68 protein-coding genes and 1 tRNA gene (1 of these 69 running past the window's edge) are annotated in these 53,231 nt (G+C 63.2%); 14 read left to right on the top strand and 55 right to left on the bottom strand.

The window, feature by feature from the left end; translation table 11 throughout:
- The 10 genes from ribA to nrdR all read right to left on the bottom strand — a co-directional run.
- Positions 1 to 306 carry the start of a GTP cyclohydrolase II gene (gene ribA / locus AC25M7_RS17875; RefSeq protein WP_028690281.1) on the bottom strand. The gene continues 312 nt to the left of window position 1, outside the view, so the window shows 306 of its 618 coding nt (coding positions 1–306); its start codon is at positions 304 to 306; its stop codon lies beyond the left edge, outside the window.
- Between the two features lie 144 nt (positions 307 to 450).
- Positions 451 to 1,188 (bottom strand): substrate-binding periplasmic protein, encoded by a 738-nt coding sequence (locus AC25M7_RS17870; protein ID WP_028690280.1) that lies wholly within the window; start codon positions 1,186 to 1,188, stop codon positions 451 to 453.
- A 16-nt stretch (positions 1,189 to 1,204) separates the two neighbouring features.
- Positions 1,205 to 1,708 (bottom strand): phosphatidylglycerophosphatase A family protein, encoded by a 504-nt coding sequence (locus tag AC25M7_RS17865; protein WP_023632630.1) that lies wholly within the window; start codon positions 1,706 to 1,708, stop codon positions 1,205 to 1,207.
- A complete protein-coding gene (gene thiL, locus AC25M7_RS17860; RefSeq protein WP_182323846.1) occupies positions 1,705 to 2,661 on the bottom strand; it encodes a thiamine-phosphate kinase in 957 nt (318 codons plus the stop codon). The genes AC25M7_RS17865 and thiL overlap by 4 nt, the downstream gene beginning before the upstream one ends.
- An 18-nt stretch (positions 2,662 to 2,679) precedes the next feature.
- Positions 2,680 to 3,180, bottom strand: a complete 501-nt coding sequence (nusB, locus tag AC25M7_RS17855; RefSeq protein WP_028690278.1) for a transcription antitermination factor NusB — start codon at positions 3,178 to 3,180, stop codon at positions 2,680 to 2,682.
- Complete coding sequence (ribH, locus tag AC25M7_RS17850) at positions 3,177 to 3,653, bottom strand: 6,7-dimethyl-8-ribityllumazine synthase (protein WP_003255395.1); 477 nt, start codon at positions 3,651 to 3,653, stop codon at positions 3,177 to 3,179. Before ribH ends, nusB begins: the two co-directional genes overlap by 4 nt.
- Positions 3,654 to 3,744: 91 nt before the next feature.
- The gene (gene ribBA / locus AC25M7_RS17845; protein ID WP_028690277.1) at positions 3,745 to 4,836 is read right to left on the bottom strand and encodes a bifunctional 3,4-dihydroxy-2-butanone-4-phosphate synthase/GTP cyclohydrolase II; all 1,092 of its coding nucleotides are present in this window, start codon (positions 4,834 to 4,836) and stop codon (positions 3,745 to 3,747) included.
- Positions 4,837 to 4,854: 18 nt separating this feature from the next.
- Positions 4,855 to 5,520, bottom strand: coding sequence for a riboflavin synthase (locus tag AC25M7_RS17840; RefSeq protein ID WP_028690276.1), 666 nt, complete (start codon positions 5,518 to 5,520; stop codon positions 4,855 to 4,857).
- Between the two features lie 41 nt (positions 5,521 to 5,561).
- Positions 5,562 to 6,689, bottom strand: coding sequence for a bifunctional diaminohydroxyphosphoribosylaminopyrimidine deaminase/5-amino-6-(5-phosphoribosylamino)uracil reductase RibD (gene ribD / locus AC25M7_RS17835; protein ID WP_028690275.1), 1,128 nt, complete (start codon positions 6,687 to 6,689; stop codon positions 5,562 to 5,564).
- 2 nt (positions 6,690 to 6,691) lie between these two features.
- The gene (gene nrdR, locus AC25M7_RS17830; protein ID WP_009685710.1) at positions 6,692 to 7,156 is read right to left on the bottom strand and encodes a transcriptional regulator NrdR; all 465 of its coding nucleotides are present in this window, start codon (positions 7,154 to 7,156) and stop codon (positions 6,692 to 6,694) included.
- Positions 7,157 to 7,261: 105 nt separating this feature from the next.
- Between nrdR and AC25M7_RS17825 the strand changes: the two genes are divergently transcribed.
- Genes AC25M7_RS17825 through trxA form a run of 3 tightly spaced genes read left to right on the top strand, consistent with a single transcriptional unit; the run spans position 7,262 to position 9,278 of the window.
- Positions 7,262 to 7,714, top strand: a complete 453-nt coding sequence (locus AC25M7_RS17825; RefSeq protein ID WP_028690274.1) for a YbaY family lipoprotein — start codon at positions 7,262 to 7,264, stop codon at positions 7,712 to 7,714.
- The gene (locus AC25M7_RS17820; protein WP_486971322.1) at positions 7,715 to 8,374 is read left to right on the top strand and encodes a class I SAM-dependent methyltransferase; all 660 of its coding nucleotides are present in this window, start codon (positions 7,715 to 7,717) and stop codon (positions 8,372 to 8,374) included.
- A gap of 31 nt (positions 8,375 to 8,405) precedes the next feature.
- Positions 8,406 to 9,278, top strand: a complete 873-nt coding sequence (gene trxA / locus AC25M7_RS17815; RefSeq protein ID WP_028690272.1) for a thioredoxin — start codon at positions 8,406 to 8,408, stop codon at positions 9,276 to 9,278.
- Positions 9,279 to 9,304: 26 nt separating this feature from the next.
- Here trxA and AC25M7_RS17810 read toward each other — a convergent pair whose 3' ends face one another.
- Complete coding sequence (locus AC25M7_RS17810) at positions 9,305 to 9,649, bottom strand: hypothetical protein (protein ID WP_028690271.1); 345 nt, start codon at positions 9,647 to 9,649, stop codon at positions 9,305 to 9,307.
- Positions 9,650 to 9,784: 135 nt separating this feature from the next.
- On the opposite strand from AC25M7_RS17810, the gene AC25M7_RS17805 reads away from it, so the two are divergent.
- The 5 genes from AC25M7_RS17805 to AC25M7_RS17785 all read left to right on the top strand — a co-directional run bounded on the left by AC25M7_RS17805 (position 9,785) and on the right by AC25M7_RS17785 (position 13,720).
- Positions 9,785 to 10,366, top strand: a complete 582-nt coding sequence (locus AC25M7_RS17805) for a DUF2796 domain-containing protein (RefSeq protein WP_028690270.1) — start codon at positions 9,785 to 9,787, stop codon at positions 10,364 to 10,366.
- On the top strand, positions 10,367 to 11,077 hold the full coding sequence (locus AC25M7_RS17800) for an ABC transporter ATP-binding protein (RefSeq protein WP_028690269.1): 711 nt from the start codon (positions 10,367 to 10,369) through the stop codon (positions 11,075 to 11,077).
- Entirely contained in the window at positions 11,077 to 12,342 is a 1,266-nt protein-coding gene (locus AC25M7_RS17795; protein WP_062361877.1) for an ABC transporter permease, read from the top strand. Before AC25M7_RS17800 ends, AC25M7_RS17795 begins: the two co-directional genes overlap by 1 nt.
- 99 nt (positions 12,343 to 12,441) lie before the next feature.
- The gene (locus AC25M7_RS17790; RefSeq protein ID WP_036985990.1) at positions 12,442 to 12,927 is read left to right on the top strand and encodes a DUF3299 domain-containing protein; all 486 of its coding nucleotides are present in this window, start codon (positions 12,442 to 12,444) and stop codon (positions 12,925 to 12,927) included.
- Positions 12,928 to 13,036: 109 nt separating this feature from the next.
- Positions 13,037 to 13,720, top strand: coding sequence for an OmpW/AlkL family protein (locus tag AC25M7_RS17785; RefSeq protein WP_028690266.1), 684 nt, complete (start codon positions 13,037 to 13,039; stop codon positions 13,718 to 13,720).
- On the opposite strand, the gene AC25M7_RS17780 is transcribed toward AC25M7_RS17785, so the two are convergent.
- Positions 13,708 to 14,928: an MFS transporter gene (locus tag AC25M7_RS17780; protein WP_028690265.1), complete on the bottom strand. Its 1,221-nt coding sequence runs from the start codon at positions 14,926 to 14,928 to the stop codon at positions 13,708 to 13,710. The two genes, AC25M7_RS17785 and AC25M7_RS17780, sit on opposite strands and share 13 nt — an antisense overlap.
- A gap of 104 nt (positions 14,929 to 15,032) precedes the next feature.
- On the opposite strand from AC25M7_RS17780, the gene AC25M7_RS17775 reads away from it, so the two are divergent.
- Complete coding sequence (locus tag AC25M7_RS17775) at positions 15,033 to 15,473, top strand: winged helix-turn-helix transcriptional regulator (protein WP_486971321.1); 441 nt, start codon at positions 15,033 to 15,035, stop codon at positions 15,471 to 15,473.
- Positions 15,474 to 15,547: 74 nt separating this feature from the next.
- Here the strand turns inward: AC25M7_RS17775 and AC25M7_RS17770 are convergent, their stop codons facing one another.
- Together AC25M7_RS17770 and AC25M7_RS17765 are read right to left on the bottom strand one after the other, a co-directional pair.
- On the bottom strand, positions 15,548 to 16,480 hold the full coding sequence (locus tag AC25M7_RS17770; RefSeq protein ID WP_028690263.1) for an NAD-dependent epimerase/dehydratase family protein: 933 nt from the start codon (positions 16,478 to 16,480) through the stop codon (positions 15,548 to 15,550).
- Positions 16,473 to 17,357: a sugar nucleotide-binding protein gene (locus AC25M7_RS17765; protein ID WP_028690262.1), complete on the bottom strand. Its 885-nt coding sequence runs from the start codon at positions 17,355 to 17,357 to the stop codon at positions 16,473 to 16,475. Before AC25M7_RS17765 ends, AC25M7_RS17770 begins: the two co-directional genes overlap by 8 nt.
- Before the next feature lie 182 nt (positions 17,358 to 17,539).
- On the opposite strand from AC25M7_RS17765, the gene AC25M7_RS17760 reads away from it, so the two are divergent.
- Positions 17,540 to 18,379 carry an alpha/beta hydrolase gene (locus tag AC25M7_RS17760; RefSeq protein WP_028690261.1) on the top strand — a complete coding sequence of 280 codons (840 nt, stop codon included), beginning with the start codon at positions 17,540 to 17,542 and terminating at the stop codon, positions 18,377 to 18,379.
- Between the two features lie 39 nt (positions 18,380 to 18,418).
- On the opposite strand, the gene AC25M7_RS17755 is transcribed toward AC25M7_RS17760, so the two are convergent.
- Positions 18,419 to 19,231 (bottom strand): helix-turn-helix domain-containing protein, encoded by an 813-nt coding sequence (locus AC25M7_RS17755; RefSeq protein WP_028690260.1) that lies wholly within the window; start codon positions 19,229 to 19,231, stop codon positions 18,419 to 18,421.
- A 181-nt stretch (positions 19,232 to 19,412) separates the two neighbouring features.
- On the opposite strand from AC25M7_RS17755, the gene AC25M7_RS17750 reads away from it, so the two are divergent.
- Entirely contained in the window at positions 19,413 to 20,855 is a 1,443-nt protein-coding gene (locus tag AC25M7_RS17750) for an alanine/glycine:cation symporter family protein (protein ID WP_028690259.1), read from the top strand.
- 75 nt (positions 20,856 to 20,930) lie between these two features.
- A complete protein-coding gene (locus AC25M7_RS17745; RefSeq protein WP_028690258.1) occupies positions 20,931 to 21,920 on the top strand; it encodes an asparaginase in 990 nt (329 codons plus the stop codon).
- A 95-nt stretch (positions 21,921 to 22,015) separates the two neighbouring features.
- On the opposite strand, the gene AC25M7_RS17740 is transcribed toward AC25M7_RS17745, so the two are convergent.
- The 7 genes from AC25M7_RS17740 to fdnG form a co-directional block, all read right to left on the bottom strand.
- Positions 22,016 to 22,111: transfer RNA gene (locus tag AC25M7_RS17740), tRNA-Sec, on the bottom strand.
- 18 nt (positions 22,112 to 22,129) lie between these two features.
- Positions 22,130 to 24,040, bottom strand: coding sequence for a selenocysteine-specific translation elongation factor (gene selB / locus AC25M7_RS17735; protein WP_069016312.1), 1,911 nt, complete (start codon positions 24,038 to 24,040; stop codon positions 22,130 to 22,132).
- Complete coding sequence (gene selA / locus AC25M7_RS17730) at positions 24,037 to 25,464, bottom strand: L-seryl-tRNA(Sec) selenium transferase (RefSeq protein WP_486971320.1); 1,428 nt, start codon at positions 25,462 to 25,464, stop codon at positions 24,037 to 24,039. Before selA ends, selB begins: the two co-directional genes overlap by 4 nt.
- A gap of 133 nt (positions 25,465 to 25,597) precedes the next feature.
- Complete coding sequence (gene fdhE, locus AC25M7_RS17725) at positions 25,598 to 26,518, bottom strand: formate dehydrogenase accessory protein FdhE (RefSeq protein ID WP_486971319.1); 921 nt, start codon at positions 26,516 to 26,518, stop codon at positions 25,598 to 25,600.
- Positions 26,519 to 26,522: 4 nt separating this feature from the next.
- Complete coding sequence (locus tag AC25M7_RS17720) at positions 26,523 to 27,179, bottom strand: formate dehydrogenase subunit gamma (protein ID WP_028690254.1); 657 nt, start codon at positions 27,177 to 27,179, stop codon at positions 26,523 to 26,525.
- Entirely contained in the window at positions 27,176 to 28,126 is a 951-nt protein-coding gene (fdxH, locus tag AC25M7_RS17715) for a formate dehydrogenase subunit beta (protein ID WP_028690253.1), read from the bottom strand. The genes AC25M7_RS17720 and fdxH overlap by 4 nt, the downstream gene beginning before the upstream one ends.
- Positions 28,126 to 31,194: a formate dehydrogenase-N subunit alpha gene (gene fdnG, locus AC25M7_RS17710; RefSeq protein ID WP_139121029.1), complete on the bottom strand. Its 3,069-nt coding sequence runs from the start codon at positions 31,192 to 31,194 to the stop codon at positions 28,126 to 28,128. The genes fdxH and fdnG overlap by 1 nt, the downstream gene beginning before the upstream one ends.
- A gap of 254 nt (positions 31,195 to 31,448) precedes the next feature.
- On the opposite strand from fdnG, the gene AC25M7_RS17705 reads away from it, so the two are divergent.
- The gene (locus tag AC25M7_RS17705; RefSeq protein ID WP_182323859.1) at positions 31,449 to 31,946 is read left to right on the top strand and encodes a GlcG/HbpS family heme-binding protein; all 498 of its coding nucleotides are present in this window, start codon (positions 31,449 to 31,451) and stop codon (positions 31,944 to 31,946) included.
- 113 nt (positions 31,947 to 32,059) lie between these two features.
- Here the strand turns inward: AC25M7_RS17705 and AC25M7_RS17700 are convergent, their stop codons facing one another.
- The gene (locus tag AC25M7_RS17700; protein WP_028690243.1) at positions 32,060 to 32,605 is read right to left on the bottom strand and encodes a single-stranded DNA-binding protein; all 546 of its coding nucleotides are present in this window, start codon (positions 32,603 to 32,605) and stop codon (positions 32,060 to 32,062) included.
- 9 nt (positions 32,606 to 32,614) lie between these two features.
- Positions 32,615 to 34,009, bottom strand: a complete 1,395-nt coding sequence (locus AC25M7_RS17695) for an MFS transporter (protein ID WP_028690242.1) — start codon at positions 34,007 to 34,009, stop codon at positions 32,615 to 32,617.
- A 129-nt stretch (positions 34,010 to 34,138) separates the two neighbouring features.
- Between AC25M7_RS17695 and uvrA the strand changes: the two genes are divergently transcribed.
- Entirely contained in the window at positions 34,139 to 36,973 is a 2,835-nt protein-coding gene (gene uvrA / locus AC25M7_RS17690) for an excinuclease ABC subunit UvrA (RefSeq protein WP_050703559.1), read from the top strand.
- Positions 36,974 to 37,043: 70 nt separating this feature from the next.
- On the opposite strand, the gene bfr is transcribed toward uvrA, so the two are convergent.
- The 31 genes from bfr to AC25M7_RS17535 all read right to left on the bottom strand — a co-directional run.
- Positions 37,044 to 37,508, bottom strand: coding sequence for a bacterioferritin (gene bfr / locus AC25M7_RS17685; protein WP_028690240.1), 465 nt, complete (start codon positions 37,506 to 37,508; stop codon positions 37,044 to 37,046).
- Between the two features lie 163 nt (positions 37,509 to 37,671).
- On the bottom strand, positions 37,672 to 39,111 hold the full coding sequence (locus tag AC25M7_RS17680) for a catalase (protein WP_062361847.1): 1,440 nt from the start codon (positions 39,109 to 39,111) through the stop codon (positions 37,672 to 37,674).
- Between the two features lie 170 nt (positions 39,112 to 39,281).
- Positions 39,282 to 39,668, bottom strand: a complete 387-nt coding sequence (gene rplQ, locus AC25M7_RS17675; RefSeq protein ID WP_003255451.1) for a 50S ribosomal protein L17 — start codon at positions 39,666 to 39,668, stop codon at positions 39,282 to 39,284.
- 42 nt (positions 39,669 to 39,710) lie between these two features.
- Positions 39,711 to 40,712 (bottom strand): DNA-directed RNA polymerase subunit alpha, encoded by a 1,002-nt coding sequence (locus tag AC25M7_RS17670; RefSeq protein WP_003255452.1) that lies wholly within the window; start codon positions 40,710 to 40,712, stop codon positions 39,711 to 39,713.
- 22 nt (positions 40,713 to 40,734) lie between these two features.
- The gene (rpsD, locus tag AC25M7_RS17665; protein WP_023629185.1) at positions 40,735 to 41,355 is read right to left on the bottom strand and encodes a 30S ribosomal protein S4; all 621 of its coding nucleotides are present in this window, start codon (positions 41,353 to 41,355) and stop codon (positions 40,735 to 40,737) included.
- Positions 41,356 to 41,370: 15 nt separating this feature from the next.
- On the bottom strand, positions 41,371 to 41,760 hold the full coding sequence (gene rpsK, locus AC25M7_RS17660; RefSeq protein ID WP_003255454.1) for a 30S ribosomal protein S11: 390 nt from the start codon (positions 41,758 to 41,760) through the stop codon (positions 41,371 to 41,373).
- Positions 41,761 to 41,778: 18 nt separating this feature from the next.
- The gene (rpsM, locus tag AC25M7_RS17655) at positions 41,779 to 42,135 is read right to left on the bottom strand and encodes a 30S ribosomal protein S13 (protein ID WP_003255457.1); all 357 of its coding nucleotides are present in this window, start codon (positions 42,133 to 42,135) and stop codon (positions 41,779 to 41,781) included.
- Positions 42,136 to 42,266: 131 nt separating this feature from the next.
- A complete protein-coding gene (gene rpmJ / locus AC25M7_RS17650) occupies positions 42,267 to 42,383 on the bottom strand; it encodes a 50S ribosomal protein L36 (RefSeq protein WP_011531897.1) in 117 nt (38 codons plus the stop codon).
- A 30-nt stretch (positions 42,384 to 42,413) separates the two neighbouring features.
- Positions 42,414 to 43,745 carry a preprotein translocase subunit SecY gene (secY, locus tag AC25M7_RS17645; protein ID WP_003257108.1) on the bottom strand — a complete coding sequence of 444 codons (1,332 nt, stop codon included), beginning with the start codon at positions 43,743 to 43,745 and terminating at the stop codon, positions 42,414 to 42,416.
- Positions 43,746 to 44,180: a 50S ribosomal protein L15 gene (gene rplO, locus AC25M7_RS17640; protein ID WP_011531896.1), complete on the bottom strand. Its 435-nt coding sequence runs from the start codon at positions 44,178 to 44,180 to the stop codon at positions 43,746 to 43,748. It abuts the gene before it with no gap.
- 3 nt (positions 44,181 to 44,183) lie between these two features.
- Complete coding sequence (rpmD, locus tag AC25M7_RS17635) at positions 44,184 to 44,360, bottom strand: 50S ribosomal protein L30 (RefSeq protein ID WP_028690238.1); 177 nt, start codon at positions 44,358 to 44,360, stop codon at positions 44,184 to 44,186.
- A gap of 2 nt (positions 44,361 to 44,362) precedes the next feature.
- Positions 44,363 to 44,863 (bottom strand): 30S ribosomal protein S5, encoded by a 501-nt coding sequence (gene rpsE, locus AC25M7_RS17630; protein WP_023629184.1) that lies wholly within the window; start codon positions 44,861 to 44,863, stop codon positions 44,363 to 44,365.
- Positions 44,864 to 44,866: 3 nt separating this feature from the next.
- On the bottom strand, positions 44,867 to 45,217 hold the full coding sequence (gene rplR, locus AC25M7_RS17625) for a 50S ribosomal protein L18 (protein WP_011531893.1): 351 nt from the start codon (positions 45,215 to 45,217) through the stop codon (positions 44,867 to 44,869).
- 10 nt (positions 45,218 to 45,227) lie between these two features.
- Positions 45,228 to 45,761: a 50S ribosomal protein L6 gene (gene rplF, locus AC25M7_RS17620; protein WP_028690237.1), complete on the bottom strand. Its 534-nt coding sequence runs from the start codon at positions 45,759 to 45,761 to the stop codon at positions 45,228 to 45,230.
- A gap of 12 nt (positions 45,762 to 45,773) precedes the next feature.
- Complete coding sequence (gene rpsH / locus AC25M7_RS17615; protein ID WP_028690236.1) at positions 45,774 to 46,166, bottom strand: 30S ribosomal protein S8; 393 nt, start codon at positions 46,164 to 46,166, stop codon at positions 45,774 to 45,776.
- 209 nt (positions 46,167 to 46,375) lie between these two features.
- On the bottom strand, positions 46,376 to 46,681 hold the full coding sequence (gene rpsN / locus AC25M7_RS17610) for a 30S ribosomal protein S14 (RefSeq protein WP_011531890.1): 306 nt from the start codon (positions 46,679 to 46,681) through the stop codon (positions 46,376 to 46,378).
- A 13-nt stretch (positions 46,682 to 46,694) separates the two neighbouring features.
- Positions 46,695 to 47,234 (bottom strand): 50S ribosomal protein L5, encoded by a 540-nt coding sequence (rplE, locus tag AC25M7_RS17605; protein ID WP_012316517.1) that lies wholly within the window; start codon positions 47,232 to 47,234, stop codon positions 46,695 to 46,697.
- A gap of 20 nt (positions 47,235 to 47,254) precedes the next feature.
- The gene (rplX, locus tag AC25M7_RS17600) at positions 47,255 to 47,569 is read right to left on the bottom strand and encodes a 50S ribosomal protein L24 (protein ID WP_003255476.1); all 315 of its coding nucleotides are present in this window, start codon (positions 47,567 to 47,569) and stop codon (positions 47,255 to 47,257) included.
- 11 nt (positions 47,570 to 47,580) lie between these two features.
- Positions 47,581 to 47,949, bottom strand: a complete 369-nt coding sequence (rplN, locus tag AC25M7_RS17595) for a 50S ribosomal protein L14 (RefSeq protein ID WP_008089810.1) — start codon at positions 47,947 to 47,949, stop codon at positions 47,581 to 47,583.
- A gap of 23 nt (positions 47,950 to 47,972) precedes the next feature.
- On the bottom strand, positions 47,973 to 48,239 hold the full coding sequence (rpsQ, locus tag AC25M7_RS17590) for a 30S ribosomal protein S17 (protein WP_003255478.1): 267 nt from the start codon (positions 48,237 to 48,239) through the stop codon (positions 47,973 to 47,975).
- A gap of 2 nt (positions 48,240 to 48,241) precedes the next feature.
- Positions 48,242 to 48,433, bottom strand: coding sequence for a 50S ribosomal protein L29 (gene rpmC / locus AC25M7_RS17585; RefSeq protein ID WP_002555481.1), 192 nt, complete (start codon positions 48,431 to 48,433; stop codon positions 48,242 to 48,244).
- A complete protein-coding gene (rplP, locus tag AC25M7_RS17580) occupies positions 48,433 to 48,846 on the bottom strand; it encodes a 50S ribosomal protein L16 (RefSeq protein WP_009397508.1) in 414 nt (137 codons plus the stop codon). The genes rpmC and rplP overlap by 1 nt, the downstream gene beginning before the upstream one ends.
- A 12-nt stretch (positions 48,847 to 48,858) precedes the next feature.
- Entirely contained in the window at positions 48,859 to 49,545 is a 687-nt protein-coding gene (gene rpsC, locus AC25M7_RS17575) for a 30S ribosomal protein S3 (protein ID WP_011531889.1), read from the bottom strand.
- Positions 49,546 to 49,558: 13 nt separating this feature from the next.
- Complete coding sequence (rplV, locus tag AC25M7_RS17570) at positions 49,559 to 49,891, bottom strand: 50S ribosomal protein L22 (protein ID WP_003103908.1); 333 nt, start codon at positions 49,889 to 49,891, stop codon at positions 49,559 to 49,561.
- Between the two features lie 11 nt (positions 49,892 to 49,902).
- Positions 49,903 to 50,178, bottom strand: a complete 276-nt coding sequence (rpsS, locus tag AC25M7_RS17565; protein ID WP_003255482.1) for a 30S ribosomal protein S19 — start codon at positions 50,176 to 50,178, stop codon at positions 49,903 to 49,905.
- A gap of 16 nt (positions 50,179 to 50,194) precedes the next feature.
- Entirely contained in the window at positions 50,195 to 51,019 is an 825-nt protein-coding gene (gene rplB / locus AC25M7_RS17560; RefSeq protein WP_027915105.1) for a 50S ribosomal protein L2, read from the bottom strand.
- Between the two features lie 14 nt (positions 51,020 to 51,033).
- Positions 51,034 to 51,333: a 50S ribosomal protein L23 gene (rplW, locus tag AC25M7_RS17555; RefSeq protein ID WP_003255484.1), complete on the bottom strand. Its 300-nt coding sequence runs from the start codon at positions 51,331 to 51,333 to the stop codon at positions 51,034 to 51,036.
- Entirely contained in the window at positions 51,330 to 51,932 is a 603-nt protein-coding gene (rplD, locus tag AC25M7_RS17550; protein WP_008089819.1) for a 50S ribosomal protein L4, read from the bottom strand. Before rplD ends, rplW begins: the two co-directional genes overlap by 4 nt.
- 12 nt (positions 51,933 to 51,944) lie before the next feature.
- Entirely contained in the window at positions 51,945 to 52,580 is a 636-nt protein-coding gene (gene rplC, locus AC25M7_RS17545) for a 50S ribosomal protein L3 (RefSeq protein ID WP_011531887.1), read from the bottom strand.
- A gap of 80 nt (positions 52,581 to 52,660) precedes the next feature.
- Entirely contained in the window at positions 52,661 to 52,972 is a 312-nt protein-coding gene (gene rpsJ / locus AC25M7_RS17540) for a 30S ribosomal protein S10 (RefSeq protein ID WP_003103876.1), read from the bottom strand.
- A gap of 141 nt (positions 52,973 to 53,113) precedes the next feature.
- On the bottom strand, positions 53,114 to 53,231 hold a 118-nt coding region (locus AC25M7_RS17535), incomplete at its 5' end, for an EF-Tu C-terminal domain-related protein (protein ID WP_082476772.1).

Raw genomic sequence — 53,231 nt, 5'->3', positions numbered from 1 at the left:
GATCTTGTTCAGCAGGCCAATGCCACGGCCCTCCTGGCGCAGGTACAGCAGCACGCCACGGCCTTCGCGGGCGATGGCCTGCAACGCGGCTTCGAGTTGCGAGCCGCAGTCGCAGCGCTGGCTGAACAGCGCATCGCCGGTCAGGCACTCGGAATGCAGGCGCCCCAGCACCGGCTCGCCGTCCGCGATGTCACCCAGGCTGAGCACCACGTGCTCGCGGCCAGTGGCTTCGTCGAGGAAGCCATGCATGGTGAAGGTCGCAAAGGGAGTCGGGAGTTTAGAGGCGGCAACAAAGACGACGGGCACGTTGTGCTCCTGGGTAGTAGGATTTTTCAGATCGGCCGATTGTATCAGCAGCCCGGCGCAGGTGCGCAGGAGGAATAGGGTGGCTTAAGATCGAAAAGTTCGATGCTTATGGTGTTGCTGACGCCTGCTCTAACGCCCCGCTACTCAGTGAGGCTGACTATCGCTGGTAAACGGATACGGCTGCTTCCAACGCTCGAAGATCGGCTTCAGCTCGCCACTACGGACCAGTTGCGCCATGCGCCGGTCGAACAGGTCACGCAGGGCCTCGCCCTGGGCACTGCGGGTGAAGGCCAGGTACAGCGGCAGCTCGGCGACGTGGGTGCTGCGAAAACGCTGGGGCTCGGGCGCCTGTCCGAGCACATATTCGACCTCGGTCTGCGCATCGACGTAGAAATCCACCCGGTCATGCTCAAGCATGGGCAGGATCCCTTCGCGGCGCTGGACCTCGCGGAAATTGTGCACGTTCGGCAGGTAGCTGGCGTAGTCATAGCCACGTACCCAGGCCAGGCGGTACTGGCCGATGGTGTCCAGCGTCGGCTGCGGCTTGCCCGCCAGGCCCAGGGCATAGATATGGTCCATGTCGAAATGCCAGCGCGGATAGAGATTGTCGTCGTTCTCTTCCTTGTAGGAGCCGACCCAGGCATCGGCCTCGCCCCGCTTCACCAGACCGACCGAGCGGCTGTACGGCGCGCTCAGTACCTTGACCTTGACGCCGGCCGGCTCGAACACCTTGCGCAGCACGTCCCAGGCCAGCCCGCTGCCATCGGCGTTGGTGTAGTCTAGCCACTCCTCGCTGACCAGGCGCACCTGCTGCTCCTGGGCCATGACACCGGGCACTGCGCAAAGCAGCACCCACGCCAGCAACACACTCCTCACGGCCATCGCAACGCTCCCTGTATCAGGCCACCGCCCACACCAGAACCTGCATGCCCAGCCAGGCGAACACGCCGGCCAGGATATCGTCGAGCATGATCCCGAACCCACCATGCACATGGCGATCGACCCAGCGGATCGGCCACGGCTTGAGGATGTCGAAGAAGCGGAACATCAGGAACCCCGCCAGCAGCCACTGCCAGCCTTCCGGCACCAGCCACAGGGTGATCCACATGCCGACGATCTCGTCCCAGACAATGCCCTCGTGATCGTGCACGCGCAAGTCGTTGGCCACCTTGCCGCACAGCCACACGCCGAACAGCATGCTGATGCCCAGCAGCAGCCAGTAGCCCCAGTCGGGCAGCATCTGCCACAGCGGGATGAACGGCAGCGCCACCAGCGAACCCCAGGTACCGGGGGCCTTGGGCAACGTACCGGAGCCGAAGCCGAAGGCGATGAAGTGCCACGGGTTGCGCCAGACCGAAGGCGGAACGAACTCCGCAGGCACCTGGTTGGGGTGGTCGGTCACGGTGTCTCCCTGAAATGTTGATAGCCCCGCTGTACGGGGGTGATGTCCAGGCCCTGCGGGTCACGCAGGGTCACGCCCTGCCCTTGCAGCACACGGCCGATGACGTGAACCTCGCGAGCCAGGGAGGTCAGTGCGCTTTCCGGCAGGGTGAAGGCCAGCACGTAGTCGTCGCCACCGGTGAGCGCCGCCTGCACTGCCGCCTCGTGCCCAAGGAAAGCCTGTAAAGGTGCGGACACGGGGACCAGCGCCAGGTTCACCTCCAGCGCAACGCCGGACGCCTTGGCGATATGCCCGCAGTCGGCCAGCAGGCCGTCGGAGATATCCAGTGCCGCCGTGGCCAGGCCGCGCAGGCGCTCGCCCAGTTGCAGCTGGGGCAAGGGCGACCAGTAGTGCTCCAGCAACGGACCGGCCACCTCGGCAGCCGCCTCGCGCTCGCCCAGCACCAGCGGCAAGGCCCCCGCTGCGTTGCCCAAAAAACCGCCGACGCACAGCAGGTCGCCCGGCTGCGCGCCGCTGCGGCGCAGGGCCTGGCCCGCCGGTACCCGGCCGAACACGGTCACGGTGATGCTCAGCGGCCCACGGGTGGTGTCACCGCCGATCAAGGTCATGCGGCAACGGTGGGCCACGCGGCCGAGGCCATCGGCGAAGGCTGCCAGCCAGTCCGGGCCGAATTCGGGCAGGGTCAGAGCGAGGGTGAAGCCGATGGGCGTGGCGCCCATGGCCGCCAGGTCGCTGGCCGCCACGGCGAGCGAACGCTGGCCCAGCAGCAGCGGATCGCAGACGGCGGGGAAATGCACACCGGCCACCAGCGTGTCGGTGGAGATCGCCAGCTGCTCGCCGGCGGGCAGGTCCAGCAGGGCACAATCGTCGCCGATCCCCAGGGCCACGCCCTCGCCGCCCTGCGCACAAGGCGCGGCGGCGAAGTAGTGACGGATCAGCTCGAACTCACCCATGGCCGGTCAGCGCCGCGATCAGCGCTTGTTCGCCTTGACTTCCGCTTCACGCAGACGCGGAGCCAGCTTGTCCAGCACACCGTTGACGAACTTGTGGCCGTCGGTGGCGCCGAAGACCTTGGCCAGTTCCACACCTTCGTTGATGACGACGCGGTACGGCACATCGACGCGCATCATGAACTCCCAGGTGGACAGGCGCAGCACGGCCAGCTCGACCGGGTCGAGTTCTTCCAGCGGCGTGTCCAGGCAAGGCTTGAGCGCCTCGTCGATCTCGACCTTCTTCGCCGGGACCCCGTGCAGGATCTCGCGGAAGTAGGCGCCGTCGACATCGGAGAAATCGTTATCGACCCGGAACTGCGCTTCCACTTCGTTCAGCGAGTGCTTGGCCATGTGCCACTGGTAGAGCGCTTGCGTGGCGAGCTTGCGGGCTTCGCGACGCTTGGCGCTCTTCGAGGGCTTGCCGGCATCCGCAGGTTTTGGATCGCGCGGGTTGAAACGATCGCTTTCGTCGCTAATCACTTGGCCTCCAACTGCGCCAGCAGACTGACCATTTCCAGGGCCGACAGGGCAGCTTCGGCACCTTTGTTGCCGGCCTTGGTGCCGGAACGCTCGATGGCCTGCTCGATGGAGTCAACGGTCAGGACGCCGAAGGCCACCGGAACACCGAACTCCATGGACACCTGGGCCAGGCCCTTGGTGCACTCGCCCGCCACGTATTCGAAGTGCGGGGTACCGCCACGGATCACCGCGCCCAGGGCGATGATCGCGTCATAAGCACCCTGCTGGGCGACTTTCTGCGCTACCAGCGGGATTTCGAACGCGCCCGGGGCACGGATGATGGTGATGTCGCTTTCGCTGACGCCGTGGCGTACCAGGGCATCGACTGCACCGCTTACCAGGCTTTCGACGACGAAGCTGTTGAAGCGGCCAACCACCAAAGCATAGCGACCTTTGGGGGCGATGAAGGTACCTTCGATGGTCTTCAGGGTCATTCCGGAGTTCTCATCTTCAAGAGCGAGGCCGCGCTGTGGCGGCCTCGGGAGGGTTTTGACTCGAGTCTAGGGGCGATCAGGCCGCCTCAAGTCACTCGGAGGGCACGTATTCTACAACTTCCAGATCGAATCCGGATATCGCATTGAACTTCATCGGCGAACTCATCAGGCGCATCTTGCGCACACCGAGATCGCGCAGGATCTGCGAGCCGGCACCGACGGTGCTGTAAGTGGTCGGCGCCTTGGGCTGCGTATCGCCGGCGCTCTCGCGGATATGCGCCAGCAACACGTCGCCGTCCAGCGGGTGGCCCAGCAGCAGCACCACGCCGCTGCCGGCCTCGGCCACGGCGCTCATGGCCGCGCGCAGGCTCCAGCGGCCCGGCTGCTTGACCATCAGCAGGTCGCGCAGCGGGTCCATGTTGTGCACCCTCACCAGGGTCGGCTCTTCGGCGCAGATCTTGCCCAGGGTCAGGGCCATGTGCACGTCGCCCTCCACCGCGTCGCGATAGGTGACCAGGTTGAACTGGCCCAGCTCGCTCTCGATCGGCTGTTCGGAGACGCGCTGCACGGTGCGCTCGTGGATCATGCGGTAGTGGATCAGGTCGGCGATGGTGCCGATCTTCAGGCCATGCTCGGCAGCGAACACTTCCAGTTCGGCGCGACGCGACATGGTGCCGTCGTCGTTCATCACCTCACAGATCACCCCGCTCGGCTCGAAACCGGCCATGCGCGCCAGGTCGCAAGCGGCCTCGGTGTGGCCGGCACGGGCCAGGGTGCCGCCGGGCTGGGCCATCAGCGGGAAGATGTGGCCGGGGCTGACGATGTCCTCGGCCTTGGCGTCCTTGGCGGCAGCGGCCTGCACGGTGCGAGCGCGGTCGGCGGCGGAGATGCCGGTGGTGACGCCTTCGGCGGCCTCGATCGACACGGTGAACTTGGTGCCGAAGCCCGAGCCGTTGCGCGGCGCCATCAGCGGCAGCTTCAGTGTTTCGCAGCGCTCGCGGGTCATCGGCATGCAGATCAGGCCACGGGCGTGCTTGGCCATGAAGTTGATGTGCTCGGGCAGGCAGCACTCGGCCGCCATGATGATGTCGCCTTCGTTCTCGCGGTCTTCGTCATCCATGAGGATGACCATTTTGCCCTGGCGGATGTCTTCGACCAGTTCTTCGATGCTGTTGAGCGCCACGCGGCACCCCCTTCTCAATCAGGATTTCAAGAAGCCGTTGGCGGCCAGGAAGCTTTCGGTGATGCCACTGCCTTTGCTCGGCTCGGCGGCCTTGTCGCCCAGCAGCAGACGCTCCAGGTAACGGGCCAGCAGGTCGACCTCAAGGTTCACCCGACGCCCTGCGCGGTAGTCGGCCATGATGGTTTCGGACAGGGTGTGCGGGACGATGGTCAGCTCGAACTCGGCGCCATCGACTTCGTTGACCGTCAGGCTGGTGCCGTCGACGGTGATCGAGCCCTTGTGGGCGATGTACTTGGCCAGTTCCTTGGGCGCGCGCACGCGGAACTGGATGGCGCGGGCGTTATCGGCACGCGAGACGATCTCGCCGACACCGTCGACGTGGCCGCTGACCAAGTGGCCACCCAGGCGGGTGGTGGGGGTCAGGGCCTTTTCCAGGTTGACCCGGCTGCCGCTCTTGAGATCGACCATGGCGGTGCGCTTGAGGGTCTCGACGCTGACGTCGGCCCAGAAGCCGTCGCCGGGCAGTTCGACGGCGGTCAGGCACACGCCGTTGACCGCGATGCTGTCGCCGAGCTTGACGTCGCCCAGGTCGAGCTTGCCGGTCTCTACGTAGACGCGCACGTCACCGCCCTTGGGGGTGAGGCTGCGGATGGTGCCGATGGATTCGATGATGCCGGTGAACATGGTGTTCTCCTAGATACGGGCTGCGCGAGGCAAGCCAGGCATTATACGCCGGGGGGCGGCAGGGGGATGGCAGTGACTCGCCAGTCATCGCCGACCGCGCGCATTTCGGTGATCTTCAGCCGCGGCGCCTCGCTCATTTTCGACAGCGGCCAGTCCAGCAACGGACGGGCGTCGGAGCCGAGGAAGGTGCCGGCGACGAACAGCTGGTACTCGTCGACCAGGCCCTGGCGGGCGAAGGCGCCGACCAGGCCGGCGCCAGCCTCCAGCAGGATTTCGTTGACCCCGCGCCCGGCCAGGGTGCGCAGCAGTGCCGGCAGGTCGACGCGACCCTCGCTACCGGGCAGATTGATCAGTTCATGACCGGCGGCCGCATAGCGCGGGTCTTCACCAGCGGCGGTCACCACCAGCGCCGGGCCGGCCTGGAAGAAGGGCGCGTCCAGTGGCAAGCGCAGGCGCCCGTCGACCAGCACGCGCAACGGCGGGCGCGACAGGGCCAGAGTGGTGAGCGCGTCATCCAGGCCCAGTTCCTCGCCGCGCACGGTCATGCGGGCCTGGTCGAACAGCACGCTCTCGGCGCTGGTCAGTACCACGCTGGAGCGGGCGCGCAGGCGCTGCACCGCGGCACGCGCCGCGGGGCCGGTGATCCATTGGCTTTCGCCGCTGGCCATGGCGGTGCGGCCGTCCAGGCTCATCGCCAGCTTGGCGCGCACGAACGGCAGGCCCTGCTCCATGCGCTTGAGGAACCCCGGGTTGAGCGCGCGGGCCTCGGCCTCGAGCACGCCGCTGGCGACTTCGATACCGGCCTCGCGCAGGCGCTGCAAGCCGTTGCCGGCCACTTGCGGATTGGGGTCCTGCATGGCCGCCACCACCCGCGCCACCCCGGCCTTGACCAGCGCATCGGCGCACGGCGGCGTGCGGCCATGGTGGCTGCAGGGCTCGAGGGTGACGTAGGCACAGGCGCCGCGGGCGCGCTCGCCGGCCTGGCGCAGGGCATGGACCTCGGCGTGCGGCTCGCCGGCGCGCACATGCCAGCCTTCGCCGACCACCTCGCCGTCACGCACGATCACGCAGCCTACGCGGGGGTTGGGGTGGGTGCTGTACAGGCCCTTGCGGGCCAGTTCCACGGCGCGGGCCATGTAGTGGGCGTCGAGAATGGCTTGGCTGGACATGCTTACTCTTTAGCCGGCTCGCGGGCCAGGCGGTCGATTTCTTCGCGGAATTCGTCGAGGTCCTGGAAGCGCCGGTAGACCGAGGCGAAACGGATGTAGGCCACCTCGTCGAGCTTGCGCAGCTCGGCCATCACCATCTCACCAACCACCAGCGACTTCACTTCGCGCTCGCCGGTGGCACGCAGGCGGCTCTTGATGTGCGCCAGCGCCGCTTCCAGGCGCTCGACGCTGACCGGGCGCTTCTCCAGCGCGCGCTGCATGCCGGCGCGCAGCTTGTCTTCGTCGAAGGGCTGGCGCGTGCCGTCCTGCTTGATCAGCCGGGGCAGGACCAGCTCGGCGGTTTCAAAGGTAGTGAAGCGCTCGCCGCAGGCGACGCATTCGCGCCGGCGACGCACCTGTTCGCCCTCGGCGACCAGACGCGAGTCGATGACCTTGGTGTCGTTGGCACCGCAAAACGGACAGTGCATGGTGGCAGGCAACAAAAAAAGGGAGGGCCATGGTAGCGCATTGCACTGGCAAGACAAGCCAAAGGGTTTACCATCCATGCAAATCTGCCCGTGAAGGACTACCTCATGCACCCTCGAGCGCTCGTCGTGCTGTGTTGCGCCGCCCTGCTCGCCGCCTGCGGCAGCGACCGCCCCAAGCCGGAACAGGCCCCGGCCCCGGTGCCGGCCAAAGTGGCGAAGAAAACCGAACCCCTGGGCCCGCTGCCGGCCTACCAGCGCGAGTTGAGCGGCACCCTGCTGGAAATCCCGGCAGGCGCTGACGTGGAGCTGGCCCTGCTGGTGATCGATGAGCGTGGCCGGCCCCAGCAACTGCTGGCCAGCAGCACCCTGAGCGGCACCGGCCAGGCCCTGCCCTACCGCCTGCGCTTCAACCCCGAAGCCTTCCCCGCCGGCGCCCGGGTCGAACTGCGCGGCCGTGCCAGCCGCTCCGGCCAGCTGATCCTGCACCTGCCGCCGGTTCGCATTGCCCAGGCCCAAACCCAGGCCACCGGTCCGCTGCGTTTCGAAAAGGCACCCTAGATGGCCCCGCCAACCCTGCGACAGGCCCTGAGCGGCCTGTTCGGCGAAGCGCGCCTGATCGTCAGCGAACTGCCTGGGTGCGACCTGAAACTCTGGTTGATCGATGAACAGAACATGGACCGTGAGTTCAGCCGCGAGGAAACCCGGCGCATTCTCGAGGAGCCGCCCTACTGGAGCTTCTGCTGGGCCAGCGGCCTGGCCATGGCGCGCTACCTGGCCGAGCATCCGCAATGGGTGCGCGGCAAGCGCGTGCTGGATTTCGGCGCCGGCTCCGGCATCGCCGGGATCGCCGCCGCCCGCGCTGGCGCGCGGGAGGTAGTGGCCTGCGACCTCGACCCGCTGGCCCTGGACGCCTGCCGTGCCAACGCCGCGCTGAACGGCGTGACGCTGAACTACAGCAGCGATTTCTTTGCCGAGGCCGACCGCTTCGACCTGATCCTGGTCGCCGATGTACTCTACGACCGCGCCAACCTGCCGCTGCTGGACGAGTTCCTCAGCCGAGGTCGCCAGGCGCTGGTGGCCGATTCGCGGGTGCGCGATTTCAGCCACCCGCTGTACCGCCCGCTCGGGGTGCTCGAGGCGCTGACCCTGCCTGATCTGGCCGAGCCGCACGAATTCCGCCGGGTCAGCCTGTACCACGCCAGCCGCGAGCCCTTATAGTGGAGGTATTCACCGATTTGCGAGAGTCACGATGAGCCAGGAAACACCCTTTATCTTCGATGCCACCGATGCCACCTTCCAGCAACTGGTCATCGAGAACTCCTTCCACAAGCCGGTGCTGGTCGACTTCTGGGCCGAATGGTGCGCGCCGTGCAAGGCGCTGATGCCGCTGCTGGCGAAAATCGCCGAGGGCTACCAGGGCGAGCTGCTGCTGGCCAAGATCAACTGCGACGTCGAGCAGCAGGTCGTCGCCCAGTTCGGCATTCGCAGCCTGCCGACCGTGGTGCTGTTCAAGGACGGCCAGCCGGTCGACGGTTTCGCCGGCGCGCAACCCGAGTCGGCCATCCGCGCCATGCTCGAACCCCACGTGCAGATGCCCGCGCCGCCCGCCGCCGCGCCGCTGGAGCAGGCCAAGGCGCTGTTCGCCGAAAGCCGATTCAGCGAAGCCGAAGCCCTGCTGCAGGTGCTGCTGGGTGAAGACAACAGCAATGCCGAGGCGCTGATCCTCTATGCCCGCTGCCTGGCCGAACGGGGCGAGCTGGGCGAAGCCCAGGTGGTGCTCGACGCGGTCAAGACCGATGAGCACAAGGCCGCCCTGGCCGGCGCCAAGGCCCAGCTGACCTTCCTGCGCCAGGCCGCCAGCCTGCCGGAAGCCGCCGAGCTGAAGAGCCGCCTGGCGCAGAACCCGCAGGACGACGAGGCGGCCTACCAGCTGTGCATCCAGCAGTTGGCGCGCCAGCAGTACGAGGCCGCGATGGAGGGGCTGCTGAAGCTGTTCCAGCGCAACCGCGCCTACGAGAACGGCTTGCCGCAGAAGGCGCTGCTGCAGGTGTTCGAACTACTGGGCAACGCTCACCCGCTGGTCAGCCTGTATCGCCGCAAGCTGTCCGCTGCGCTGTTCTGAGGCTGTTGGGGCTGCTTTGCAGCCCCTCACCCCACCCAGCGATAAACCGGCGCATCCACGCCGCTTTCCACCTTCACCTCACTGCTGTGGCGCAAGCGCACCAGCAGCCGCTTGCCCGCCGCCACGTTCCCGGCCAGCCCCTCCAGGCGCTCCAGCAGCGCCGGCCCGCTCATCTGCCCCGCCTGGCGCAGCACGTCACGCGCCGCTGCCCATTGTCCGTCATCCTGCCGAGGTGCCGGGCTGGTGGTGACCGGCACCGCCTCGACAGACGCCGGCACTTCCAGTCGACGCCCCAGCTGCGCCCACTCCTCCGGCGCCAGCTCAATGGTCAGGTCCACCGGCCATTCACCGATCTGTCCACGAATTCTCACGATAGGTACCCTGCCTCCAGTCTCGATGCCGCCATGCTCCCACGAACATGAAACCTGTGCCAGGCAGGCTGGCGGGGCAAAGTAAAATTGTTATAACATCACATAATCTTTCCCAAACCGCCTGTGGAGCCGTCCATGCGTCGTCTGTTGCTCGCCCTGCCCTTCGCCCTGCTGCCCCTGGCCGTGGCCCATGCCCACGACGACCACGACCACGATCATGACCACGCCCATGGCTCCCTCGGTGCCCACGAGCATGGCGTGGCCAAGCTCAACGCGGTGCTCGACGGCAACACCCTCGAGCTGGAACTGGACAGCCCGGCGATGAACATTGTCGGCTTCGAGCACGTGGCCAGCAACGATACCGACAAGGCCAAGGTCGCCGCCGCCCGCCAGCAGCTCGAACAGCCCTTGAAACTGTTCGGCGTTGCCCCGGCAGCCGGCTGCAAGGAAGACGCCCAGGAGCTGGAAAGCCCGCTGTTCGGCGACGCCGCCCAGGCCGACGAGGATGGCGACAGCCATGAGCATGAGCACGGTCACGCCGACGTCAACGCCCACTACCAGCTGACCTGCGCCACCCCGGACAAACTCACCCAGATCGACCTCGGCCCGCTGTTCAAGACCTTCCCGCAGACCCAGAAGATCAACGTGCAACTGATCGGCCCCAACGGCCAGAAAGGCATCGAGGCCACCCCCGCCAAGGCCGTGGTCGCGTTCTGAATGAACCAGCCGCTGATCGAACTGCATGACCTGGTGTTCGCCTGGCCCGGCCAGGCGCCGCTCCTGGAAATCCCTGCATTTCGCCTGGAGCCCGGCGAGGCGCTGTTCCTCAAGGGCCCCAGCGGCAGCGGCAAGACCACCCTGCTCGGCCTGCTGGGAGGGGTCAACCGCCCCGGACAAGGCAGCATCCGCCTGCTTGGCCAGGACCTTGCGGCCCTGGGCCTGGGTGCGCGCGACCGTTTCCGGGTCGATCACACCGGCTACATCTTCCAGCAGTTCAACCTCCTGCCGTTCCTGTCGGTGCGGGAGAATGTCGAGCTGCCTTGTCGCTTCTCGAAAAGCCGCGCGGCCCGCGCCGCCCAGCGCCATGGCAGCATCGACCAGGCCGCTGCCCAACTGCTCGCCCACCTTGGCCTGGACAACCCGGCGCTGCTCGCCCGCCGCGCCGACAGCCTGTCGATCGGCCAGCAGCAGCGGGTTGCCGCGGCCCGGGCGCTGATCGGTCAGCCCGAGCTGGTGATTGCCGACGAGCCCACCTCGGCCCTCGACGCCGACACCCGCGAGGCCTTCATCCGCCTGCTGTTCGACGAATGCCGCGACGCGGGTGCCAGCCTGCTGTTCGTCAGCCATGACCAGAGCCTGGCGCCGCTGTTCGACCGGCACCTGTCCCTGGCCGAGCTCAACCGCGCCGCCAAGCCCCGGGAGGCCTGATGTACCTGCTTCGCCTTGCCCTGGCCAGCCTGGCCAACCGCCGCTTCACCGCCCTGCTCACCGCGTTCGCCATCGCCCTGTCGGTGTGCCTGCTGCTGGCCGTCGAGCGGGTGCGCACCGAGGCCCGCGCCAGCTTCGCCAGCACCATCAGCGGCACCGACCTGATCGTCGGCGCCCGCTCGGGGTCGGTGAACCTGCTGCTGTACTCGGTGTTTCGCATCGGCAACGCCACCAACAACATCCGCTGGGACAGCTACCAGCACTACGCCAGCGACCCGCGGGTGAAATGGGCCATCCCCATTTCCCTGGGTGACTCGCACCGTGGCTACCGGGTGATGGGCACCACCACCGACTACTTCAGCCACTACCAGTTCGGCCGCCGCCAGCACCTGGCACTCGACCAGGGCCGGGCGTTCGCCGACGATCCGTTCGAGGTGGTGCTCGGCGCCGAAGTGGCCCAGGCGCTGCACTACAAGCTCGGCGACAAGCTGGTCCTGGCGCATGGTGTAGCCGCCATCAGCCTGGTCAAGCACGACGACAAGCCGTTCACCGTGGTCGGCGTGCTCGAGCGCACCGGCACCCCGGTGGACCGTACCCTGCACATCAGCCTGGCCGGCATGGAGGCGATCCACATCGACTGGCACAACGGCGTGCCGGCACGTGGCGCCGGGCGCATCAGCGCCGAGCAGGCCCGCACCATGGACCTGCAGCCTGCGGCCATCACCGCCTTCATGCTCGGGCTCAACAGCAAGATCGCCACGTTCAGCCTGCAGCGCGAGATCAACGAATACCGCGCCGAACCGCTGCTGGCGATCCTGCCCGGCGTGGCCCTGCAGGAGCTGTGGAGCCTGATGGGCACGGCGGAGCAGGCCTTGTTCGTGGTGTCGCTGTTCGTTGTGCTCACCGGCCTGATCGGCATGCTCACGGCCATTCTCACCAGCCTCAACGAGCGCCGCCGGGAAATGGCCATCCTGCGATCGGTGGGTGCCCGTCCCTGGCATATCGCCGGATTGCTGGTGCTCGAGGCGCTGGCCTTGGCGCTGGCAGGCATCGCCGCCGGGCTGGGGTTGCTGTACGCAGGCATAGCCCTGGCCCAGGGCTATGTACAGGCCAACTATGGGCTATACCTGCCACTGGCCTGGCCGAGCGCCCACGAGTGGACGTTGCTGGCCATCATCCTCGGCGCGGCGCTGCTGATGGGTAGCGTGCCGGCCTGGCGCGCCTATCGGCAGTCGTTGGCCGATGGTTTGTCGATCCACCTTTAAGAGACAGACATGATCCTAGACTTCACCACCCTCTTCGCGGGTAAACCCGCGAAGAGGGCAAGACCGATCATTCAGTATCTGCTGCTCACGATCCTGCTGATGACTTCGCTGCCCCTCTGGGCCGCCGACCCGCGCGAGCTGGACTGGCCCGCCCTGATCCCCGAGGGCGCGCCGGTCATCCCGCCACAACTGACGCCCCTGCACGATCTGTCGCAGATCAGCGACGCGCTGTCCGCCGAGGCCGCCCCCGCCGCCCGCCAGCAGGCGCCCAACGCGCCGGTGGTGAAAGCCCTGGACGGCCAGCAGGTGAAGATCCCCGGCTACATCGTGCCGCTGGAAGTCAGCGACGAAGGCCGCACCACCGAGTTCCTCCTGGTGCCCTACTACGGCGCCTGCATCCATGTGCCGCCACCGCCGTCGAACCAGATCGTGCATATCTTCAGCGAGATGGGCGTGCGCATCGAAGACCTGTACCAACCGTACTGGATCGAGGGCACGATGCAGGTCAAGGCCAGCAGCAGCGAACTGGCGGACGCCGGTTACCAGATGGAAGCAGAGAAAATCTACGCTTATGAGCTGAAGTGAGCATTGCGTCACCCCGATAGCACGGCTTCTTTGAGCTGGGTCAAACTTTCTGTTTAGTCAGCTTCGTACCATTGGACTACTCGATTACTCACGTCCTCTGGGAGCTTCCATGAACAAGTCCTTGCTCGGTGCCTCGCTCGTCGCGTTGGCGCTTGCAGCCCCTGTCGCCCACGCCCACCAGGCGGGGGATTTCATCCTCCGCGCCGGCGCCATCACCACCGCGCCCAACGAGAACAGCGGCGACATCAAGCTCGACGGCGCCAAGGTCTCGGGCACCAAGGCGACTCTGGACAGTGACACCCAGCTGGGCCTGGCCTTCGCCTACATGCTCACCGACCACATCGGTCTCGAGCTGCTGGCCGCCACCCCGTTCCAGCACAAAGTCGGCGTCAAGGGCCTCGGCCCTGGCCTGGACGGCAAGCTGGCCGACATCAAGCAACTGCCGCCGACCCTGTCGCTGCAGTACTACCCGATGGCGCCGTCCTCGAAGTTCCAGCCATACGCCGGCGTGGGCATCAACTACACGATGTTCTTCGATGAGGACCTGACCAGCGACCGTAAGGCCCAGGGCTTCAGCAACATGAAGCTGAAGGACTCGGTCGGCATCGCCGGCCAGTTGGGCATGGACTACATGCTCACCGACAACCTGCTGCTCAACGCCGCGGTCTGGTACGTCGACATCGACACCAAGGCCAGCATCGACGGCCCGAGCGCCCTGGGCGTCGGCAAGACCAAAGTCGACGTCGATGTCGATCCGTGGGTCTACATGGTCGGTATCGGCTACAAGTTCTGATCCGCAGGCGCGCCTGCTCCCTCTGGAGCGGGCGCGCCACGCATCGTCTCGACGCTCCAGAGATACCCCCAATAGCCCCAGGCCAGCGCGCTTATCCCCGCCCCCACCCCGCACACCGCCACCCAGCCCCACTGTCCGTAAACCCAGGTCGCCACGACCGCCCCTACCCCGCTGCCGAGCGAATAGCAGCACATGTAGGCGCCGATCAGCCGGCTGGCCATCTCGCCGCGCCCCGCCAGCAGCAGGCTCTGGTTAGTCACGTGCACCGCCTGCACGGCCAGGTCCAGCATCAGAATCCCGACTACCAGCGCCAGCAATGATTGCTCAAGGTAGGCGATGGGCAGCCACGACAGGGTCAGCAGACCCAATGCCCAGCCAGTCACCCGCCGTCCATGTCCGTGATCCGCCAGACGCCCGGCACGCGATGCCGCCAGTGCCCCCGCCACGCCGGCCAGACCGAACAGCCCGACTTGCGTGTGATCCAGTGCCAGTGGCGCGGCGCTCAAGGGCAGCACCATCGCACTCCACAGCACGCTGAACGCCGCGAACACCAGCACCGCGAACACACCGCGCTCACGCAGCAGACGGTCATGTCGATACAGCCGCAGCACCGATGCCAGCAACGCCCGATAGCGCTGCCTCTGCCCCTGCGGCCTGGCGACAGGCAAGCGCCAGGCGAGCAGCCCCGCCATTGCCAGCGCAAGCACCGCCGCCAGGCCATACACACCCTGCCAGCCGAGCAGGTCGGCTACCGCGCCTGATACCAGGCGCGCCGAGAGGATGCCCAGTACCACGCCGCTGGTCACCGTGCCCACTACCTGCCCTTGTTCGGCGGGCGTGGCGAGCGTGGCGGCATGCGCCACCATCACCTGCACCACCACCGCAGCCAGGCCGACCAGGGCCATTGCGGCCAGCAGCACGGCCCAGTCCACGGCAAAGGCTACGGCCAGCAAGGCGCCGGACGAGACGAGCAATTGGCCGAGGATCAGCTGCTTGCGATCAAGCAGATCCCCCAGCGGCACGATCTGCAGCAACCCCAAGGCATAGCCGGCCTGGGTCATCCCCACTATCAAGCCGGCGCGGGCGCTACTCACCCCAAGGCTCGCTGCCATCGACTCCAGCAGCGGCTGGGCGAGATACACCGTGGCCACGGCCAGTGCGCAGGCGGCGGCCAACAACAACGTCAATCCACGGGTGAGCGTCGACATCGAAGACTCCCTTTCAAGTCTGGTTTCAATTTAAAACCACATGACTGGCTTTCTAGCAAAGGTGGTTTTATTCTGCAACCAGATAGACACCCAAGGATCGCGCCATGCTCGACGAGAACAACCAGCAATGCCCTGTGGCCCGCGCCTTGGAGGTGCTCGGCGACCGTTGGGCGCTGATGATCCTGCGCGATGCCTTTGACGGCCTGCGCCGCTTCAGCGAATTGCAGAAGAACCTGGGGCTGGCGAAGAACATCCTCGCCTCGCGCTTGAAGCTGCTGGTGGAGGCGGAACTGCTGGTGCAGCAGCCGGCCTCGGATGGCAGTGCCTACAAGGAATATGTGCTGACCGAACGGGGGCGCTCGGTGTTTCCGATCGTGATCGGCTTGCGCCAGTGGGGGGAGCGCTACCTGTTCACGGCGGGGGAATCACGCTCGCAGGTGGTGGATGATCGTGGCCAAGGCCTGGAGACGCTGCAGGTGCGGGCCCGGGATGGGCGGGAGGTGCGGCCGGAGGATTGCCGGCGGCGGGTGGTCCGGCATTCGTGATGTCATCGCGGGGCAAGCCCGCTCCCACCAGCCCCCATGGCGACGTGGGAGTGGGCTTGCCCCGCGATGGGGATTCAGACCTTGCCGAGCAACCGCGCCAGCCCCTCGACGAACGGCGTCGGCTCAGGGAACGCGAAACGCGCCAGCAAGCGCGAATTGTCTGCCCGCGAATGGCGGATATCGCCCGAGCGGGCCTGACCGTAGCTGACCGCCGGCAAACCGCCCACCACCTGCTCCAGTGCCTTGAGCAACTGGTTCAGCGAAGTCGCCTGGTTCAGGCCGATATTCACCGCGCCCTCTTCCACCACCGGCTGTTCAAGTGCCTGCACCATCACCTGGACCAGATCGCCGACGAACAGGAAGTCGCGGGTCTGCTCGCCATCACCGAACACGGTGATCGGCGTACCCTGGGTGGCGCGCTCGCAGAAGATGCTGATCACCCCCGAATACGGAGAGGAAGGATCCTGGCGCGGCCCGAAGATATTGAAGAAGCGGAACACCACCGGCTCCAGCCCATGCTGGCGGCGGTAGAAGTCCAGGTACTGCTCGCTGGCCAGCTTGTCCACCGCATAGGGAGTCAACGGTGCCTTGGGCGTGTCCTCGGCAATCGACTGGCCTTCGCCATTGTTGCCGTACACCGCCGCGCTGGAGGCGAACAGCACGCGACGGATGCCATTCAGGCGCATCGCCTCGCAGACATTGAGCGTGCCGATGAAGTTGCTCTGGTGGGTCTTCACCGGATTTTCCACCGAGGCCTGCACCGAAGCTACCGCAGCCAGGTGCACTACCGCCTGGCAACCAGTGGCGGCACGGGCCACCAGGGCGGCGTCGGCGACATCGCCTTCGAGCAGTTCAAGACGCGGATGGCCGAGCTGCAGGTTGCTGCGCTTGCCGGTCGACAGGTCGTCTAGGATACGCACCGCGTAGCCTTTCTCCAGCAACGCATCGCACAGGTGGGAGCCAATGAAGCCGGCACCGCCGGTGATCAGGATGGGGGCGTCAGCCATGTCGGTAGAATCGGTCCAGTAGGGGCGGCAAGCCGGCGCGCCAGGCGCGGGGCTTGATGCCGAAAGTGTGAAGGATCTTCTTGCAGGCCAGCACCGCGTGCTGTGGCTCCTCGCTGGCATCCGGGCGGGCGGCGTGGGCCTGGGCGGTCGGCGCCTGAACGGCCAGCTTGCGCCACTGGGTGGCCTCGGTGAGGATCGCCTGGCCGAGCACCAGCGGCGTGGTAGCCTCGTTGCCAGCATAGTGGTAGGTGCCCCACAGCGGCGCCTGGCAATCGAGCTGCTTGAGCACCGAGAGGATCACCCGCGCGGCGTCGTCCACCGGCGTCGGGTTGCCGCGGCGGTCATCGGCCAGCAGCAATTCCTGGGGCTGTTCGGCGCGGGTCAGGAAGCGCCCGAGCGCGCCGTCGATGCTTTCGTCCAGCAGCCAGCCGAAGCGCAGCAGCACATGCTGCGGGCAGGTGGCGCGCACGCTCTGCTCGATGCGCCAGAGCGCCTGGCCGCGCAGGCCGAGTGGCACCGGCTCGTCCTTCTCGCTGTAGGCAGTGGCGCGCGAGCCATCGAACACACGGTAGCTGGACGGTTGCACAAGGATCATCTCGTGGTGCTGGCACAGCTCGGCGAGCCGCTCCACCGCCCGCTCCTGCTGGGCCAGGCGTTGCTCGCTGACGGACTCGGCCTGGAACCAGTCGAAATAATAGGCCAGGTTGACCACGGCGTGCGGACGTTGCTCGTCGAGCAGCAGGGTCAGGCTGGCCGGATCCCAGCCGTTTTCCGGCGGGCGAGGCGCCAGGAAGGCGATATCTTCCTCGGCCCCAAGACGAATCAGCGCTTGCCCGAGGGCATTGCCACCACCCAACAGCATCAGGCGCATACGCATAGAGTCAACAGGTCCGGTCTGGTCGATGGAGGAAAGGGGTTCATTTTGCTGTTTCCGACAGGGGAAGTCCAACCCAGGCAAGGCCTGGCGCGCGCCGCGTGGCGATTGGCACCGGTCGGGGCGGTATTCCGCCTTTGCCGACAGCTACTTATACTGCGCCAGGCCTGTTCAAGGAGATCAACATGGATGCCGAACTGAACACTGCACAGCGCGCCAGATGGCAATTCGACGAGCCCGCGCCCGGCCCGGAGCGGTTCATTGACGAGGATTTTGCCGACTATCGCCAGCAGGCACGCCTGCTGCTGCCAGACGCCGAGCGTGCCCCCACGGTATTCGTGGTCGGCGGCGCACGCTCCGACTTCACCCGCCTCAACCCGTTGCTCTACCGCCTCCAGCAGCAGGGCATCGGCTCGTTGACCGGCAACCTGTCCGGCCACAGCCTGGCCAGCGAACCAGGGGCCAAGGACGCCTCGTTGGACATCAACCTGCAGGAGGCCTTGCGCTTTCACCGGCATCTGGACACGCGCAGCGACACCCTGGTCGGCCACAGCCTGGGCGCGTCCATAGCCCTGAAGCTGGCCGCCCAGCGCCCCAGCGTGCGCAAGCTGGTGCTGATCTGCCCGGCGGTCTACCCCGACGCGGCCCATGCCGCGCCCTTCGGGCCGGCCTTCAGCGAGGCCATCCGCAAGCCTTATGCCTTCCTCGACTGCGACAGCTACGCCTTCCTGCGCCAGTTCCAGGGCCGCGTGCTGCTGGTGATCGGCGAATACGACGGGCTCAACTCCAGGGTCCACGGCCAGGGGCCCGGCACCTCGGCCGGTACCCGGCGGCTGGCGGGCGTCGAGCGCTACAGCCCGATTCCCGAGGAGGTCACCCACGCGTTGCTGCGCTCGGTGCCGGCGCCCCATGTGGAGTGCCTGATGCTCACCGACTGCGACCACGGCATCGCCGCGCACCTGCGCGCCCGGCCGGAGGTCGCGGACCAGGTGGCCGATGCGGTGGCGGCGTTCATTCTCGACTAGTCCTGCGGCGCCCGCTCCCAATGCGCGGCCAATGATGGCTCACTCGATCTCGAACAACCCGTTGCTGACCATCCCCGCGCTCAGCCGATCACGTATGTCGTCATCGATGCGCGGATCGTCCGGGCGGTACAGCTTGATCTGCCGGTAGGCGTTGATGCGGTTGATCTCCTCGCCCAGGTATTCCCACACCACCCGGGTGCACGCCGGATTGCGCCGGTCACCGCTGGAAACCCCGGTCTTGAGGCCGTTCAGGCGGCTGATGCGGCTCTTGAAGCTGGGGATGAGAATCGTCTGGCTCATCTCGTTGAAGGTCAGCGACTCGTAGTCGATCAGGAACATCCGGTCCTGCAGCTGGAACGCCGCGCCGAGGTAGCGGCAACGCACCTCGGCGTGCTGGTCGAGGCCGCTGCTGCGCTCCTGGCGTTCCTGGCGCTCGAACAAAAAGCTGCCGCGCTCCTCCCACAGATGCACCAGCGACACCAGGATCGAGCCTGGCACCGACATGCAGTTGGAATATTCGAAGTAGTAGCCGCAATAGCGCGACAGGTTGCCGGCTTCTTTATGCAGCGGCCTGAACAGTTCGCTGATCGGGTCGTCCTGAGGACCGACACGCTGTTCCTGGGTGCGTGCGCCGATCAAGCGGGCGAACTGTTCGGCCGGCAGACCCAGCTCGTAATCCTCGACCCCGAAGAAATCGCCGATGCGTTTGAGGTTGTAAGCCGTCGGACGGCTCTGACCGCTCAGGTACTTGTTGAACTGCGCGCGATTGATCGACAGCTGCCGGCAAACCTCGGAGATAGAGCGGTAGTGGCTACAGGCCAATTTGAGGTTGATAGCGAAATGATCGCCCATGATGCGCAGGTCCGGATGATGCGAGTGACGCCATTCTAGCATCAAGTCGCACCAAAACGGAGCAACCCGCGAAATTGTAACCACAGTTGTCATAGCCAACCATGCGCCCCCAATGAAAAGCGGTGCGCCTGCCGCCCGCTGATCTTTCCACGCGAAGAATAAGAATCGAGGTCATTTTCCAATGCTCGAAGCACTCAACGATTTCCTCTCGGGGAAACTGCTCATCGTGCTGATCGTCGGACTCGGCGGTTACTTCACCATCCGCTCGCGGTTCGTCCAGTTCCGCCATTTCGGCCACATGTTCGGTGTCTTCAAGGAATCCCTTCGCGGCCAGGCAGGCCAACTGAGCTCGTTCCAGGCCTTGATGCTGAGCCTGGCCGGTCGCGTCGGCGCCGGTAACATCGCCGGTGTCGGTATCGCCGTGACCCTCGGTGGCCCGGGCGCCGTGTTCTGGATGTGGGTCACCGCGCTGGTGGGCATGTCCAGCAGCTTCTTCGAATGCACCCTGGCCCAGGTCTACAAGCGCGCCGATGGCGATGGCCTGTACCGCGGCGGCCCGGCGTACTACATCCAGCACGGCCTGAAGCTGAAAAGCATGGCGATCGTGTTCTCGATCCTGCTGCTGGTCACCTACGGCTTCGCCTTCATCGGCCTGCAGTCGTACACCGTGACCCACTCGCTGCAGAACGCCTTTGCCTTCGATCCGAAACACACCGGTATCGTCTTGGCAGCCCTGCTGGCCCTGACCTTCATCGGCGGTATCAAGCGCATCGCCGCAGTGTCCGACCTGCTGGTACCGGTCAAGACCCTGGCCTACATCGGCGTGACCCTGTACGTGATCGGCACCCAGATCGAACACGTCCCGGCCATGCTGGAAACCATCTTCAAGAGCGCCTTCGGCCTCGACCCTGCGTTCGCTGGCCTGCTCGGCAGCGCCATCGTCATGGGCGTGAAGCGTGGCGTGTTCGCCAACGAAGCAGGCCTGGGCAGCGCGCCGAACGTCGCCGCCGTGGCCGCCGTGAAGCACCCGGGCGCCCAAGGCGTAGTCCAGGCCTTCAGCGTGTTCCTCGACACCTTCGTGATCTGCACCTGCACCGCGCTGCTGATCCTGCTGTCGGGCTTCTACACCCCGGGCTTCGAAGGTGACGGCATCGTCCTGACCCAGAACTCGCTGGCCGCCGTGGTCGGTGACTGGGGCCGCATCTTCGTCAGCGTTGCGCTGTCGCTGTTCGTCTTCACCTGCATTCTCTACAACTACTACCTGGGCGAAAACAGCCTGCAGTTCCTCAGCCGCAACCGCTCCGTGCTGATGACTTTCCGCGGCCTGGTACTGGCGCTGGTGGTGTGGGGTTCGACGCAGGACCTGTCGACCGTGTTCGCCTTCGCCGACATCACCATGACCTGCCTGGCATTTGTCAACCTGATCGCCCTGGCCATGCTGTTCAAAGTCGGCCTGCGCGTCATGCGCGACTACGACGCTCAGCGCAAGGCTGGTATCAAGCAGCCAGTGTTCGACTCCAGCAAGTTCACCGACCTGGACCTGGACCGTGCCGCCTGGCCGGCCAATCCGCAGGCTGAAACAGCCACTGACAAAGCCGCCGTTCAGGCGCACGCTCAGCGCTGATATTCTCCCCTGCCCCAGCCGCCCCGTCCGTGGGCGGCTGCCTCTTCCTTCGCTACATCGCTACGGAAAATTCCCATGCGTGCAGTCAAGAATCTTCTCGTCCTTTACACCGGTGGCACAATCGGCATGCTGCAGACTGCCGAAGGCCTCGCGCCGGCCGGTGGCTTCGAAGCGCGCATGCGTGACCACTTCGCCAACTGCGGCGACGCGCCAAAGGTGCACTGGTCGCTGCGTGAGCTGAACCCACTGATCGACAGCGCCAACATGCAACAGGCCAACTGGCTGGCGATGCGCGATGCCATCGTCGAGGCGGTCGAGCGTGATGGCCACGACGGCGTGCTGGTGCTGCATGGCACCGATACCCTGGCCTACAGCGCCGCGGCCCTGTCGTTCCTGTTGCTGGGCCTGCCAGCACCAGTGCTGTTGACCGGTTCCATGCTACCGGCCGGCGCGCCGGACAGCGATGCCTGGGCCAACCTCGTCGGCGCCCTGAACCTGTTCGAAAACGGCCTGGAAGACGGCGTGCAGCTGTACTTCCACGGTCAGCTGCTGCACGGCTGCCGCGCCTCGAAGTTGCGCAGCGAGGCGTTCGACGCCTTCACCGTGCTGCCCCGCCATCGCGAGGGCGAACACACTTCTGAGCTGCCGACCCGCCTGGACTACCGTCAGCCACGCCAGCCGGTCAAGCTGGCGGTCATGCCGGTGTTCCCTGGCCTTGCCGCCGAACATCTGCGTGGCCTGTTCGACAGTGGCATCCAGGGGCTGGTGCTGGAGTGCTACGGCAGTGGCACCGGCCCGTCCGACGACCAGGCACTGCTCGACGTGCTGCACGACGCCCGCCAGGGTGGGGTGATGATCGTTGCCATCAGCCAGTGTCCGGAAGGTTCGGTGGTATTCGACACCTATGCCGCCGGCAGCCGTCTGCGTGACACCGGTCTGGTCAGTGGCGGTGGCATGACCCGCGAGGCGGCGCTGGGCAAGCTGTTTGCGCTGTTGGGCGCAGGGTTGGACGTGCAGGCGGCGGAACATTGGTTCGCGCTGGACCTGTGCGGCGAGCGCGCCTGACTCGCAGATCGTCCGTTCGCCATCGCGGGGCAAGCCCGCTCCCACAAATCCGTGGGAGCGGGCTTGCCCCGCGATCGTTTCAGCCTCTGGAAAAGTGGCGGAAGGCAGCGGGAGTCGAACCTGCCCGGGAACGGCTGCCGTCCCCAACCGGGTTTGAAGCCCGGCCGCGCCACCGGGCGCGATTGCCTTCCTTGAAATCAGGGCCCGCGTTACGGTTGGGCCAGGGCGCTGTCGACGCGGATATGACGCAGGTCGCCAACTCGTCGGGTCAAGCCAACGCGGTCGAAATACTCGAGAATCTGCACAGTGCGCTTGCGACCGATGGCCAAACCATCGCGAAACGCCGCGACCTGCACTATCGGCGATGTCTCGGCCTGACGCAACAGCAGCTCTGTCATGCGCTTGAACGTCGTCTCCGGGTAAAACAGGTCACGCACCACCTGGTGCACCAGGCCCAACCGGGCAAGCTTGCGCAACAGCAGGCGCACGTCAGCCTCGTCGCAGCCCTCCTCGCCGGCCAGGGTCCGCACCCAGGGCGGATCGAACTCGCCCGCCAACAGGCGGGGCAACAGACGCGCCCACAACGCGGTATCCGCCTCGCTCAGCTGGACCCGGTGATCCGGCAGGTGCAGCCACGGGCCACTGCTGCTGATCGCGCCTTCGCCCAGCAACTCATCCAACAGGCTGACAAACGCAGGCCGCTCCAACGGCAATGCGGTAAAGCGGCGCAGTCGGTCACGGTCCGGGCCAAGCTGATCAGGCTCCTGTTCATGGAACTGCGCCAGGCGCTCCAGCACTTGTCGCTTGAGCGCCTGCCACTGTAGGCAATCGAACAGCAACTGACCTTGACGCGTGGCAATCACCAGCACCGCATCCGGCAACTGCCAGGTCTCACGCAGGCGATTGAACTGACGCTCCAGACGCCGGGGCTCGAGCCCGCCCGGGGCTGCCTCCAGCAAGGCCGGCAACGCCCGCTCGAGGCCGTCGGCATTGCGCAACACCTGCAACTGGCGCAAGCGCGCCTCGCTGCGCCGCTGCCGGCTCGGGGCGAATGGATCGAGCACACGGCCACCACCCAGCGTGCGCTGGGCGCGCTGGTCGCGCAGAACCAGACGATCCCCATGCACTGCCTGCAACGGTGCATTGAGCAGCAGTTGGGCGAACATGCGCTGGCCAGCCTCGAGCCGTTCCCCTTCGAGCAACGCGACCCGGGCAGTGACATCCTGGGTCCCCAGGTGCACGTGCACCGCGCTGAAGTGCTCGAACACGCGTGTTTCTCCGGCCAGCAAGGTGAGGTCGATATCCACTCGCACGCTGGGTGCATGCAACCACTCAGGTAGCAGCCAGTCGCCGCGATGTACCTGTTCGGCCGAGAGCTTTTCCGCGCTGATATTCAATGCCACCCGCTGCCCTGCCTCGGCGACCAATGCCGCCTGGTTTTGCGCGTGCAGCCCACGCACCCGCACAGGTTTGCCTACCTTGCCCAACAGCAAGGTGTCGCCGACGCTGACCCGCCCGGCCAGCGCCGTGCCGGTGACCACCACCCCTGCCCCGGAAACCGCGAAGGCCCGGTCCACGGCCAGGCGGAAACCGCCGCGCACGCTGCGCTGGCGAACATGCGCCTCGGCCGCCAGCAAGGCCTCGCGCAGGGCGTCGATTCCCGCGCCGGACAGGCTCGAAACCGGAAATTGCCTGGCCCCGGCATAGGGCCCAGGCGCGAGCAGTTCGGTGACCTGGGCCTGGACTTCGATCAACCGCGCCGGCTCGACCCGGTCGCATTTGCTGATGACCACCAGCGCCTGGGGAATACCCAGCAGTTCGATGATCGACAGGTGCTCACGAGTCTGCGGCATCACCCCGTCGTCGGCGGCCACCACCAGCAGCACCAGGTCGATGCCATGGGCGCCGGCAAGCATGTTGTGGATAAAACGCTCGTGGCCAGGCACATCGATAAAGCCTGTCAGCGGCGCGCCTTCGGCCAACGGGGCATAGCGGTAGCCAAGATCGATGGTCATGCCCCGGGCACGCTCCTCCTGGCGTGTGTCGCCGGCTTGGCCGGTCAGGGCCTGGAGCAGCGCGGTCTTGCCGTGGTCGATGTGGCCGGCGGTACCGACGATCACTGCACCGGCCCCAACTGCAACGCCGGCAGTTGCGCCAGCCACTGGGCCTCATCGTCCAACTGGCGCAGGTCGAGCCACAGGGCATCGTCATCGATGCGGCCGAGCACCGCCACCGGCAGGTCGCGCAGCGCCCGCTCCAACACATGCAGGCTGCGCCCGCGCAGTTTCTTCGACACCTGCGGGCGCAGGCACAAGGCCGCGCTGGGCAGGCGCGCCACGGGCTGGCTGCCGCTGCCGATCATGCCCAGGGCCGGTTCGACGCTAACCGTCCATTGCGTCCCCAGCCGTGCGGCCAGTTCAGGCGCCAGGCGCTCGGCCTGGGCGGCGATCTCGGCCTGGGGCCGGGTGAGCAGGCGCAGGCTCGGCAGGCGCTCGACCAGGCGGTCCGGGTTGCGATACAGCGCCAGCACGGCTTCGAGTGCCGCAAGGGTGATCTTGTCGACCCGCAGGGCACGCTTGAGCGGATTCTTCTTGATCTTCGCGATTAGCGCCTTGCGCCCGACGATGATCCCCGCCTGCGGCCCGCCGAGCAGTTTGTCGCCACTGAACGTGACGATGTCGGCGCCATCGGCCAGCGCCTGGCGCACGGTCGGCTCGGCCGGCAAGCCCCAACGGGTCAGGTCGAGCAGGCTGCCGCTGCCCAGGTCTTCAAGCAGCGGCAACTCATGAGCATGAGCGATGCGCGCCAGTTCCGCGGTAGGCACCTGGGTAGTGAAACCCTGGATGCTGTAGTTGCTGCAATGCACGCGCATCAGCAGGCCCGTGCGCGGGTTGATCGCGGCTTCATAGTCGCGGGCGTGAGTGCGGTTGGTGGTGCCGATCTCGTGCAGCTTCACCCCCGCGCGAGCCATGATGTCGGGGATACGGAAGGCACCGCCGATCTCGATCAGTTCGCCCCGGGAGATGATCCCTTCCTTGCGCGCGCCCAGGCTGTTGAGCGCCAGCAGCACGGCGGCGGCGTTGTTGTTGACCACGGTGACGGCCTCGGCGCCGGTCAGCTCGCGGATCAGGCTTTCGATCAGGTCGTCGCGGTCGCCGCGCTTGCCGGTGTTGAGGTCGAACTCCAGGTTCAGCGGATAGCGGGCGGCGGTCTGCATGGCCTCGACCGCTTCCTCGGGCAGCAAGGCCCGGCCCAGGTTGGTGTGCAGCACCGTGCCGGTGAGGTTGAACACCCGGCGTACCTGGCTGCGCTGCTGGATGGCCAGGCGTTCGCCGGCTCGGCCCAGGAGCACTTCGGCGGTCAGTTCGGTGGCACTCAGTTGGCCGAGGCGAGCAGGCTCGCGCAGGTCGTCGAGCAACTGGCGCAGGGTGGCCAGCGTGGCGTCACGACCATGACGGTCGATCAGCGGGGCGCAGGCCGGATGGCGCAGCAAGGTGTCGATGGAAGGCAGGCGTGGGGTGTCGCTGGCGAGGGTTGAAGACATCAGTACTACCTTAAACAAATCCGTTGTCTGTTCCGGCCTCTTCGCGGGCAAGCCCGCCCCCACAGGTACTGTACGCTTCCTGTGAGAGCGGGCTTGCCCGCAAATCAGGCGACTCGGTCTTGCAGTGTAGACACTACCCCGGCGCCAACAGCAGGTTCGGCGCCAGCCGATGGAAACCCTCCTCGTCCAGGCGCATGTCCAGCGCCAGGCTCGCCAGGTCGTCGGCCAGCGGCTCGGCCGCGGCGTCGTTCTCCAGGTAGCACTGCTTGAGGTAGCTCTGGCACCCCGGGCAGCACTCGGCGCGCAGCGGCGCCTTGCCCGGCGCGTGGCGGTCATCCTTGAGGTTGCTGTAGCGCAGGTCCTTGCTCGACTCGCAGTACACGCACTTGACCCGCACCACATGCCATTCGCAGGCACACAGCGAGCAGGCCAGGTAGCGCAGGCCATTATGCTTGCCACGGTTACGCACTACCCCGGCCATGGCCGGCGATCCACAGGCTGGGCACTGGGCCAGGCTGCCCGCAGGCTTGAGCTCAGGCGCAGGCAAGGCCAGCAGCCAGCTGGACCACGCCGCCTGCAACGCGGCGCCAATGAAGGGCACCAGCGCCGCCGGCACTGCATCGTACTGGCCACCGAGCAGGGCGATAGCCCAGCCCTTGCGCTGGGCATCGTCGCTGCCACGCAACGCATCCAGCGCCTCGGCCAGTGGCCCGTCGGATGCGGTCTCGAAGCGCTCGAGCAACGCCTGCAACCAGACCAACCAAGGCCCTTCACGCACCAGGCTGTCGGCCGCCAGGGGCGGCAAACCATGACTTATACACAGGCGCTGGCGCTCTTCGGCCACCGGTAATCCCGCAGGCGGGTTATCCACAAGCTGCTGCTGAATCCGGCACAGCCGGGCCATCAACCGCAGGTAATCACCCAGGGCGTTACCCTCGGCCAGTTGCTCAAGCCGTGTGGCGCGCACCTCGAAGAGGTGGGCGGCGGGCAGGTGCAGAAACGGCGGCATCACTGCCGACGCTTCGATCTGTCCAGGTTCGAGAATCGTGCTCAAACGGTCATCCTTCTTTTCCACCGTGGTTGTGTGGCGACTTGTCGCCGGTCACTTCCCGGTACCACAGTTCATGGTGCTTGCGCGCCCAGGCGCGGCTCACCCAGCCATGCAGCATGGCGCCGATCGAACCCTTGATCCAGATCCCGGCATAGATGTGCACGATGATGCTGAGGATCAGCACGAACGCCGCCAGGGCATGCAACAGCGTGGACAGGCGAATGACCTCGATGCCGAACCAATGGCTGAAGTACGCGCGCCAGATCACCACGCCGCTGACCAGCAGCACCAGCATGCAGGCCAGCAAGGTCCAGAACAGCAGCTTCTGCCCGGCGTTGTACTTGCCGACCGGCGGCACGCCCTCTTCCTTGTTGAGCATCACCCGGTCGATGCGGCGCAGCCACAGGCGGTCGTTGGCGGTGATGAAGTTGGCGCGCCAGAAGCGCAGCACCAGCCCGAGGAAGAACACGAACATGCCCACGCCGATGAACGGGTGAAGGATCCGCGTCCACGGCCCGCCGCCAAACAGGTGGCTGAGCCAGAACAGTGCCGGATGGAACAGCGCCAGCCCCGAAAGGCCGGCCAGCACGAACAGGATCGCCACGACCCAGTGGTTGCTCCGTTCGTTGGCGTTGTAGCGCAGGATAGGCTTGTTGTCATTCATGGCCGCTGCTCCCCCTGCCCGCCCGGGCGGTTCGGATCATAGACATGCACCGCCGGGTCGACCTCGTGGACCGTGTTATCCACAGGCGCCGGGTGTTCGTCCTCCTCGACCCGCTGCGGCCCCACGCGTACATAGTGGAAGAACCCGGCCAGCACCGCCGCGCCCATGGCCAGCAGCGCCAGGGGCTTGCTGAAGCCCTTCCACAGCCCCACCAACGGGCTGATCACCGGTTGGTCCGGCAGGCCGGCGTAGATCCTCGGCGTGTCGGCGTGGTGCAGCACGTACATCACATGGGTGCCGCCGACGCCATCCGGATCGTACAGCCCGGCGTTCTCGTACCCCCGCGACTTCAGGTCGACGATGCGCTCGTCGGCATGCACCTTCATCTCCTCCTTGCTGCCGAAGACGATCGCCCCGGTCGGGCAGGTCTTCACGCAGGCCGGCTCCAGGCCCACGCTCACGCGGTCGGAACACAGGGTGCACTTGTACGCCTTGTGATCCTTCTGCGAGATGCGCGGGATGTTGAACGGGCAGCCGGTGATGCAATAGCCGCAACCGATGCAGTGGTCCTGGTTGAAGTCGACGATACCGTTGGCATGCTTGATGATCGCCCCCGGGCTCGGGCAAGCCTTCAGGCAACCGGGCTCGGCACAGTGCATGCAGCCGTCCTTGCGGATCAGCCACTCCAGGTTGCCGTCGTCGCGCTCGTGCTCGGTGAAGCGCATCAGGGTCCAGGTCTCGGCGCTGAGGTCCTGGGGGTTGTCGTAGGTGCCGTGGTTGTGGCCGACCTCGTCACGCAGTTCGTTCCACTCCGAGCACGCCACCTGGCAGGCCTTGCAGCCGATACACTTGGTGGTGTCGATCAGCTTGGCGACTTCCTGCTGCTGGCGTACCGAGGGCGGTACGGTGGTGGTGGCCGAGCGGGCGATGATGTCTTGGCTGGCCATCAGAGTTTCTCCACTTTGACGAGGAACGACTTGGACTCCGGCGTCTGCGTGTTGCCATCACCGAGGAACGGCACCAGGGTGTTGGTCAGGAAGCCGTGCCGCGTGCTACCGGTGAACCCCCAGTGCAACGGGATGCCGATCTGGTGCACGGTCTGGTTGTTGACCTGCAACGGACGGATCCGCTTGGTCACCACCGCCACCGCGTCGATATAGCCGCGCTTGCTCGACACCCGCACCCGGTCGCCGGCCTTGATGCCCTTCTCGTTCGCCAGCACCTCGCCGATCTCGACGAACTGCTCGGGCTGGGCAATGGCGTTGAGCCGGCAATGCTTGCTCCAGAAGTGGAAGTGCTCGGTCAGCCGGTAGGTGGTCGCCGCATGGGGGAACTCGTCGTGGGTGCCGAGGGTGTCCCACACCGAATCGAAGATCCGTCCGGCCGGGTTGCTGGTGGCCTTCTTGTTCTGCGGATGCAGCGGGTTGATACCGATCGGCGTCTCGAACGGCTCGTAGTGCTCAGGGAACGGCCCCTCGGCCATCTTGTCGATGGCGAAGAACCGCGCCACGCCCTCGGGGTTCATGATGAACGGATTCATCCCCGCTTCCGGCGGCGAGTCGACCTTGAAGTCCGGCACGTCGGTGCCGGTCCAGGCCTTGCCGTTCCACCACACCAGGCGTTTCTTCTCCGGATCCCACGGCTTACCCTGCGGGTCGCTGGAGGCACGGTTGTAGAGGATCCGCCGGTTGGCCGGCCAGGCCCAGGCCCAGTTCTGCACCTGGTGCATGCCGTACGGGTCGCTGTTGTCGCGCCGGGCCATCTGGTTGCCCTGCTCGGTCCAGCAACCGGCGAAGATCCAGCAGCCCGACGCGGTGCTGCCGTCGTCCTTCATCTGGGCGAAGCCGGCCAGTTGCTGACCGGCCTTGAGCGTGGCGCCGGTGGCGTCGGTGAGGTCGCTGACCGCCCAGCCGTTCATCTCCTTGGCCAGCTCTTCGGGCGAAGGCTCTTCCGGGACCTTGTACGGCCAGCTGAGGTTGAGCATCGGGTCGGGATAGGTGCCGCCTTCGGCCTGGTAACGCTTGCGCAGGCGCAGGAACAGCTCGCTCATGATGTGCACGTCGGTGCGGGTCTCGCCCGGACCGTCGGCGCCCTTCCAGTGCCACTGCAGCCAGCGGCTGCTGTTGACCAGCGAGCCGTCTTCCTCGGCGAAGCAAGTGGTGGGCAGGCGGATCACCTCGGTCTGGATGTTGGCGGTGTCGACGTCGTTGAACGCGCCGGCGTTGCGCCAGAACTCGGAGGTCTCGGTGGCCAGCGGGTCCATGACCACCAGCCACTTGAGCTTGGCCAGGGCCGCGGTGACGCGGTTCTTGTCCGGCAGCGCGGCGATGGGGTTGAAGCCCTGGCACATGTAGCCGTTGACCTTGCCCTGGCCCATCATCTCGAACATGCGCAACACGTCGTAGGCCGGCACGTCGAGCTTGGGCAGCCAGTCGTAGCCCCAGTTGTTGGCGGCGGTGGCGTTGGCGCCGTACCAGGCCTTCATCAGGCTGACGTGGAACTTGCCGTAGTTCTGCCAGTACGACAGCTGCCCCGGCCGCAGCGGCTTGGAGGCGCGCTTGTCGATGTAGGCGGCGTAGTCCTGCTCGGCGTCGCCGGCCAGGGTGAGGTAGCCCGGCAGCGAGTTCGACAGCAGCCCCAGGTCGGTCAGGCCCTGGATGTTGGAGTGCCCACGCAAGGCGTTGACCCCGCCCCCCGGCATGCCGACGTTGCCCAGCAGCAACTGCACCATGGCCGCGCTGCGGATGATCTGCGCGCCGATGGAGTGCTGGGTCCAGCCCAAGGCATAGAGGATCGTCATGGTCTTGCCCGGTGTCGAGCAGGTGGCGATCTCTTCCCAGATCTTCATCATCTGGTCCTGGGGCATGCCGCAAGTCATGCTCGCCAGTTCCGGCGTGTAGCGGCTGTAGTGCTGCTTCATCAGCTGGTAGACGCAACGCGGGTGCTGCAGCGTCGGGTCGACCTTCGCATAGCCGTCCTCGCCCAGCTCGTAGCCCCACCCGGACTTGTCGGCGTACACGCGCTTGGCCGCGTCATAGCCGCTGAACAGCCCGTCCTCGAAGCCATAGTTCTCTTTGACGATAAACGACACGTCGGTGTAGTTGCGCACGTACTCGTGCTGGATCTTGTCGTTGCTCAGCAGGTAATTGATCAGCCCGCCCATGAAGGCGATGTCGCTGCCGGTACGGATCGGCGCGTAGTAATCAGCCACCGAGGCGGTACGGGTAAATCGCGGGTCGACCACGATCAGCCGCGCCTTGTTGTGCGCCTTGGCTTCGGTCACCCACTTGAAGCCGCACGGGTGCGCTTCAGCGGCGTTGCCGCCCATCACCAGGACCAGGTTTGCGTTGGCGATGTCAGACCAGTGATTGGTCATCGCGCCACGGCCATACGTCGGGGCAAGACTTGCCACCGTCGGGCCGTGTCAGACACGCGCCTGGTTATCGAACCCCAGCATGCCCAGCGAACGGATCACCTTGTGCGTCAGGTAGCCCGCTTCGCTGGAAGCGGCGGACGCGGCGAGAAAGCCGGTGGTGAGCCAGCGGTTGACCGTCTGGCCCTGGGCGTTCTTCTCGATGAAGTTGGCGTCGCGGTCCTGTTTCATCAGCTCGGCGACGCGGTCGAGGGCTTCGTCCCAGTCGATGCGGGTCCACTCGTTGCTGCCCGGCTTGCGCACCTCGGGGTACTTGAGGCGGCTGGGGCTGTGGATAAAGTCCAGCAGGCCGGCGCCTTTCGGGCACAGGGTGCCGCGGTTGACCGGATGGTCCGCGTCGCCCTCGATGTGGATGATATTCTGTTTGACGTTCTTGCCCGCGTCACCCTGGCTGTACATGATCAGGCCGCAGCCGACCGAGCAATAAGGGCAGGTGTTACGGGTTTCTTTGGTATGCGCCAGCTTGAAGTGGCGCACCTGCTCGGCGAACGCGGGTGTCGGGGCCATGCCCAACGCCGCAAGGCTCGAGCCTCCAAGGCCGACGGCGGCGACCTTGAAGAATTGCCGACGGTTGAGATCCATCGTGCACTCCTGATCAGGTTGTCGGGCGCGCGGGACTTGGCCGGCGCCTCAGGGACTTCACGGTGACGGTGGACAGACACCGCCAACTGTTAAGCCTAGTCAAGAATCTGCAAAGCGCGATGATCTGGATCAGGCGCAAGGCAAATCGCCTCATCAGCCATACAGATCCTACATCGCTACGGGAAATGGACTACGCCACGACACATTCTGTGCCTGTTAGGTTGGTGGATCACACATGGAGGAGGCCCGCAGGCATGAACATCAAGCACCTCTTGACCGCACTTTTGATCGGCATCCCAGTACCCGCTCAATCCAGCATGGCGGCAACAGCAGGCGATGATCACGCCCCTCCATCCGCGCTGCAGATCACCGCCGAGCGAGCACGGAGCATGGCCGATGCCGCAGAACGTGCCGCCCGCGCCCAAGGCTTTGCCATTGTCATCAGCATCGTCGACAACCACGGCAACCTGAAGTACTTCCACCGCATGGATGGCACCAGCAGCGGCAGCATCCAGGTCGCGCAGCTCAAGGCAGAGACATCCGCCCGCTTCCCTCTGTCGACCCGCTCACTCGGCGAGCGCAGCACCGCGCTGCCGGCCAATCCCTACGCCTCGCTCCCCGGGTTCACCCTGCTGGAAGGCGGCCTGCCGATCATGGACGCGAACGGCAGGCATATCGGCGGCATCGGTATCAGCGGAGCAACGCCGGAACTGGACGCCCAATTTGCAAGAACGGCACTCGAAGAAGGCTGACGCCTTGTCAGAGCACCGGCTTCAGACAAAAAGAAACCCGCTTCAGGTATGAAGCGGGTTTCTTGTTTCAGCTCCGTTTTCGCGGGAGGCAGCCATGGCGCCTCCTGGAAGTATCAGAACGGAATATCGTCGTCGAAGCTGTCGAAGTCAGCGGCTGGCTGCGGAGCCGGTTGTTGCGGCGCCGGGCGCTGTGGCGCCTGCTGCGGACGCGGAGCCTGCTGACGAGGAGCCTGGTTGTACTGCTGCTGGCCACCTTGGTTGTAGTTGTTACCACCACCTTGGTTGTATTGGTCACCACCACCCTGCTGACCCTGCGGACGACCGCCGAGCAGCTGCATGGTGCCGTTGATGTCGACGATGATCTCGGTGGTGTAGCGCTTGATGCCGTCCTTTTCCCACTCGCGGGTCTGGAGCTTGCCTTCGATGTAGCACTGCGAACCCTTGCGCAGGTACTCGCCGGCAATCTCGGCAACCTTGCCGAACAGCGACACACGGTGCCACTCGGTACGCTCGACCTTCTGGCCCGACTGCTTGTCGGTCCACTGCTCGCTGGTGGCCAGGCTCAGGTTGGTCACGGCGTTACCGTTGGGCAGGTAGCGGACTTCGGGATCCTGACCGCAGGTACCGACCAGAATGACTTTGTTAACCCCACGGGCCATAACGTTCTCCTAGGCTTCGCACGCCGCAGAGGCTGGGTTCACCAGACGCTCGAGGGTCGCACGGTCCAAAATTTTCGTATCCAGTTTGATATAGATGGCGGCTTCTTCTGCCACCACCACGGCGTCGGTCACACCCGGCACGGCCATCAGGCGCTCGGTCAGCCCGGCTTCCCGGACCGCTTCCGGCGTCAGCTGCATGCGCAGGCTGGTCACGTACGGCGGCTCGTTCATGCGCAACGCAGTGAGCAGCCACAGGACGCACAACACGGCACATCCCAGGAACACCATGCTCAAGCCACCGTGCTGGAACAACCAGCCACCGAGGATGCCTCCCAGTGCGGCGCCGAGGAACTGGCTGGTGGAGTAAACCCCCATCGCCGTCCCCTTGCCACCGGCAGGCGACACCTTGCTGACCAGCGAAGGCAAGGATGCCTCCAGCAGGTTGAATGCAGTAAAGAATACCACGGTGCCGATCACCAGTCCGCGCAAGTTGTCAGCCCACTGCCAGAAGAACACCTCCACCAGCAGCAGGACACTGACCGCGCCGAGCAACACGCGTTTCATCTTGCGCTTCTTTTCCCCGTAGATGATGAAGGGGATCATTGCAAAAAATGAAACCAGCAACGCGGTGAGGTACACCCACCAGTGCTGTTCCTTGGGCAGCCCGCCGCGCTCGACGAACGCCAGGGGCAGCGCCACGAAGCTGGCCATCAGGATCGCGTGCAGCACGAAGATGCTGATATCCAGGCGCAGAAGGTCCGGATTGCGCAGGGTCGGGCCGAGGGCCTGTCGGGCGACACCGGACTCACGATGGGTCAACACATTGTGCGAACTGGGCACGACGAAGGCGATCAGGCCGATGCCGAGCAGGGCAAGTCCTGCGGTGGCAAGGAACAATCCTGACAAGCCAAAGGCGCGAGTCAACAGCGGGCCGACGACCATCGCCACGGCGAACGACAGGCCGATGCTCATGCCGATCATGGCCATGGCCTTGGTCCGGTGCTGCTCGCGGGTCAGGTCGGACAGCAACGCCATCACTGCCGCGGAAATCGCCCCCGCGCCCTGCAGGATACGCCCGGCGATCACGCCCCAGATAGAATCGGCCTGGGCCGCCAGCACGCTGCCCAGGGCGAAGATGATCAACCCCACGTAGATCACCGGGCGGCGGCCGATGCGGTCGGAAATCACTCCGAACGGAATCTGCAGCACGGCCTGGGTCAGGCCGTAGGCACCGATGGCCAGACCGATCAGCGCAGGCGTGGCGCCGGCCAGGTCCATGCCGTAGGTGGCCAGCACCGGAAGTACCATGAACATGCCCAGCATACGAAAGGCGAAGACCAGGGCCAGGCCGCTGGCAGCGCGGGTTTCGCTGCCACTCATGCGCTCGTTGTGGGTGTCGTGCATGGATTAACCTCGTGTGAACCGGCGGCGATTCTATCAGTCCGACGCCTTGGCGGCATATACGCGACGCTTTGCCGCGTAATGGCAGCGCGCCGTATACTCCTTTGTTTATGCCCGCCGAGCGAGGCCGTAGTGGACAAGATCCTGATCCGTGGGGCACGTACCCACAACCTGAAGAACATCGACCTGACCCTGCCCCGGGACAAACTGATCGTGATCACCGGCCTGTCCGGATCCGGCAAGTCCTCGCTGGCGTTCGACACCCTGTACGCCGAAGGCCAGCGCCGCTACGTCGAATCGCTGTCGGCCTATGCCCGGCAGTTCCTGTCGATGATGGAAAAGCCCGATGTCGACACCATCGAAGGCCTGTCGCCGGCGATCTCCATCGAGCAGAAGTCGACCTCGCACAACCCACGCTCGACCGTCGGCACCATCACCGAGATCTACGACTACCTGCGCCTGCTCTATGCCCGCGTCGGTACCCCGCGCTGCCCGGACCACGATATCCCGCTGGAGGCGCAAACGATCAGCCAGATGGTCGACCTGGTGCTGGAAAAGCCCGAAGGCAGCAAGCTGATGCTGCTGGCTCCGGTGATCCGCGAGCGCAAGGGCGAGCACCTGGCGGTGTTTGACGAACTGCGTGCCCAGGGCTTCGTCCGCGCCCGGGTCAACGGTAAGCTCTACGAGCTCGACGAACTGCCCAAGCTGGATAAACAGAAGAAGCACAGCATCGATGTGGTGGTCGACCGCTTCAAGGTCCGCGCCGACCTGCAGCAGCGCCTGGCCGAGTCGTTCGAGACCGCGCTCAAGCTGGCCGACGGCATCGCCTTGGTCGCGCCGATGGACGACGAAGACGGCGAGGAAGTGATCTTCTCCGCACGCTTCGCCTGCCCGGTGTGCGGCCATGCGATCAGCGAGCTGGAGCCCAAGCTGTTTTCCTTTAACAACCCGGCCGGTGCCTGCCCGACCTGTGACGGCCTGGGGGTGAAGCAGTTCTTCGACACCAAGCGCCTGGTCAACGCCGAGCTGACCCTGGCCGAAGGCGCGATACGTGGCTGGGATCGGCGTAACGTCTATTACTTCCAGATGCTCGGTTCACTCGCCGCGCACTACGGTTTCAGCCTCGAGGAACCGTTCGGCGAACTGTCGGCCGAGCACCAGAAGGTCATCCTGCAGGGCAGCGGCAAGCAGAGCGTCGATTTCAAGTACCTGAACGACCGTGGCGACATCGTCAAGCGCTCGCACCCCTTCGAGGGCATCGTGCCCAATCTTGAGCGCCGCTACCGCGAAACCGAGTCGGCCACCGTGCGTGAAGAGCTGGCCAAGTTCCTCGGCACCCAGCCCTGCCCCGACTGCCGCGGCACCCGCCTGCGTCGTGAGGCTCGCCATGTGTGGGTCGGCGAGAAGACCCTGCCGGCGGTGACCAACCTGCCGATCGGCGAAGCCAGCAACTACTTCGGCGAGCTGACCCTCACCGGGCGGCGTGGCGAGATCGCGGCAAAGATCCTCAAGGAGATCTGCGAGCGCCTGCAGTTCCTGGTCAACGTTGGTCTCGACTACCTGACGCTGGACCGCAGCGCCGATACCCTGTCCGGCGGCGAAGCCCAGCGTATCCGCCTGGCCAGCCAGATCGGCGCCGGCCTGGTCGGGGTGATGTACATCCTCGATGAACCGTCCATCGGTCTTCATCAACGGGACAACGACCGCCTGCTGGCCACCCTCAACCACCTGCGCGACCTGGGCAACACGGTGATTGTGGTCGAGCACGACGAGGACGCCATCCGCCTGGCTGACTACGTGGTGGATATCGGCCCAGGCGCCGGCGTGCATGGCGGCCAGATCGTCGCCGAGGGCTCGCCCGAAGAGGTCATGGCGCACCCCGACTCGCTGACCGGCAAATACCTGTCCGGGCGCAAGAAGATCGTCGTCCCGGCCAAGCGCACCCCACGCAACAAGAAGCTGTCGCTCAAGCTCAAGGGCGCGCGCGGCAACAACCTGCAGAACGTCGACCTGGAAGTGCCAATCGGCCTGCTGACCTGCGTGACCGGCGTGTCCGGGTCGGGCAAGTCGACGCTGATCAACAACACCCTGTTCCCGCTGGCCGCCACCGCGCTCAACGGCGCGAGCAGCCTGGAGGCCGCGCCACACGCCAGCGTCGATGGCCTGCAGCACCTGGACAAGGTGGTGGATATCGACCAGAGCCCGATCGGCCGCACGCCTCGTTCCAACCCGGCGACCTACACCGGTATCTTCACGCCGATCCGCGAGCTGTTCGCTGGCGTGCCGGAGTCACGTTCCCGTGGCTACGGCCCGGGGCGCTTCTCGTTCAATGTCAAGGGCGGGCGCTGCGAGGCCTGCCAGGGTGACGGCCTGATCAAGGTGGAAATGCACTTCCTGCCGGACATCTACGTGCCCTGCGATGTGTGCAAGAGCAAGCGCTACAACCGCGAAACACTGGAGATCAAGTACAAGGGCAAGAACATCCACGAGGTACTGGAAATGACCATCGAGGATGCCCGCGAATTCTTCGATGCGGTCCCGGCCCTGGCGCGCAAGCTGCAAACGCTGATGGATGTCGGCCTGTCGTACATCAAGCTGGGGCAATCGGCGACCACCCTGTCGGGTGGCGAGGCGCAGCGGGTCAAGCTGTCACGCGAGCTGTCCAAGCGGGACACCGGCAAGACCCTGTACATCCTCGACGAACCGACCACAGGTCTTCATTTCGCCGATATCCAGCAGTTGCTGGACGTGTTGCACCGCCTGCGTGACCACGGCAATACCGTGGTGGTGATCGAGCACAACCTGGATGTGATCAAGACCGCCGACTGGCTGGTCGACCTGGGGCCGGAGGGTGGCTCCAAGGGTGGGCAGATCATTGCCTGCGGTACGCCGGAAGAGCTGGCCGAGAAGAAACAGTCCTATACCGGACATTACCTCAAGCCGCTGCTGGAACGCGATCGGGCCTGATTTCAGGCCCGAAAAAAACCCTGTGGGAGCGGGTTTGCCCGCTCCCACAGGGGCATCTGCAATACAGAAATTACATCTGCGACTGCAAGTAGTTCTCCAGGCCAATGGCCTTGATCAGCCCCTGCTGCTTCTCCAGCCAGTAGGTGTGATCTTCTTCGGTATCGGCCAACTGCGCGCGCAGGATGTCGCGGCTGATGTAGTCCTTGTGCAGCTCGCACAGCTCGATACCCTTGCACAGCGCGGCGCGAACCTTGTACTCGAGCTTGAGATCAGCCTCGATCATTTCCGGCACGGTGCTGCCCACTTCCAGGTCATCGGCGCGCATGTCTGGGGTGCCTTCGAGCATGAGGATACGGCGCATCAGGGCGTCGGCGTGCTGCGTCTCTTCTTCCATCTCGTGGTTGATACGTTCGTAGAGCTTGGTCAGGCCCCAGTCTTCGTACATCCGCGAGTGAATGAAGTACTGATCGCGTGCTGCCAGTTCGCCCTTCAGCAACGTGACGAGGTAGTTGATTACGTCCGGGTGACCTTGCATCGCCCTGCTTCTCCCTGTGAATACGGCTATGGGACATAGTGTGAACCAGGTTTTGCTCGCGGTCACTGAAAAATGCGCAATTAGAAGCAAATAATCGGCTAAACAGTAGTGATATTCATTGAAAAACCGCCCTAATGAGGGCGGTTCTTCTTATCACTTCCAGTTAGCCAAGATTCATCCCCAGAGCCTTAGCAATCCCTTCTCCATAAGCCGGGTCGGCCTTGAAGAAGTACTGCAACTGACGCTGGATAACGTCCTCGCTGACCCCCGCCATGGTGCCGGCGATGTTGCCGATCAACAGCGCCTTCTGTTCATCATTCATCAGGCGGAACAGCGCGCCGGCGTGGCTGTAGTAGTCGTTGTCTTCGCGGTGGTCGTAGCGGTGCGCCGAACCGTTCAGGGCCAATGCCGGCTCTGCATGGCGCGGCGACTGTTTCGGTGCATCCGTGTAGCTGTTGGGCTCGTAGTTCGGAGCACTGCCGTAGGCGCCGGTGGCCATGGAACCATCGCGCTGGTAGCTGTGCACCGGGCAACGTGGCGCATTGACCGGCAAGTGCTGGTGATTGGTGCCTACGCGGTAGCGATGAGCATCGGCATAGGCGAACACGCGGCCCTGCAGCATGCGGTCCGGCGACAGGCCGACCCCGGGCACCATGTTGCTGGGACCGAACGCCGCCTGCTCGACTTCGGCGAAGTAGTTGAGCGGGTTACGGTTGAGTTCCAGCACGCCGACCTCGATCAACGGGTAGTCCTTCTGCGACCAGGTCTTGGTCACGTCGAAGGGGTTCTCGTCACGGCTGGCGGCCTCGGCTTCGCTCATCACCTGGATGCACACGGTCCAACGCGGGAAGTCACCGCGCTCGATGGCCTGGAACAGGTCGCGCTGGGCGTAGTCCGGGTCGCTGCCCGCAAGGCGAGCGGCCTCGGCCGGCGCCAGGTTCTTGATCCCCTGCTGGGTCTTGAAGTGCCACTTGACCCAAGTGCGCTCACCCTTGGCGTTGATCAGGCTGTAGGTGTGGCTGCCGAATCCGTGCATATGGCGGTAGCCGTCCGGGATGCCGCGATCGGAGAACAGGATGGTGACCTGGTGCAACGCCTCGGGCGAGTGCGACCAGAAGTCCCACATCATCTGCGCGTTCTTCAGATTGGTCTGCGGGTGGCGCTTCTGGGTGTGGATGAAGTCGGGGAACTTCAGCGGATCACGGATGAAGAACACCGGCGTATTGTTGCCAACAATGTCCCAGTTGCCTTCCTCGGTGTAGAACTTCACCGCAAAACCACGCGGGTCGCGCTCGGTGTCCGCCGAGCCGCGTTCACCGCCCACGGTGGAGAAGCGCAAGAACGTTTCGGTCTGCTTGCCGATGCTGTCGAACAGTTTGGCACTGGTGAGTTCGGTAATATCGCGGGTGACGGTGAAGGTGCCGTAGGCGCCGGAGCCCTTGGCGTGCACGCGACGCTCGGGGATGTTCTCGCGGTTGAAGTGGGCGAGCTTCTCGATCAGGTGGAAATCGTCGAGCAGCAGCGGGCCGCGAGGGCCTGCGGAACGGGAATTCTGGTTGTCGGCTACGGGCGCGCCGCTTGCGGTGGTGAGAATCTTGCTCATGGGCTCTCCTGATCGGTCTTGAACGGCCGGCTAATCGGCTTGGAGAGAGTATTGTCGACCCATGTTACAAGAACAAATTCATTACCTGACTTACATCAATAGAAAATAACAATTCATGAGACAACAAAAAACCGGGCCTAGGCCCGGTTCTTTGCAGCAGACAGAACGTCTTACTCGGCAGCTTCTACAGCACCACCGACCGGACGATCAACCAGCTCGACGTACGCCATAGGCGCGTTGTCGCCAGCGCGGAAACCGCACTTCAGGATGCGCAGGTAGCCGCCCTGACGGGTGGCGTAACGCTTGCCCAGGTCGTTGAACAGTTTGCCAACGGCGGACTTCGAACGGGTACGGTCGAAGGCCAGACGGCGGTTGGCGACGCTGTCTTCCTTGGCCAGGGTGATCAGCGGCTCGGCAACGCGGCGCAGTTCCTTGGCTTTCGGCAGGGTGGTTTTGATCAGCTCGTGCTCGATCAGCGACACTGCCATGTTCTGGAACATAGCCTTGCGGTGAGAGCTGGTACGGCTCAGGTGACGTCCACTTTTACGATGACGCATGATTCATTCCTTACCAAACACTACGTTCGGTGATTACGACGATCAGGCAGTCGCCTTGTCGTCTTTCTTAAGACTTGCAGGCGGCCAGTTGTCGAGGCGCATGCCGAGGGAAAGACCACGGGAGGCCAGGACGTCCTTGATTTCAGTCAGGGACTTCTTGCCCAGGTTAGGAGTCTTCAACAGCTCTACTTCGGTACGCTGAATCAGGTCGCCGATGTAGTAGATGTTCTCCGCCTTGAGGCAGTTGGCCGAACGTACGGTCAGTTCCAGGTCGTCAACCGGGCGCAGCAGGATCGGATCGATCTCGTCTTCCTGCTCGACCACAACCGGCTCGCTGTCACCTTTGAGGTCGACGAACGCGGCCAGCTGCTGTTGCAGGATGGTCGCGGCACGACGGATAGCCTCTTCAGGATCCAGAGTACCGTTGGTTTCCAGATCGATGACCAGCTTGTCCAGGTTGGTACGCTGTTCAACACGGGCGTTCTCGACCACGTAGGCGATACGACGCACCGGGCTGAACGAAGCGTCCAGCTGGAGACGGCCAATGCTGCGGCTTTCGTCTTCGTCGGTCTGACGGGAGTCGGCCGGCTCGTAACCGCGACCACGAGCTACGGTGAGCTTCATGTTCAGGGCGCCGTTGGACGCCAGGTTCGCGATTACGTGATCGGGGTTGACGATCTCGACATCGTGATCCAGCTGAATATCGGCAGCGGTAACCACCCCCGAACCCTTTTTCGACAAGGTCAGCGTAACTTCGTCACGACCGTGCAGTTTGATAGCCAGGCCTTTCAGGTTCAACAGGATTTCAATGACGTCTTCCTGAACACCTTCGATCGCGGAGTACTCATGGAGTACGCCGTCGATCTCGGCCTCGACTACTGCACAGCCAGGCATGGAGGACAACAGGATGCGGCGCAGCGCGTTGCCCAGGGTATGGCCGAAGCCACGCTCGAGAGGCTCGAGCGTGATCTTGGCGCGGGTTGGACTGACAACCTGCACGTCGATGTGACGGGGTGTCAGAAACTCATTTACCGAAATCTGCATGGATGCACCTATTTTCTAGCCCTTACTTGGAGTAGAGCTCGACAATCAGGTTTTCGTTGATGTCGGCGGACAGGTCGCTGCGAGCAGGAACGTTCTTGAAAACGCCCGACTTTTTAGCAGCATCCACATCAACCCACTCAACGCGGCCACGCTGGGCGCACAGTTCAAGGGCTTGAACAATGCGCAGCTGGTTCAGCGACTTCTCGCGAACCGAGACCACGTCACCCGGACGAACTTGGTAGGATGGAATGTTCACAGTCTTACCGTTGACGCTGATCGCTTTGTGCGAAACCAGCTGGCGGGACTCGGAACGAGTCGAGCCGAAGCCCATACGGTAGACGACGTTATCCAGACGGCACTCGAGCAGTTGCAGCAGGTTCTCACCGGTTGCGCCTTTTTTCGAGGCAGCAGCTTGGTAGTAACCGCGGAACTGACGCTCCAGAACACCGTAGATACGACGGACTTTTTGTTTCTCGCGCAGCTGGGTACCGTAGTCGGACTGACGGCCACGGCGCTGGCCGTGGATACCTGGGGCTGCTTCGATGTTGCACTTCGATTCCAGAGCGCGAACGCCGCTCTTCAGGAACAGGTCAGTGCCTTCACGGCGAGACAGTTTGCATTTTGGACCAATGTAACGTGCCATTTATCTGTCTCCTGATTACACGCGACGCTTCTTCGGCGGACGGCACCCGTTGTGCGGGATTGGCGTCACGTCGGTGATGCTGGCGATCTTGTAGCCGCAGCTGTTCAGTGCACGAACGGCGGATTCACGACCTGGACCTGGACCCTTGACGTTGACGTCGAGGTTCTTCAGACCATATTCCAGCGCAGCTTGACCAGCACGCTCAGCAGCGATCTGGGCTGCGAACGGGGTGGATTTGCGCGAACCACGGAAACCCGAACCACCGGAAGTAGCCCAGGACAGTGCGTTGCCCTGACGGTCGGTGATGGTCACGATGGTGTTGTTGAAAGACGCATGGATGTGGGCGATGCCATCAACCACTGTCTTTTTGACTTTTTTACGAGGACGAGCAGCAGGTTTTGCCATGTCTATATTCCTGGGCGATTACTTGCGGATCGGCTTACGCGGGCCCTTACGGGTGCGTGCGTTGGTCTTGGTGCGCTGACCGCGAACCGGCAGACCTTTACGATGACGCAGGCCGCGGTAGCAACCCAGGTCCATCAAGCGCTTGATCTTCATGTTGATGTCACGGCGCAGGTCACCTTCGGTGGTGAACTTCGCGACTTCGCCACGCAGGGTTTCGATTTGCTCGTCGCTCAGATCCTTGATCTTAGCGGCTGGGTTTACACCAGCGTCCGCACAGATTTTCTGCGCGGTAGTGCGACCGACACCATAGATGTAGGTCAGCGAGATAACAGTATGCTTGTTATCTGGAATGTTGACGCCTGCAATACGGGCCATTCAGTGGGACTCCAATTGACAGCTACCTACGCCCCGGAAGCCAAGAAATAGGGCGCGAGATAATATCGCTGTAGAAACGAATAATCAACCCAGCAGCACACTAGCTGCTGGGTTTGAAGCGCGGATCACACTCAGCCTTGGCGCTGCTTGTGACGCGGTTCCGCGCTGCAGATCACGCGCACGATACCTTCGCGACGAATGATCTTGCAGTTGCGGCACAGCTTTTTCACCGATGCACGAACTTTCATTACCGACTCCTCGAACCTTAAGGGGCTAAATCAGCGCAGCAGACCGCTGCCGCCGTAGCCTTTCAGGTTGGCTTTCTTCATCAGGGATTCGTACTGGTGCGAAACGAGGTGCGATTGTACTTGGGACATGAAGTCCATCACAACCACTACCACAATCAGCAACGAGGTCCCGCCAAGGTAGAACGGCACGTTTGCTGCCACCACCAGGAACTGGGGCAGAAGGCACACGGCCATCATGTAAAGAGCACCGAACATGGTCAGACGGGTCAGGACGCCATCAATGTAGCGCGCCGACTGCTCACCAGGACGGATACCCGGAATAAAGGCACCGGACTTCTTCAGGTTTTCCGCTACGTCTTTCGGGTTGAACATCAACGCTGTGTAGAAGAAGCAGAAGAAGATGATCCCTGCACTAAACAGCAGAATGTTCAACGGCTGACCAGGAGCGATCGACTGCGAGATGTCCTGCAGCCAGCCCATACCTTCGGACTGACCGAACCAGGCACCCAGCGAAGCCGGGAACAGCAAGATGCTGCTCGCGAAAATGGCCGGGATTACGCCCGCCATGTTCACCTTCAGCGGCAGGTGGCTGGTCTGCGCAGCGAAGACCTTGCGGCCCTGCTGACGCTTGGCGTAGTGAACGGCGATACGACGCTGACCACGCTCAATGAACACCACGAAGCCGATAATCGCTACTGCCAGCAAACCGATAGCGACCAGGGCGAAAATGTTGATATCGCCTGTACGCGCAGACTCGAAAGACTGCCCGATTGCTCTCGGAAGACCGGCAACGATACCCGCGAAGATCAACATCGAGATACCGTTGCCCACACCGCGCTCGGTAATCTGCTCGCCGAGCCACATCATGAACATCGCGCCCGCCACGAAGGTGGAGACGGCGACGACATGGAAGCCCAGGCCCACAGAAAACGCCACGCCCTGGTTGGCCAGGCCAATGGACATGCCAATGGCTTGGACCAGCGCCAGGATAACGGTGCCGTAGCGGGTGTACTGGCTGATCTTGCGACGGCCAGCTTCACCTTCCTTCTTCAACTGCTCCAGTTGCGGGCTGACAGCGGTCATGAGCTGCATGATGATCGATGCCGAGATGTACGGCATGATCCCCAGTGCAAAGATGCTCATGCGCTCCAGCGCGCCACCGGAAAACATGTTGAACAAGCTAAGAATGGTCCCCTCATTCTGCCGGAACAGATCCGCGAGACGGTCCGGGTTAATGCCTGGCACTGGGATGTGCGCGCCAATCCGATAGACGATGATCGCCATGAACAGAAAGCGCAGACGAGCCCAGAGTTCCGACATCCCGCCCTTACCGAGCGAAGAGAGAGCACCTTGCTTAGCCATTTATTCCTCGAACTTGCCGCCAGCTGCTTCGATAGCCGCACGTGCACCTTTGGTGACGGCGATACCCTTGAGGGTGACTGCGCGAGTGACTTCGCCCGACAGCATGATTTTCACGCGCTGTACGTGCTGGCCGATCACGTTGGCGTCCTTGAGGGACTGAACGGTGATCAGATCGCCTTCCACCTTGGCCAGCTCGGACAGACGCACTTCTGCGCGGTCCATGGCTTTCAGGGAAACGAAGCCGAACTTCGGCAGGCGACGGTGCAGCGGCTGTTGACCGCCTTCGAAGCCTGGAGCGATGGAACCACCGGAACGGGAGGTCTGACCTTTGTGACCACGGCCACCGGTCTTGCCCAGACCGCTACCGATACCACGGCCCGGACGGTGCTTCTCGCGACGGGAACCCGGCGCTGGACTCAGATCATTGAGTTTCATCGATTAACCCTCGACCTTCAGCATGTAGTAAGCCTTGTTGATCATCCCGCGATTCTCGGGAGTATCCTGGACTTCTACAGTGTGACCGATGCGACGCAGACCCAGACCTTTAACGCACAGTTTGTGGTTAGGCAGGCGGCCGGCGGTGCTCTTGATCAGCGTTACTTTTACGGTTGCCATGATCAGATGATCTCCTCAACAGTCTTGCCGCGCTTGGCAGCAATGGACTCAGGGGATTGCATGGCTTTCAGACCCTTGAAGGTGGCGTGAACCACGTTCACCGGGTTGGTCGAGCCGTAGCACTTGGCCAGGACGTTCTGAACACCAGCAACTTCCAGGACGGCACGCATTGCGCCACCGGCGATGATACCGGTACCTTCCGAGGCAGGCTGCATGTAGACCTTCGAGGCGCCGTGGGCGGCCTTGGTGGCGTACTGCAGGGTGGTGCCCTTCAGGTCAACCTGAATCATGTTGCGACGAGCAGCTTCCATGGCTTTCTGGATCGCGGCAGGTACTTCGCGCGATTTGCCACGGCCAAAGCCAACACGACCCTTGCCATCACCCACCACGGTCAGCGCGGTGAAGGTGAAGATACGGCCGCCTTTTACGGTTTTGGCTACGCGGTTAACTTGAACCAGCTTCTCGATGTAGCCTTCGTCGCGCTTTTGATCGTTATTTGCCATAACTTAGAACTCCAGCCCGCCTTCACGAGCAGCATCAGCCAGCGCCTTGACGCGGCCGTGGTACTTGAAGCCGGAACGGTCAAAGGCAACTTGAGATACACCGGCGGCTTTCGCACGCTCAGCTACCAGCTTGCCAACCTTAGTGGCCGCGTCGATGTTGCCGGTGGCGCCATCACGCAGTTCTTTGTCCAAGGTCGAGGCGCTTGCCAGAACCTTGCTGCCGTCGGCCGAGATGACCTGGGCGTAGATGTGCTGCGAGGAGCGGAACACGCACAGACGCACGGCTTCGAGCTCGTGCATTTTCAGGCGTGCTTTGCGAGCGCGACGCAGTCGAGTAACTTTTTTGTCGGTCATTTGCTAGGCCCTACTTCTTCTTGGCTTCTTTACGACGGACTACTTCGTCCGCGTAACGCACACCCTTGCCCTTGTAAGGCTCTGGCGGACGGAAACCGCGGACTTCAGCGGCCACCTGACCCACCAGCTGCTTGTCGATACCCTTGATCAGGATGTCGGTCTGGCTTGGGGTTTCAGCGGTGATACCGGCTGGCAGTTCGTAATCCACTGGGTGCGAGAAGCCCAGGGCCAGGTTCAGGACGGTGCCCTTGGCCTGTGCCTTGTAACCAACACCGACCAGCTGGAGCTTGCGCTCGAAGCCTTGGCTTACGCCTTGGACCATGTTGTTGACCAGAGCGCGGGTGGTACCGGCCATGGCGCGAGCTTGCTGATCACCGTTGCGAGGTGCGAAACGCAGCTCACCAGCTTCTTCGGTAACTTCAACAGACGAGTGAACGTTCAGTTCGAGAGTGCCCTTGGCACCCTTCACCGAAAGCTGCTGGCCGGCGAATTTGACTTCGACGCCTGCTGGCAGCTTAACGGGGTTCTTAGCGACGCGAGACATGCCTATCTCCCCTTAGAACACTGTGCACAGAACTTCGCCGCCGACACCGGCAGCGCGCGCAGCGCGGTCAGTCATCACACCTTTGTTGGTGGAGACGATAGACACGCCCAGGCCGCCACGTACTTTCGGCAGCTCGGTAACGGCCTTGTACTGGCGCAGACCAGGACGGCTGGTACGCTTCAGCTCTTCGATGACCGGACGGCCTTCGAAGTACTTCAGCTCGATCGACAGGGAAGGCTTGGCTTCGCCGGTCACTTCGTAGCTGGCGATGTAGCCTTCGTCTTTCAGTACTTTGGCAACCGCGACCTTCAGGGTGGAAGAAGGCATGCTTACGACAGACTTTTCAGCCATCTGGGCATTACGGATGCGAGTTAGCATGTCCGCTAACGGGTCCTGCATACTCATGGGCTAGATGCTCCTGATACAAGAATTATTAGCCTTGCGGCTATCACAACCACCCAAGCAGGCAGGGCAAAAAACCCAGGCTCAGGTGAGCCGGTCATTCTAGACACAAGGCAGAAACGAAACAAGCCCCATATAGGGGCTTGTTTCGTTGCGAGGTCACCGGCGGTCGGAAGATTGCTCCCCTCACGCCGGCGTCACGCCAACCGGGATTACCAGCTGGCCTTGACCAGACCTGGCACGTCACCGCGCATGGCGGCTTCGCGCAGCTTGTTACGGCCCAGGCCGAACTTACGGTATACACCGTGCGGACGACCGGTCAGGCGGCAACGGTTACGCAGGCGCGAGGCGCTGGCGTCACGTGGTTGCTTCTGCAGGGCGACAACGGCAGCGAAACGCTCTTCAGGAGAGGCGTTCAGGTTGACGATGGTCGCTTTCAGCTCAGCACGCTTCTTAGCGAACTTGGCTACCGTGAGCTGACGCTTCAGCTCGCGGTTCTTCATGCTCTTCTTGGCCATTTTCCTACTCCAATCAGTTGCGGAACGGGAACTTGAAAGCACGCAGCAGAGCGCGGCCTTCGTCGTCCGAACGAGCAGTGGTGGTCAGGGTGATGTCCAAACCGCGCAGAGCATCGATCTTGTCGTAATCGATTTCCGGGAAGATGATCTGCTCTTTCACGCCCATGCTGTAGTTGCCACGACCGTCGAAGGACTTGGCATTCAGGCCGCGGAAGTCGCGAACCCGTGGCAGGGAGATCGCCAGCAGGCGGTCCAGGAACTCGTACATCTTTTCGCGACGCAGGGTCACCTTGACACCGATCGGCCAGCCTTCACGGACTTTGAAGCCCGCGATGGATTTACGAGCGAAAGTCACGACCGGCTTTTGACCGGTGATCTTTTCCAGGTCGGCAACAGCGTGCTCGATGACTTTCTTATCGCCGATCGCTTCGCCCAGACCCATGTTCAGGGTGATTTTGGTAACGCGCGGAACTTCCATCACGTTCGACAGCTTAAGTTCTTCCTTAAGCTTAGGAGCGATTTCGTTCCGGTAAATCTCTTTCAGTCGTGCCATGGTCTTCTACCTAGCAGTGTTCAAGCATCAACCGCTTTTTGGGTCGACTTGAAGACACGAATTTTTTTACCGTCTTCTACTTTGAAACCAACGCGGTCAGCCTTGTTGGTTTCGCCGTTGAAGATGGCAACGTTGGAAGCGTGCAGAGGCGCTTCTTTCTCGACGATACCGCCCTGGACGCCCGCCATCGGGTTAGGCTTGGTGTGGCGCTTGACCAGGTTGACACCACCGATGACCAGACGGTCGTCAGCGAGAACCTTCAGCACCTTACCGCGCTTACCTTTGTCTTTGCCGGCGATCACGATGATCTCGTCGTCACGACGAATCTTTTGCATGTCGGATCTCCTTAGAGCACTTCAGGGGCGAGCGAGACGATCTTCATGAACTTCTCGGTACGAAGTTCACGGGTCACTGGCCCGAAGATGCGAGTACCGATCGGCTCTTGCTTGGTGTTCAGCAGAACAGCAGCGTTGCCGTCGAAACGAATGATGGAACCGTCAGCGCGACGTACACCGTGACGGGTACGGACGACAACAGCGGTCATCACCTGGCCTTTCTTGACCTTACCGCGAGGAATTGCTTCCTTGACGGTAACTTTGATGATGTCACCGATACCGGCGTAACGACGGTGGGAACCGCCGAGCACCTTGATGCACATGACGCGACGAGCGCCGCTGTTATCGGCCACATCGAGCATGGATTGAGTCTGAATCATAAAATTTCTCCGACCCTTCGCCCTTAGACTTCAACAGCGCGTTCGAGGACTTCAACCAGTGCCCAGGACTTGGTCTTGGCCAGCGGACGGGTTTCACGGATGGAAACCTTGTCGCCGATCTTGCACTGGTTGGCTTCGTCGTGCGCGTGCAGCTTAGTCGAACGCTTAACGTATTTACCGTAGATCGGGTGCTTTACGCGACGCTCGATCAGAACGGTGATGGTCTTGTCCATTTTGTCGCTGACGACACGGCCAGTCAGCGTACGGACGGTTTTTTCAGCTTCAGCCATGATCACTTACCTGCCTGCTGGTTGAGCACAGTTTTCACGCGAGCGATGTCACGCTTAACTTGCGAGAGCAGGTGCGACTGCCCCAACTGGCCAGTTGCTTTCTGCATGCGCAGATTGAACTGGTCGCGCAGCAAGCCGAGCAGTTGCTCATTCAGTTGCTGTGCGGATTTTTCACGAAGTTCATTCGCTTTCATCACATCACCGTCCGCTTAACAAAGGAGGTGGCGAGAGGCAGCTTTGCAGCGGCCAGAGCGAAAGCTTCGCGCGCCAGCTCTTCAGAAACACCCTCGATCTCGTACAGGACTTTGCCTGGCTGAATCTGGGCAACCCAGTATTCCACGGAACCTTTACCTTTACCCATACGAACCTCGAGAGGCTTCTTGGTAACCGGCTTGTCCGGGAAGACACGGATCCAGATCTTACCGCCACGTTTTACGTGACGGGTCAGGGCACGACGTGCCGACTCGATCTGGCGAGCGGTGAGACGACCGCGGGCGACAGCTTTCAGAGCGAACTCGCCGAAGCTGACCTTGCTACCGCGCAGTGCCAGACCACGGTTGTGGCCGGTCATCTGCTTGCGGAATTTTGTACGCTTTGGTTGCAACATTTGGCGTACCCCTTACTTAGCAGCTTTTTTACGAGGCGCTGGTGCTTGAGGCTTCAGCTCTTCCTGGCGACCACCAATTACTTCGCCTTTGAAGATCCAAACCTTCACACCGATCACACCGTAGGTGGTGTGAGCTTCGTAGGTGTTGTAGTCGATATCGGCACGCAGGGTGTGCAGAGGCACACGACCTTCGCGATACCACTCGGTACGTGCGATCTCGGCACCGCCGAGACGACCGCTCACCTGGATCTTGATGCCCTTGGCACCAATACGCATGGCGTTCTGTACGGCGCGCTTCATGGCGCGACGGAACATAACGCGGCGCTCCAGCTGCTGGGCAACGCTCTGAGCAACCAGCATAGCGTCGAGTTCCGGCTTGCGGATCTCTTCGATGTTGATGTGCACAGGCACACCCATCTGCTTGGTCAGGTCCTGACGCAGCTTCTCAACATCTTCACCTTTCTTGCCGATAACGATACCGGGACGAGCGGTGTGGATGGTGATGCGTGCAGTTTGAGCCGGACGATGAATATCGATACGGCTTACGGACGCGCTTTTTAGTTTGTCCTGGAGGTACTCGCGAGTTTGCAGATCCTTCAGCAGGTAATCTGCGTAAGTCGCGCCGTCTGCGTACCAGACGGAGGTGTGCTCCTTGACGATTCCCAGGCGAATGCCAGTGGGATGTACTTTCTGACCCATCTGATCGACTCCGTTACTTGTCCGCAACCTTGACAGTGATATGGCAAGACCGCTTGACGATGCGATCAGCACGGCCTTTGGCACGTGGCATGATGCGCTTCAGCGAACGCCCTTCGTTGACGAAGACGGTGGAGACCTTCAGGTCATCAACGTCTGCGCCTTCGTTGTGTTCGGCGTTGGCAACGGCCGACTCGAGGACTTTCTTCATGATTTCAGCGGCTTTTTTGCTGCTGAAGGCCAACAGGTTGAGCGCTTCGCCCACCTTCTTCCCGCGGATCTGGTCGGCGACCAAGCGGGCTTTCTGGGCGGAGATGCGAGCGCCCGACAACTTAGCGGCTACTTCCATTTCCTTACCCCTTAACGCTTGGCTTTCTTGTCAGCCACGTGCCCGCGGTAGGTGCGGGTACCGGCGAACTCGCCCAGTTTGTGGCCGACCATGTCTTCGTTCACGAGAACTGGGACGTGTTGGCGACCGTTGTGTACCGCGATGGTCAGACCGACCATTTGTGGCAGGATCATCGAACGGCGCGACCAGGTTTTAACTGGCTTGCGATCGTTCTTCTCCACCGCCACTTCGACCTTCTTCAACAGGTGAAGATCGATAAAAGGACCTTTTTTCAGAGAACGTGGCACTGTCGTATCCCTCTAGTTACTTGCGACGACGGACGATCATGTTGTCGGTACGCTTATTACCACGGGTTTTAGCACCCTTGGTTGGGAAGCCCCATGGCGATACCGGATGACGACCACCGGAGGTACGACCTTCACCACCACCATGCGGGTGGTCAACCGGGTTCATGGCAACACCACGAACGGTTGGGCGAACGCCGCGCCAGCGTTTGGCACCAGCTTTACCCAGCGAACGCAGGCTGTGCTCGGAGTTCGAGACTTCGCCCAGGGTCGCACGGCACTCAGCCAGGACTTTACGCATTTCACCAGAGCGCAGACGCAGGGTCACGTAGACACCTTCACGAGCGATCAGCTGAGCCGAAGCACCAGCGGAACGAGCGATCTGAGCACCTTTACCCGGCTTCAGTTCGATGCCGTGAATGGTGCTACCTACTGGGATGTTGCGCAGTTGCAGGGAGTTACCGGCCTTGATTGGGGCCAGGGCACCTGCGATCAGCTGGTCGCCAGCGCTCACGCCTTTAGGGGCGATGATGTAGCGACGCTCGCCGTCTGCGTAGCACAGCAGGGCGATGTGAGCAGTACGGTTCGGGTCGTATTCGATACGCTCGACAGTGGCTGGGATGCCATCTTTGTCGTTGCGACGGAAGTCAACCAGACGGTAATGCTGCTTATGACCACCACCAACGTGACGAGTGGTGATGCGGCCATTGTTGTTACGACCACCAGACTTCGATTTCTTCTCGAGCAGCGGTGCGTGAGGAGCGCCTTTGTGCAGCTCCTTGTTGACCACCTTGACCACGAAACGGCGGCCAGGGGAAGTCGGTTTGCATTTAACGATTGCCATGATGCACCCCTTCCTTACTCAGCACTGCTGCTGAAATCGAGATCTTGGCCTGGCTGAAGGGAGACGATCGCCTTCTTCCAGTCATTACGCTTGCCCAGACCACGTGCGGTACGCTTGGTTTTACCCAGAACGTTGACAGTCGACACGTTTTCAACTTTTACGTTGAACAGGCCTTCGACAGCTTTCTTGATTTCCAGCTTGGTTGCATCGGTAGCAACCTTGAATACGAACTGGCCTTTTTTCTCAGCCAGAACGGTAGCCTTCTCGGAAACGTGCGGGCCAAGGAGGACTTTGAATACGCGTTCCTGGTTCATCCCAGCAGCTCCTCGAATTTCTTCACGGCCGAGACAGTGATCAACACTTTCTCGTATGCGATCAGACTGACCGGGTCGGAACCTTGAACGTCACGTACGTCGACGTGCGGCAGGTTGCGAGCAGCCAGGTACAGGTTCTGATCAACAGCGTCGGAAACGATCAGAACGTCGTTCAGACCCATGCCGTTCAGCTTGTTCAGCAGATCCTTGGTTTTCGGCGCTTCAACAGCGAAGTCCTGAACCACGACCAGACGGTCGCTACGCACCAGCTCAGCGAGGATGGAGCGCAGGGCTGCGCGGTACATCTTCTTGTTGAGCTTCTGCGAGTGATCTTGAGGACGAGCTGCGAAGGTTACACCACCGCCACGCCAGATCGGACCACGGGTAGTACCGGCACGAGCACGGCCAGTACCTTTCTGACGCCATGGGCGCTTACCGCCACCGGCCACGTCAGAACGGGTCTTCTGCTGCTTGGTGCCCTGACGGCCGCCGGCCATGTAGGCCACGACTGCTTGGTGTACCAGCGTCTCGTTGAATTCGCCACCGAAGGTCAGTTCGGAAACTTCGATCGCCTGAGCGTCATTTACATTAAGTTGCATGTCAGTTTCCCCTTAACCGCGAGCCTTGACAGCCGGACGCACGACCACGTCGCCGCCAGTAGCGCCTGGGACGGCACCCTTGATCAGCAGCAGGTTGCGTTCAGCGTCTACGCGTACTACTTCCAGGGACTGAACAGTCACGCGCTCGGCGCCCATGTGACCGGACATTTTCTTGCCCTTGAATACACGACCAGGAGTCTGGCACTGGCCGATGGAGCCAGGGACACGGTGCGATACGGAGTTACCGTGGGTGTTGTCCTGACCACGGAAGTTCCAACGCTTGATGGTACCGGCGAAGCCTTTACCTTTGGACTGACCGGTTACGTCTACCAGCTGGCCTGCAGTGAAGAGTTCAGCTTTGATCAGATCGCCAGCCTGGAAATCGCCTTCTTCAAGACGGAACTCCCAGACACCGCGACCAGCGGCAACGTTAGCCTTGGCGAAGTGGCCTGCCTGAGCGGCAGTCACACGCGAAGCACGACGCTCGCCGACAGTGACTTGCACTGCACGGTAGCCATCGGTTTCTTCAGTTTTGAACTGGGTGACGCGATTCGGCTCGATCTCGATGACCGTGACCGGAATGGAGACACCTTCTTCGGTGAAAATACGGGTCATGCCCGCTTTTCGACCGACTACACCAATAGTCATGTTGTAAACCTCATGAGTGTACGGGGCTTTCACCCGCTATGGCCGCCCATTTCAGAGCGTTACACGACCAGACCGAAGTCTTAGCCGAGGCTGATCTGCACTTCCACGCCTGCCGCGAGATCAAGCTTCATCAGCGCATCAACGGTTTTATCCGTTGGCTGGACGATATCCAGAACGCGCTTATGAGTGCGAATCTCGTACTGATCACGCGCGTCTTTGTTGACGTGCGGGGAGATCAGAACGGTGAAACGCTCTTTGCGGGTTGGCAGTGGAATTGGACCACGCACTTGTGCACCAGTACGTTTCGCGGTTTCCACGATTTCCTGGGTGGATTGGTCGATCAGGCGATGGTCGAAAGCCTTCAACCTGATACGGATTTGCTGATTTTGCATTGGATTTCAGACTCCAGGCTGTTCCCATCGGGCGCACTACGCCCGTTAAAAGGAGGCGTGATTCTATAGACGCCCCAAATTAGTGTCAACCCAATAAAAAAAACCCCCGCTGAGCGGGGGTTTTTTCAACCGATCGAGTGATTACTCGATGATTTTGGCCACGACGCCGGCGCCGACGGTACGACCGCCTTCACGGATGGCGAAGCGCAGACCGTCTTCCATTGCGATGGTCTTGATCAGGGTGACAGTCATCTGGATG

It is taken from the genome of Pseudomonas sp. P106(2024) (assembly GCF_057480815.1).
Note: the sequence above shows the minus strand (reverse complement) of the source record. Positions and strands in the feature narration are given on the sequence as shown.

Coding starts and splice junctions, on each gene's coding strand:
- rpsE (WP_023629184.1), bottom strand. CDS start 44,863: ATGGCAAATAACGATCAAAAGCGCGACGAAGGCTACATCGAGAAGCTG.
- AC25M7_RS17695 (WP_028690242.1), bottom strand. CDS start 34,009: ATGCACGACACCCACAACGAGCGCATGAGTGGCAGCGAAACCCGCGCT.
- AC25M7_RS17705 (WP_182323859.1), top strand. CDS start 31,449: ATGAACATCAAGCACCTCTTGACCGCACTTTTGATCGGCATCCCAGTA.
- nrdR (WP_009685710.1), bottom strand. CDS start 7,156: ATGCACTGTCCGTTTTGCGGTGCCAACGACACCAAGGTCATCGACTCG.
- AC25M7_RS17785 (WP_028690266.1), top strand. CDS start 13,037: ATGAACAAGTCCTTGCTCGGTGCCTCGCTCGTCGCGTTGGCGCTTGCA.
- rpsK (WP_003255454.1), bottom strand. CDS start 41,760: ATGGCAAAACCTGCTGCTCGTCCTCGTAAAAAAGTCAAAAAGACAGTG.
- rplB (WP_027915105.1), bottom strand. CDS start 51,019: ATGGCAATCGTTAAATGCAAACCGACTTCCCCTGGCCGCCGTTTCGTG.
- rpsC (WP_011531889.1), bottom strand. CDS start 49,545: ATGGGTCAGAAAGTACATCCCACTGGCATTCGCCTGGGAATCGTCAAG.
- AC25M7_RS17680 (WP_062361847.1), bottom strand. CDS start 39,111: ATGAGCAAGATTCTCACCACCGCAAGCGGCGCGCCCGTAGCCGACAAC.
- AC25M7_RS17790 (WP_036985990.1), top strand. CDS start 12,442: ATGACTTCGCTGCCCCTCTGGGCCGCCGACCCGCGCGAGCTGGACTGG.
- rplP (WP_009397508.1), bottom strand. CDS start 48,846: ATGTTGCAACCAAAGCGTACAAAATTCCGCAAGCAGATGACCGGCCAC.
- AC25M7_RS17800 (WP_028690269.1), top strand. CDS start 10,367: ATGAACCAGCCGCTGATCGAACTGCATGACCTGGTGTTCGCCTGGCCC.
- AC25M7_RS17700 (WP_028690243.1), bottom strand. CDS start 32,605: ATGGCCCGTGGGGTTAACAAAGTCATTCTGGTCGGTACCTGCGGTCAG.
- bfr (WP_028690240.1), bottom strand. CDS start 37,508: ATGCAAGGTCACCCGGACGTAATCAACTACCTCGTCACGTTGCTGAAG.
- AC25M7_RS17775 (WP_486971321.1), top strand. CDS start 15,033: ATGCTCGACGAGAACAACCAGCAATGCCCTGTGGCCCGCGCCTTGGAG.
- rpsN (WP_011531890.1), bottom strand. CDS start 46,681: ATGGCCAAGAAGAGCATGAAGAACCGCGAGCTGAAGCGTCAGCTCACG.
- rplF (WP_028690237.1), bottom strand. CDS start 45,761: ATGTCTCGCGTCGCTAAGAACCCCGTTAAGCTGCCAGCAGGCGTCGAA.
- rpsH (WP_028690236.1), bottom strand. CDS start 46,166: ATGAGTATGCAGGACCCGTTAGCGGACATGCTAACTCGCATCCGTAAT.
- AC25M7_RS17670 (WP_003255452.1), bottom strand. CDS start 40,712: ATGCAGATTTCGGTAAATGAGTTTCTGACACCCCGTCACATCGACGTG.
- AC25M7_RS17840 (WP_028690276.1), bottom strand. CDS start 5,520: ATGTTCACCGGCATCATCGAATCCATCGGCACCATCCGCAGCCTCACC.
- rplN (WP_008089810.1), bottom strand. CDS start 47,949: ATGATTCAGACTCAATCCATGCTCGATGTGGCCGATAACAGCGGCGCT.
- thiL (WP_182323846.1), bottom strand. CDS start 2,661: ATGGGTGAGTTCGAGCTGATCCGTCACTACTTCGCCGCCGCGCCTTGT.
- rplO (WP_011531896.1), bottom strand. CDS start 44,180: ATGAAACTCAATGATCTGAGTCCAGCGCCGGGTTCCCGTCGCGAGAAG.
- rpmC (WP_002555481.1), bottom strand. CDS start 48,433: ATGAAAGCGAATGAACTTCGTGAAAAATCCGCACAGCAACTGAATGAG.
- rplV (WP_003103908.1), bottom strand. CDS start 49,891: ATGGAAGTAGCCGCTAAGTTGTCGGGCGCTCGCATCTCCGCCCAGAAA.
- AC25M7_RS17870 (WP_028690280.1), bottom strand. CDS start 1,188: ATGGCCGTGAGGAGTGTGTTGCTGGCGTGGGTGCTGCTTTGCGCAGTG.
- AC25M7_RS17825 (WP_028690274.1), top strand. CDS start 7,262: ATGCACCCTCGAGCGCTCGTCGTGCTGTGTTGCGCCGCCCTGCTCGCC.
- secY (WP_003257108.1), bottom strand. CDS start 43,745: ATGGCTAAGCAAGGTGCTCTCTCTTCGCTCGGTAAGGGCGGGATGTCG.
- AC25M7_RS17805 (WP_028690270.1), top strand. CDS start 9,785: ATGCGTCGTCTGTTGCTCGCCCTGCCCTTCGCCCTGCTGCCCCTGGCC.
- rpmJ (WP_011531897.1), bottom strand. CDS start 42,383: ATGAAAGTTCGTGCATCGGTGAAAAAGCTGTGCCGCAACTGCAAGATC.
- selA (WP_486971320.1), bottom strand. CDS start 25,464: ATGTCTTCAACCCTCGCCAGCGACACCCCACGCCTGCCTTCCATCGAC.
- rplX (WP_003255476.1), bottom strand. CDS start 47,569: ATGCAAAAGATTCGTCGTGACGACGAGATCATCGTGATCGCCGGCAAA.
- rplR (WP_011531893.1), bottom strand. CDS start 45,217: ATGACCGACAAAAAAGTTACTCGACTGCGTCGCGCTCGCAAAGCACGC.
- AC25M7_RS17780 (WP_028690265.1), bottom strand. CDS start 14,928: ATGTCGACGCTCACCCGTGGATTGACGTTGTTGTTGGCCGCCGCCTGC.
- rpmD (WP_028690238.1), bottom strand. CDS start 44,360: ATGGCAACCGTAAAAGTAACGCTGATCAAGAGCACCGCCGGCCGCCTG.
- rplD (WP_008089819.1), bottom strand. CDS start 51,932: ATGCAACTTAATGTAAATGACGCTCAGGCGATCGAAGTTTCCGAACTG.
- AC25M7_RS17820 (WP_486971322.1), top strand. CDS start 7,715: ATGGCCCCGCCAACCCTGCGACAGGCCCTGAGCGGCCTGTTCGGCGAA.
- AC25M7_RS17745 (WP_028690258.1), top strand. CDS start 20,931: ATGCGTGCAGTCAAGAATCTTCTCGTCCTTTACACCGGTGGCACAATC.
- rpsD (WP_023629185.1), bottom strand. CDS start 41,355: ATGGCACGTTACATTGGTCCAAAATGCAAACTGTCTCGCCGTGAAGGC.
- ribH (WP_003255395.1), bottom strand. CDS start 3,653: ATGACCCTGAAGACCATCGAAGGTACCTTCATCGCCCCCAAAGGTCGC.
- AC25M7_RS17755 (WP_028690260.1), bottom strand. CDS start 19,231: ATGGGCGATCATTTCGCTATCAACCTCAAATTGGCCTGTAGCCACTAC.
- rplQ (WP_003255451.1), bottom strand. CDS start 39,668: ATGCGTCATCGTAAAAGTGGACGTCACCTGAGCCGTACCAGCTCTCAC.
- rplE (WP_012316517.1), bottom strand. CDS start 47,234: ATGGCACGACTGAAAGAGATTTACCGGAACGAAATCGCTCCTAAGCTT.
- ribD (WP_028690275.1), bottom strand. CDS start 6,689: ATGTCCAGCCAAGCCATTCTCGACGCCCACTACATGGCCCGCGCCGTG.
- AC25M7_RS17720 (WP_028690254.1), bottom strand. CDS start 27,179: ATGAATGACAACAAGCCTATCCTGCGCTACAACGCCAACGAACGGAGC.
- AC25M7_RS17750 (WP_028690259.1), top strand. CDS start 19,413: ATGCTCGAAGCACTCAACGATTTCCTCTCGGGGAAACTGCTCATCGTG.
- rpsJ (WP_003103876.1), bottom strand. CDS start 52,972: ATGCAAAATCAGCAAATCCGTATCAGGTTGAAGGCTTTCGACCATCGC.
- rpsQ (WP_003255478.1), bottom strand. CDS start 48,239: ATGGCTGAAGCTGAAAAAACCGTCCGTACGCTGACTGGCCGTGTCGTC.
- AC25M7_RS17795 (WP_062361877.1), top strand. CDS start 11,077: ATGTACCTGCTTCGCCTTGCCCTGGCCAGCCTGGCCAACCGCCGCTTC.
- AC25M7_RS17765 (WP_028690262.1), bottom strand. CDS start 17,357: ATGCGTATGCGCCTGATGCTGTTGGGTGGTGGCAATGCCCTCGGGCAA.
- rplW (WP_003255484.1), bottom strand. CDS start 51,333: ATGAACCAGGAACGCGTATTCAAAGTCCTCCTTGGCCCGCACGTTTCC.
- trxA (WP_028690272.1), top strand. CDS start 8,406: ATGAGCCAGGAAACACCCTTTATCTTCGATGCCACCGATGCCACCTTC.
- rplC (WP_011531887.1), bottom strand. CDS start 52,580: ATGACTATTGGTGTAGTCGGTCGAAAAGCGGGCATGACCCGTATTTTC.
- fdxH (WP_028690253.1), bottom strand. CDS start 28,126: ATGGCCAGCCAAGACATCATCGCCCGCTCGGCCACCACCACCGTACCG.
- AC25M7_RS17760 (WP_028690261.1), top strand. CDS start 17,540: ATGGATGCCGAACTGAACACTGCACAGCGCGCCAGATGGCAATTCGAC.
- rpsM (WP_003255457.1), bottom strand. CDS start 42,135: ATGGCCCGTATTGCAGGCGTCAACATTCCAGATAACAAGCATACTGTT.
- AC25M7_RS17770 (WP_028690263.1), bottom strand. CDS start 16,480: ATGGCTGACGCCCCCATCCTGATCACCGGCGGTGCCGGCTTCATTGGC.